25 protein-coding genes are annotated in these 50,823 nt (G+C 34.1%); 17 read left to right on the top strand and 8 right to left on the bottom strand.

Features of this window, described 5'->3' with window-relative positions:
* Nucleotides 1-182 precede the first annotated feature (182 nt).
* The 4 genes from L1267_RS17110 to L1267_RS17095 form a co-directional block, all read right to left on the bottom strand.
* Nucleotides 183-1,850 carry a putative bifunctional diguanylate cyclase/phosphodiesterase gene (locus L1267_RS17110; RefSeq protein WP_235383566.1) on the bottom strand — a complete coding sequence of 556 codons (1,668 nt, stop codon included), beginning with the start codon at nucleotides 1,848-1,850 and terminating at the stop codon, nucleotides 183-185.
* Nucleotides 1,851-1,920: 70 nt separating this feature from the next.
* Nucleotides 1,921-2,190, bottom strand: coding sequence for a 2Fe-2S iron-sulfur cluster-binding protein (locus L1267_RS17105; RefSeq protein ID WP_235383565.1), 270 nt, complete (start codon nucleotides 2,188-2,190; stop codon nucleotides 1,921-1,923).
* 12 nt (nucleotides 2,191-2,202) lie between these two features.
* Nucleotides 2,203-3,069 carry a Dam family site-specific DNA-(adenine-N6)-methyltransferase gene (locus L1267_RS17100; RefSeq protein WP_235383564.1) on the bottom strand — a complete coding sequence of 289 codons (867 nt, stop codon included), beginning with the start codon at nucleotides 3,067-3,069 and terminating at the stop codon, nucleotides 2,203-2,205.
* Entirely contained in the window at nucleotides 3,070-3,303 is a 234-nt protein-coding gene (locus L1267_RS17095; RefSeq protein ID WP_235383563.1) for a hypothetical protein, read from the bottom strand.
* A gap of 234 nt (nucleotides 3,304-3,537) precedes the next feature.
* Between L1267_RS17095 and L1267_RS17090 the strand changes: the two genes are divergently transcribed.
* Both L1267_RS17090 and L1267_RS17085 read left to right on the top strand, forming a co-directional pair.
* Nucleotides 3,538-3,972, top strand: a complete 435-nt coding sequence (locus tag L1267_RS17090; RefSeq protein WP_235383562.1) for a hypothetical protein — start codon at nucleotides 3,538-3,540, stop codon at nucleotides 3,970-3,972.
* 14 nt (nucleotides 3,973-3,986) lie between these two features.
* Nucleotides 3,987-4,658, top strand: a complete 672-nt coding sequence (locus tag L1267_RS17085; RefSeq protein ID WP_235383561.1) for a hypothetical protein — start codon at nucleotides 3,987-3,989, stop codon at nucleotides 4,656-4,658.
* Nucleotides 4,659-4,734: 76 nt separating this feature from the next.
* Here the strand turns inward: L1267_RS17085 and L1267_RS17080 are convergent, their stop codons facing one another.
* Nucleotides 4,735-5,169, bottom strand: coding sequence for a ProQ/FinO family protein (locus tag L1267_RS17080; RefSeq protein ID WP_235383560.1), 435 nt, complete (start codon nucleotides 5,167-5,169; stop codon nucleotides 4,735-4,737).
* Nucleotides 5,170-5,184: 15 nt separating this feature from the next.
* Complete coding sequence (locus tag L1267_RS17075) at nucleotides 5,185-5,583, bottom strand: hypothetical protein (RefSeq protein ID WP_235383559.1); 399 nt, start codon at nucleotides 5,581-5,583, stop codon at nucleotides 5,185-5,187.
* A 97-nt stretch (nucleotides 5,584-5,680) separates the two neighbouring features.
* On the opposite strand from L1267_RS17075, the gene L1267_RS17070 reads away from it, so the two are divergent.
* The 14 genes from L1267_RS17070 (at nucleotide 5,681) to L1267_RS17005 (ending at nucleotide 48,486) form a co-directional block, all read left to right on the top strand.
* Complete coding sequence (locus tag L1267_RS17070) at nucleotides 5,681-6,217, top strand: restriction endonuclease (protein ID WP_235383558.1); 537 nt, start codon at nucleotides 5,681-5,683, stop codon at nucleotides 6,215-6,217.
* Between the two features lie 7 nt (nucleotides 6,218-6,224).
* Nucleotides 6,225-7,292 (top strand): hypothetical protein, encoded by a 1,068-nt coding sequence (locus L1267_RS17065; RefSeq protein WP_235383557.1) that lies wholly within the window; start codon nucleotides 6,225-6,227, stop codon nucleotides 7,290-7,292.
* A 109-nt stretch (nucleotides 7,293-7,401) separates the two neighbouring features.
* A complete protein-coding gene (locus tag L1267_RS17060) occupies nucleotides 7,402-7,878 on the top strand; it encodes a hypothetical protein (RefSeq protein ID WP_235383556.1) in 477 nt (158 codons plus the stop codon).
* A 548-nt stretch (nucleotides 7,879-8,426) separates the two neighbouring features.
* Nucleotides 8,427-10,025: an MBL fold metallo-hydrolase gene (locus L1267_RS17055; protein WP_235383555.1), complete on the top strand. Its 1,599-nt coding sequence runs from the start codon at nucleotides 8,427-8,429 to the stop codon at nucleotides 10,023-10,025.
* Between the two features lie 12 nt (nucleotides 10,026-10,037).
* Complete coding sequence (locus L1267_RS17050; protein WP_235383554.1) at nucleotides 10,038-13,175, top strand: AMP-binding protein; 3,138 nt, start codon at nucleotides 10,038-10,040, stop codon at nucleotides 13,173-13,175.
* An 8-nt stretch (nucleotides 13,176-13,183) separates the two neighbouring features.
* Entirely contained in the window at nucleotides 13,184-13,918 is a 735-nt protein-coding gene (locus tag L1267_RS17045) for a thioesterase II family protein (RefSeq protein ID WP_235383553.1), read from the top strand.
* A gap of 151 nt (nucleotides 13,919-14,069) precedes the next feature.
* Entirely contained in the window at nucleotides 14,070-16,313 is a 2,244-nt protein-coding gene (locus L1267_RS17040) for a penicillin acylase family protein (protein ID WP_235383552.1), read from the top strand.
* A gap of 2 nt (nucleotides 16,314-16,315) precedes the next feature.
* On the top strand, nucleotides 16,316-18,013 hold the full coding sequence (locus tag L1267_RS17035; RefSeq protein ID WP_235383551.1) for a cyclic peptide export ABC transporter: 1,698 nt from the start codon (nucleotides 16,316-16,318) through the stop codon (nucleotides 18,011-18,013).
* Between the two features lies 1 nt (nucleotide 18,014).
* Nucleotides 18,015-24,356 (top strand): non-ribosomal peptide synthetase, encoded by a 6,342-nt coding sequence (locus L1267_RS17030; protein ID WP_235383550.1) that lies wholly within the window; start codon nucleotides 18,015-18,017, stop codon nucleotides 24,354-24,356.
* A 33-nt stretch (nucleotides 24,357-24,389) separates the two neighbouring features.
* The gene (locus L1267_RS17025) at nucleotides 24,390-31,694 is read left to right on the top strand and encodes an FkbM family methyltransferase (protein WP_235383549.1); all 7,305 of its coding nucleotides are present in this window, start codon (nucleotides 24,390-24,392) and stop codon (nucleotides 31,692-31,694) included.
* Nucleotides 31,695-38,000, top strand: a complete 6,306-nt coding sequence (locus L1267_RS17020; RefSeq protein ID WP_235383548.1) for a non-ribosomal peptide synthetase — start codon at nucleotides 31,695-31,697, stop codon at nucleotides 37,998-38,000.
* Between the two features lie 119 nt (nucleotides 38,001-38,119).
* The gene (locus tag L1267_RS17015; RefSeq protein WP_235383547.1) at nucleotides 38,120-46,540 is read left to right on the top strand and encodes a non-ribosomal peptide synthetase; all 8,421 of its coding nucleotides are present in this window, start codon (nucleotides 38,120-38,122) and stop codon (nucleotides 46,538-46,540) included.
* A 13-nt stretch (nucleotides 46,541-46,553) separates the two neighbouring features.
* Complete coding sequence (locus tag L1267_RS17010; protein WP_235383546.1) at nucleotides 46,554-47,483, top strand: TauD/TfdA family dioxygenase; 930 nt, start codon at nucleotides 46,554-46,556, stop codon at nucleotides 47,481-47,483.
* A 247-nt stretch (nucleotides 47,484-47,730) separates the two neighbouring features.
* Nucleotides 47,731-48,486 (top strand): 4'-phosphopantetheinyl transferase family protein, encoded by a 756-nt coding sequence (locus L1267_RS17005; RefSeq protein ID WP_235383545.1) that lies wholly within the window; start codon nucleotides 47,731-47,733, stop codon nucleotides 48,484-48,486.
* Between the two features lie 53 nt (nucleotides 48,487-48,539).
* Here L1267_RS17005 and L1267_RS17000 read toward each other — a convergent pair whose 3' ends face one another.
* Together L1267_RS17000 and L1267_RS16995 are read right to left on the bottom strand one after the other, a co-directional pair.
* Complete coding sequence (locus L1267_RS17000; RefSeq protein ID WP_235383544.1) at nucleotides 48,540-48,974, bottom strand: hypothetical protein; 435 nt, start codon at nucleotides 48,972-48,974, stop codon at nucleotides 48,540-48,542.
* 148 nt (nucleotides 48,975-49,122) lie between these two features.
* Entirely contained in the window at nucleotides 49,123-49,869 is a 747-nt protein-coding gene (locus tag L1267_RS16995) for an AIM24 family protein (RefSeq protein ID WP_235383543.1), read from the bottom strand.
* A gap of 164 nt (nucleotides 49,870-50,033) precedes the next feature.
* Between L1267_RS16995 and L1267_RS16990 the strand changes: the two genes are divergently transcribed.
* Entirely contained in the window at nucleotides 50,034-50,660 is a 627-nt protein-coding gene (locus L1267_RS16990) for a hypothetical protein (RefSeq protein ID WP_235383542.1), read from the top strand.
* Nucleotides 50,661-50,823 lie beyond the last annotated feature (163 nt).

The following is a 50,823-nucleotide window of genomic DNA, read 5'->3' as shown; positions in this document are numbered from 1 at the left end:
AGGCAATCGTAAGACTAGCCGAGCCAAAAGCTCGATTAGCAGTGTCCAACGAAGCGTCAAAAAAGAAAGGTTAGTAGCTTAGGCTACTATCTTGGAAGCTCGCGAGCTTTAGCTCCGAGTAGTTCACATTAGCATTAGAGCAGACTTCCCCTAATGCTAATGTTACAACCCTTAAAATGGCGTTAGATATTTAACCAGTTCTTTCCTAATTCTGGTTTATGGACGCCAAACCCTTGCACGTAATCTACGCCCAACTCTTTGAGTAATATTTCGGCTTCATAACATGAGACAAACTCAGCTATACACTTCATATTTAAAGAATGAGCCATTTTCACCACACTGGCAACAATAGATTGATCTTTAGCTGAGTTTTGAATGTTTTCTATAAATACACCGTCAATCTTTAAAAAGTCTGCATCAATATTCTGTAAATATGTCAGAGTCGAATAACCACTACCAAAATCATCTAGTGAGATCTTAAAACCAAAGGTTTTAAGGTTTGTCACATTCTTTAAAACTTTATTAAAGTCATCAATAGCAACAGTCTCAGTTACCTCGAAAATGATACTTTGTGGGTTAACATTAAATTGTTTTGCATAGCTTATGATTTTATCAACAAATAGGGTGTTGTTTATTGATTCAGCAGACAAATTTATTGAGAGAGCGCTTAAATCCTGATGAGCGCCATTCCATTTAAATGCTTCAATAACGACCCATTCATCGATTTCAAGCATTAGGTTGAATTTTTCTGCCACTTCAAAAAACATGGCAGGAGGATAGTGGCCACCTTTACCGTCTTTCATTCTAATTAAGAGTTCAGCATGTCTGATCTCATTGTTAGGATTTACAGGTCTAATTTCCTGAGCGAACAACTCGAAATGATTATATTCAATGGCAGATCTAATACGTTCTATCCATATAGGGGCCTCTTTAAAAAAGATAATGTCATCATTACTTTCAGTATATGTTTGAAACATAAATCCATTTTTTTTTGCTGTCATAGCAGCATAGTCAGCAAACTGTAAAGCGCTAGCGGCACTTTTAACTAGGGTGTTGAGACCAATATCGACTATGCCAATACTAACTGAGACCCCTAACTTTGTTTCGTAGTGAGATAGCTTATAGCTATTAATCAAAGTATACAGTTCTTGTATTTTTGATTCGACGTAACTAACTTCTTTATTGTTGAATAAAATTACAAACTCATCACCGCTTAAACGACCAACTGTATCATCCTCAGCAGCAATTCCTCTAATTATTGATGATAATTCCATGAGAATAACATCACCGACTTCAAAACCCGCTGAGTCATTAATTATTTTGAAGTTGTTGATGTCAATAAGCGCAAGAGTTGTGTTTGACTCTGGCTTTTCTATTTTAGACTCTAGAATTTCTGTAAAGTGATATCTACTATAGACAGAAGTTAGCTCATCGTAGTGTCTTGAGATATTAGGAATATTGTCAGCCGGTTTTTCGTCCGTACTATTAATAATAATAAATTTTGACTGCTCACCTTTTTTAACAGAGACTTTAAAGCTTTCTTGTTCTGTAACAAGAGAGTATATGACATCTTTGTTACTTTCTTGCAAATCAAAGTTACAAGAAAGTAAATAGTTATGATAAGAAATAGGCTTTTCTAAAGCAGCATATTTTTCTTGTAACGTTTTGGATTGTGATGAAAAAGACGTAATATTCCCATCATTGTCTACACTAATAACAGAGATATTCTGGGCTTTTAACTCATCTATCAATAAGAATGACTGACGAGCTTCATCTTTATGAGAAAAGATATCTATTAATCTATTTTTAAGTTGTTGTTTTAAAACCGTTAACACCGCAGCCTCAGTCATTGTGAAAATTCGACGTTAATATATCATCTAAATATTTAATATCAACAAAATACTGAGTTATTTCACATTTTTATGGTTCAAATTTTATCTCAATTTCTTTACTTTTGATAGACGCTGTGCAGGGAACTATTTCATCAGGCTTTAGCAAAGCAATGGTGTCATCAGTATGTTCTACTTCACCCTTAACTAGCTTACATTTACACATACCACACATGCCTTCACCGCAACCTATATCCGGTGTAATACCTCTATCAATCAAAAGTTGGAGAACGGTTCGTGTTCTAGAATCTGGGTGGGGTTCGCCATGAGGATTACGTAAAATAATGCTTTTTAAATCCATCTTAATTCGCTCCTATAAACCACTGTACAAAATAGCTTCTTTTATTTTAAAACTGTTACTTTCTGAAGCTATACCACTCATTAGATATTTATGATCTGATTTTGTATATCTAAACTGCTTTTTCCACTCTTTAAAGAAACTGTTCTTTTGGCTTTTGTCGGCCTTTTCTATCCAAGTAGTAAGAAGTAATGGGCTTGATTGTTGAATAGAAAGGTTAAGTAAGTTTCTTTCTTGAATTTCATCCCATTTGGTCATATAAGTAGCATTCCTTTCAATATAAGGAGGATCCATAAAGATAAGGAAATCTTTTTGATCTTTTATGCTTTCTAAAACAGTATTGTAATCACTACACGAAAATTCCCATCCGTAGGCATCAATCTGTTTTTTGACGAATACAAAACGGTCACATAAAGATTCTATCAAACTTAAAGTAAGCTTATTGTCATCTCGGCCGTATGGTGCATTAAAATTGTTCTTTTTTTGTGAAAATCTTATTAGGCCATTATGATTAGTTCTGTTTATGATAAAAAAGTCTAAAGGACAGCGGTCCTTATTGAATCTTTCTCTTAATTCATAATAGTATTCGCCACCTCTTGCATTCATAATTCGCTTTTCATGTAAGAGTCGATTTCTTAAATCTTGTAAACTAAGACTACCATCTTTTATCATATTAAAAAATGAGACCAAATAAGGGTTTACATCATAAAAATGGGCGGGACCTTTAGCTAAATTAAATCCAACCACACCGCTCCCCATAAACGGCTCTACCCAAACCGAAGGTTTGTGTTTACGTTGAATCCTATTCGATATGGTTTCGATTTTAGGGAGAAGCTTTAGCTTACTCCCTTGAATACGAAATAAAGACTGTTCATATTGCATCTAAAATTGTCCGGTTTGCTTTTTAAGCATATATTCATTAATTTTCTTTGCTGGATTGATGAATGCAACAACTACAGCAAGAAATGTAAATCCTAACGACCAATACGTAGTTGTCACAAGACCATCTGTATACAGTAAGTACGCGCTTACAATCACCGATAAAACCGCAGCTAAGATATCGTAAACTTTAAGTTTATTGCTAATTGCTTTTTTATTTAACTTGCTAATACCCATATAAACCTCATAAATTAGTCATTTCTAGAGTGACATATCATATATTTCAGGATAGCTAAATCAAGAAAAAAAAACATTTTATTACTCGCAACTTGAAGCCTGACCTATTGTATCATTTTAACATATTTAGGCTTAGTTAGTGACATGGCGACTTTCGTTAGCATTTTACTTGCATTTGTTAGATCGCACTGTATGCTATTATGACTATTTTAGAGAAGTGACTAAGGTTTTTATATGAAACGGCTATTGCCTCTATTAACAACAGCTGTAATTTTAGTTAATTGCAATCTTCATGCAGAAACAATTAATTCAAATGGATATGAAGAATATCAAAAAAGCAGAGTAATTGAGTCTGCTCATCAACTCGAGGGATACGGCGCATTTCTTTCTGTTAATAACAATAATGTTGTTAGAGTAGCATTTCTTGCAAGCGACTTTAGTTTGTATTTAAATGATTATCAGAGAATTCTGTCGAATTTTCCTGAAGATACAAAAAGCTTAAGTGTGAGAGTATCTTCAAATGAGGAGATTGTCCCGGACGAATTGACAGAAATGTTAGATAAATCATTTAAGGATGTATTTGTTAACACAAAAGCTAATATTTGCTCAAAATACACTGACGTTAATACGACTAAATGTAACGTAATTGAAATTCAATTTTTAAAGTAAACATAAGGAAAGACATGAAAGCTAAATTATCTTTATTCGCAAAAACATCAATTATTCCGGCTATCTTATTGTCAGTGGTTGGCTGTAATGATGCTGTAACCGCAACGACTCAGAATGATACATCTGAATCGATAACTGAATCAAAAAATTATGGCAATTTAGTCGAAGGCATTGATTTTATAAAGCTAAGTAAACCAATCGAAGGTGTCAGTTATAATGACATTACAGAATTATTTTGGTATGGCTGTGGGCATTGTTTAAATGTAGAGATGCATCTAGTTGATACTATTGCAGAACAGTCTAAATTAAATGGCTGGTCATTCAATAAAGTGCATTACCCTTCAGAAAGAAATACTTGGGCTTTTGATTTCAATATTTATGCTGCTTTAGAGCAACTTGATGTTGGCAAAGAAGTTGGAAGAGATTATATGCTGTCTGTTCAAAAACAAGGATTGGATCGATTTAATGAAGAAGAAATGACTGATTTCTTCTCAAAATACTATTTGGATTATGAACTAGTAAAAGAAAAGATGAATTCTGCGGAGCGAGATGAAATCTGGGCGCATGCGATGAAATTTAAAGTCCCTGAAGTTGAAGGTACTCCGACATTTATCGTTGGTGGCCGATATATCGTTAAAATTTCCCCTAAAATGGTTGGTTCAATTAAGCAATTAATTTCTAATTAGACCGAATTACGATTTCGACATTGAATGCTAAAAGCCCCCAGCAATAAATATTGTTGGGGGCTTTTTTATTTTAATGTTATTTTTGTAACATCTTCTTTCTTTTATTGTTTTCTTTAATTGTTTTATAAACTTGCTGGCATCGTTCATATGCGGCAGCTTGCTCTTCTTTGCTAATTACGGCACTTGTAGGCTTACCTGAAGTGTCGATTCGGCTAACGCCTTCTCTAATTGAACCCAAATACTGGTAGCTATTACAATAGAAGTGTAGGGCACTACGGATAGTTCGATTTGAAATTCCGAGGTTTAGATTGATGATGTCTTCACGGATACCAAGAGATAAAGGTTTAGGTTTGTGGAGATTAAACACTCGAGGAAGTAGCTTTTCAAGTGTTCTAAATGCTAATTTGTACTTGTTTGTACTTTGGATTTTTCGCCCGGTATATTTTTTTCGTACCATGTTGAATCGTGATGATGGCTTTTTCTTTCCAGTATTTGATCTATGATTGTTCATATAGTTAACCTTACTTTATTTAATTAATTGAAAAATATCTTCTAATGTTTCAATACAGCTAATATCTTTTTTTAGTCCGTTAATGCTCAGTTTCATTTCATTAAAATTAATCTCAATCAAAGAGTTAATTCTGATCGTTGAGCTCACAAGCATTTCTTTCTTCAAAGGCTTGCCCAGTCTGTACTTACAGACCAGCAAATTAAACGCGCATCTTAGATGTTTACTTAGTGTGATTTCACCATTATCTTTATTTGTTTCCACAGAAATTTCACAAACCTCAGTGTTATTCATTACATCTAGAACCGTTTTAGCTGTATCTTTAGACGTAAATTTACACTTAGTTTTATGTACTCTATCGCATATATAGTAAAGACTTTGGGTTATGTTGATATCACTTTCTAAATAAAATCTCATTTAAGTTAGACCTTTCATTTTGTCTGGTGCTATTATATTTACATGCTGTTCTTATGCAAATTTTATAAGATTTTTTATTGAGTAATTTGAGTTAATTATGTTTGAAGATATTTTGCGTCCAATCTTGGGCCTAATGCCAATCGTTGAAGGTCTGTCCGGGAAACCATATCTATATTATTTTTGGTCTTCTATTGCAATAATGCTTTTTGTTATAAAATTTGTATTTTCAAGGACAAGAAAAAGACATTTATTAAAGGAGGCAAGGAAGAAAAAGGGCCTATATCATATGAAGTGGGATACGTTCGAGAAGTTTTCAGCTCAATACTTTAGAGAGTTAGGTTACAAGGTGCATGAGTTTGGAGGGAATCAAGCTGATGGTGGAATTGACTTAATTATTACAAGAAAGAAAGAAAAAGTCGCTGTACAAGTAAAACACTACAGTCCAAAGAATAAAGTTGCTGTAAATATCGTCCGTGAAATGCTGGGAGTTTTCAATTCTGGTAAAGAGTCAATGAAACTGACTGGAGTTATGATTATTACATCATCGACATTCACTAAACCGGCAATTGAGTTTGCAGAACAAAATAATATTACAATCATTGATGGTCATCAGATCATTAAAAAAATAGGGTAAAATCGTTATGAAAATTACTATGCTTACTAGCGCTTTGGTATTAGCAACGTCATTTAATATATACGCCTCTCCTGAGGTTTGTGGATTTGATAAAATTGATGGGACTGTTATTGAATTTACAACAACAGACAAAGCGCCAGCTGCTGATCCTATTAAATCATCTTTAAATGTGTACCGGTACTTTTCTAGTGATGCTGATGGTCAACACCTACTAAAAAAGTCGGAGTACTTTGGACGTAAAGCTGTTTTTAAAATGGATAGTCATAAATCAAGGCTAGGGGCAGGTGTCAATAATTACACCGGTCAGGTTTTAGATAAAGTGGATGTGTTTAGTGGAATAGCAGATAATTGCAAACCAATTTTTATGCAGATCGGACATAATGATTTTTCGCATTACTATAATGACTTAAGCTCATTTGATAATGGTGTAATTAATCTATATGAAGTTGAAAGCACATTGGGTGTATTTGTTCATCATTCTGAGATGTATGAGGTTTCAGACCTAGAATCGTTTGTAGGTAACATGTATGTAAAAGCCAATACGTATTTACCGATGTACTTCGTAGATAAGTTTTACGAAAAGAAATCTGTACTACCTCCATTTTCAAAGGTGGATGTATTAGATGTTCAACATATCCCGTTTGCCTTCAATGATAGACATGTTTCTGATTACAGAATTAAAGTTATTCACAATGGCCAAGAAGGATATTTGCCGGGTTTACGTTCGGGCTTATCTTCGTTAAATGAATTAGATTCAGTGCGAGATGAATTTAAAGAAGCGGTTAAGGCCAAAAAAGTAGCATATGGTATGACTGAAAATGAGCTTATATTGTCGCTTGGATTACCAGAGAAATCAAAAGAATTTAATGTCTATGAGACATCTACAGGCTATTATGTAGATTACCATAATGAGCCAAGATTCAAAAATATGGACAAAGTTGGAGTTACAAAGGAATTGTTTTATGAGCATATCCCTTATCCTCTAGTCCTTTCTTATGATGGTATTCTCCATGAAGGTGGCCAGCAATTTAGTTCTGTTAAATTAAAGGGTACACTTGAATTCATTCTACATTAATAAATAATACTTTTTAACTACCTAAAAGTGCTGTTTGGTACTTTACTATATCGCACTTTTAGGTATAATGGATTAAGAAATACAATCAACATAACGTTCAAGGGAAGTCGTGACAATACCAAATTCAGAATTAAAAAAATACGAGCGTTCTCTCAGTGGTCTGTTAAACCAGCTTAAGCTTTTTTACTCTCAGGAAACTGTTTCTTCTAGTCTTAATTTTTTTGACCTAATTTTCGATGACAAAAATTCAGCCACGATGGCTGATATGACATCAATGACAATTAGTAAGATACAGTCACTAATAATGGTATTAAGAAATGCACAGTGTTTTGGTCCCGATTTCTTGAATGAAGCTACTTTGAGCGAACTTAAAGTTGATATATTTGAGGCTATTACTGAAGCTAACGATGTTTTATCTGAAGTTTCTACTATCAGAGAAATTTCTATCGTCTTACAACGCTTATCATCAACAGCGTCATTGTCTTTTTCTCTGGCAAGAAAAATTTGTAAAGCAACTTTGGACTCTCTTAGCGGCAAAGATTATTCAAATTCGCTTCTGGATACTCTATTTCCCAGTCATGAATAATTTATAACACTTTACGTTTGTTGGTTAAAGTAGATCTAACTTAGGCTGGTTTAATACCGGCCTTTTTATTTCTGAATTTTTGAATATTGGCGCAGTTTGTTTTCCGTATTTAACGTTATCTATTGCAGTCAATCGTACATGTAAGTTCACATCGATAGCGATTAATTTTGGCCATTTATAATCTTTATTTACATTGCAATTATCTTTAGTAGTTGTAAAATTATTAGCAATAAAGCAAGTAATGAGATTGTTATAAAGCGAAAGCTAATTCGGATAAATAACATAAAAAGATAGTTTATAAAGCTTTTATTTCTAACTATGTTTCGCTAAAGAGCTAATAATTTCAGGGTGATTTAACTTCTCCTTTTCTGCTTTAGAAAATGATAGTGATGCAGGTGCCGCTATATCAATATCAACTTAACAAGCCAATTATCTATAGATTAGAGAAGCTATTCGCATTAGAAAATTGGATAATGAGTTGTTGAATTAAATTTTAACTAATTAATGGGCATATCAGTGCCCCACACATAACTGTTTTGCGAGGAAGTATGTCAGATAAGTTTTACTTAAAGCCTGAAGTCTATATTGAACCATTATGTAACCATTGGTACGCATGGCCATACCTCATTCAACCACTAACGTTTGCAAGAAACATGGTTAAGAATCATCGCAGACTTATGATGTCATTTGTAAAAAATTATAAGCTTCATATGCTAGCTAAACAAAGTACAGAAATGGTAGGCGGAGAATTTGTCAACTGCTCTAAAGAACAACTTGCGGATATTAAATCATTAATTGATGATATGGAAATAAATAAAAGTGACTTAATTGAGGCTGCAAATGCGATCTCTGACTTAGAAAACTTACTTTTAGAGCATAATAAAAACGAATCAATTGAAGATCTTTATTGTAAGGTTCCACAAATACTTAAAGGGTATGTAGAGTTATTCGTTGATCAAAATCACAATGCTTCATATCGTATTATAGAATCATTATTATATGAGAGCGATCTTTATAAAGAGGAATTGCAATCAGTATTGTTTGGTAGTATGGAAAAAGTAGAAAATAGGCCATTTGTTTTCTCAACCCCAAGGTTAGCAGATGATAATCACTTACATCTCAATTTGAGCTTCAATAATCCTAAACTTAGACGACTTTTAAAATCTCGATTTGATCCGATTTCGAAACAAGAATTAGATGAAATCCTTGAAGGCGTAGAACAGAGCGGTGGACTTTCTGTAAATGAGTTATTTACAAAAGATGAGCCAATAAATAGACATATCGCGCCACATTCTGGAGTTAGAATACAATACACTGGCCACGCAGGATTTCTCATTGAAACTAATAATACGTCGATACTTATTGATCCTGTTATAGCTGTTAACAATCAGCGTGATGATGAAGACTTAATAGGCTACTCTGAATTACCGGCTTCAATAAACTATGTGTTGCTCACACATAGCCATCAAGACCACGTAAATATTGAAACACTCCTACAAATTCGCGACCGAATTGAAACAATTGTAGTTCCTAAGAATAACGGGGGCTCTCTCTTTGACCCTTCTTTGAAATTAATGCTCCAAAAATTAGATTTCAATGTAATTGAAGTTGAAGATATGGAAAGAATAAACCTGCCTAATAATGAGGGCCATATCAGAGCTATTCCTTTTTTAGGCGAACATGGAGATTTAAATATTCGTTCTAAATCAGCATGGTTTATTGAAGCATTAGGCAAACGTTGCTATTTCGGTGCCGACTCTTCAAACTTAGAGCCCGAAATGTATCAGCATATCAAAAAAATTACGGGTGAACTTGATATGCTCGCTATAGGAATGGAGTGTGTTGGAGCTCCTTACACATGGTTATATGGAGCATTAACGACACAATTTATTCCTCAAGAAGTCAAAGAATCTCGAAGATTAAATGGTTCTGACTTTCAAAAAGCAAAAATGATGTCTAAAACTTTTAACCCTAAAGAAATCGTTATTTACGCGCTTGGTATGGAAAAAGCTTATAGCTATTTTATGGGAATTGATTATTCAGATGACTCTGAGCAAATTGTACAGTCACAGAGTATGGTTGATTACGGCAATGGTAATGGAGTAAAAACTGAACGAGCTTTTTGTCGTAAAGAAATCATTTTTTAGGGGATGAAGACAATGAGCAACAATAGCTTTGAGCTTTCAATATCACAAAATGATATTTATTATGAAGCATTGGTAAATAAAAATTCGCCACAATTTAATATCGGTGGAGCACTAATTCTCGAAAATGTTGATTTTCAGACAATTTTACGTGCCCATAAAGAAATTGTATCTAACCATGATATTTTTAGATTAAAAATAGATTGCAAGGGGGATTCTCCATTGCAATATCTAAGTGATACAGTTGATGACTCCTTACAACTATTGGATTTTCGAAACAACAAATATTCTGATGATGACGCCAAGTTGTTCATTCAGAATGATTTTCATACACCTATAAAGTTGACTGATGATTCTCTCTTTAAAGCCTATGTTATTCAAGTTGATGAAAGTCGGTTTTACTTTGTTGGTCTAATGCACCATATAGCAATAGATGGCTATGGGTTTGGGCTTTGGTCTCATAGTATGGTTAAAGCAATTTTTCATAATGAGTTAGATAAAGATGAAGATTGGCAATCTTCGGTAAAGCGGAATTTAGAAGGTAAGAACTCTAAAAAGCACAATAAGTCCGTACAATATTGGCAAGCAAAACTCGGAAGTAATTCTGACATTGATAAGATAATTTCTAATGAAAGCGCAAGTAAAAATAGCTCACGATTAACGGTCCAGCTTAGTAAAGAACAACTTGCTTTACTTAATGATATTAACAAGAAAACTGGATGGGACTTTTCACAACAGCTCAGGGCGGCATTTTCAGCAGCTGTTGCATTAAGGTTTGATTCGAAAAGCTTTCTTGTTACAGAAACATTTCATAATCGCCGACAACATAAAGATAAAAATAAAATTGGGGTATTCGTAGGAGAGTCTCCCTTAATAGTTGATCTTAATAACATATCTAGTTTTGATGAACTTGTTAATCAAAACATTCAATTACAGAAGGAGAGGTTTAGACTTGCAAATATTGGAAAGATAGGAATTAATAAAATTATGCGTGAACTTGGTGTCAGTGAAGGTATTAGCCAGTTCTATTTTAATTATATTAAGGTTAAAAATCTTGTTGACAATCAAGACAATGCTGTTGAGATGATTTATTTTCCTAACAATCATAGTCAGGCGCCATTAAAATTCAATGTATGGGATCAGCATGGTAGAGACTCAATTCGATTTGAAATTGATTACAATTGTGGATATTTCACCAAAAAGGATATCTCTTATTTTGTTGATTCTATTATGGGGATGTTATACCAAGTAGAGCAAGACCATAAGGTGAAGTTATGTGACATATCGTACCTGACAAGTAATGAACACAATGAGCTTGCTGAACTAGGTAACCTTAACTATGAGGTCTGTTCAGAATTATCTGGCAATACATTAACAAAATACCTTTATAAACAATCTATAAAAACTCCAGACTGTATCGCCATTGAACAAGGTGGTTGTTTAATAACTTATGCTGAACTTTGGAATAAGGCAAAAAACATTGCAGCAACACTTCATGCGAATGATGTTAAGTCGGGCGACAAGGTTGCGCTAGAGAGTGAACATTCTATTTCACACTTTCTATTGTTGTTTGGAATAGCTGTGGCTGGATGCACCTTTGTTCCTATAGACCCATCGTTACCCAATGACCGAGTAAAGGATCTTATTTCAATCTCGAATTCAGTTAAGGTTTTTACTATTTCAAATAAACTTAAAGGCTTATTTGATTCCAGTATGATTATTGATATGACGTTAACTGTTGAACCAAGGGATAATGAGTACTACCTTTCTCTTCGTAGAGAAGATAGTTTGTTGTATGTATTATTTACATCAGGATCGACAGGAAAACCAAAAGGTGTTGAAGTTAGTGATTATAATTTTATGAGCAAATTACTATCATCACATAAAGCTTATAAATTGCCGCAAGGGAAGATATTGCAATTCAACAATTTATCTTTTGATGTTTTTGTTGAAGAGATTTATTTATCTTTAGCAACTAATAGTACATTAGTTATACCTGAGGGGGATTGTCGTGACCCTGAAGTTTTCATTAAAAATATAGAAACTAAAGAAATTCAGACTGTGCTTTTAACTACATCATTTTTCAATCATTTTTTGCTATATTTAGAGTCTAATAATATTAACAGCATTAAATCACTAGCATTAGTTTTGGTTTGTGGTGAGGAGTTAAAAAGTAATTTTGTAGAAAGGTTTGTGAGTCGCTTGGGAGATCAAGTGGCTTTATTTAATGCGTATGGCCCAACAGAAGCGACAGTTTTATCAACATACAAAGCTATTAATACAGACATTAAAGTTCCAAGTAGAGTACCTATAGGAACCCCTCTACCAATGACTTCAATTATGATTTGCGGTAGAAATGGTAATGTTTTACCTTCTTGTGTAGAGGGTGAGATTTACATTGGAGGCGAAGGGGTAGCAAGATATGCATCTAATTTGGTAAATAATCCATTCTTTACACTCGATGATTCCATCCCTTCTACAAGTAAGAATTGGTATAAGTCTGGAGATTTCGGCAAATGGAATGATGATGGAGAGTTAATGTATCTCGGTCGAAAAGACGATGAAATAAAACTGGGCGGATACAGAACATCAATTTCAGAGATCAGTAGTATTATCAGTCAAATAAAAGGAGTCCAAGACTTCATTGTTATGTTCAACAATGAAAGCAAAGTATTGAATTGTTTCTTTTTATCAACAAATGAGAAAATTGACTATAAGAAAGAAGTATTGGGGTTACTACCTTATTATTTACAGCCTAATGTAATTGTACTCGACAGTTTTCCTAAAAGTTCTACAGGAAAAATTAACAAAAAATTGTTAAAGGAGCTCTATAGTGATTTAAAAAGTCCAGAAGACACTGATTTAACAAAGACTGAAGGCGAAATTGCAGTGTTTTTAAAGAGTATATTGGGTGAAAAATATAAAGGCATAAACACTCCTTTTTACCAGATGGGCGGAAATTCTATTCACGCTGTCTCATTTAGTAAATTTATAAAAAAAGAGTATGAACTTACAGTCTCATTAGATAAAATATTAGAAATGCAAACTGTTAAAAAAATATCATTGTATATAGATGATATAAAATATGTAAAGAATGAGAGTCAAGAGAGTTCTGCGGATTCTGATGATTTTGGTTTTTCATTAACTATATAAGAGATTATATGTCTAATATTGTACATTTCAGCAATACAAGTGAGTTAGACTCTTTGTATTGCTTTCCATTTGCGGGTGGAGCTCCATCAGTTTATTTTCCATTAAGTGAATCGCTTAATGGAATTTTTAACATATCAGCAATAAATTTTCCGGGCAAAGGAGTACTGATAGGAGAACCTTCGCTAAAATCTATGGATCAGCTTGTGGAGTATGCTTTTAGCGCTCTGGAGTATGATAGAGCTTTCGATAAACCATATTATATTATGGGTTATAGCTTAGGTTCAAAAGTGGCTACCATGCTAATAGAAAAAATAGCAAAACAAGGGTTACCATTACCTCGTAAAGTTTATCTTTGCGCAAGTGAGCCGCCAAACTGCAAGACTTCGCGAAAGCCATCTAAAGGCATGTCAGATGATGAATTTATTGAATTACTAAAATCTATGAATGGCACTTCGAATGATATCTTAGACAATAAGGAATTAATGGACATCTATTTACCATCCATTCGTGCAGACTTCAATATCTCAGATAGTTTCTATAAGGATGCACCTGATAGACCTTTTTGCGTTGAAGCGGTAATTATTTACGGCAATTATGATCATTTCTTAAGTTCAGAAAATATTGAATTATGGTCTAAATTTTACAACAAAACATCTTTCTTTGATTTAGAAGAAGGGCATTTCTTTTTGACAGAACGCCCATCACTAATCAAAGAGATTATTATTTCATCTATTGATAAGTGATCTTATGTTTTTTTCTAATTTTCCTATCCTTTCTCGTATGTTAGTTTATGTGATAGCGCCTATTCTAGTTATTTGTACTTACTTTGTTTTAGTTATAACAAAATCATTGCCCGAATATCACACATACCTTTTAGATGCAGACGGGCGATATATGGCCGAGGTAAATAGAGATATAAATGGTATCACTTATATAAATGGCTCAACGGATAAAAATGCTTTTTATGCGTTAGGTTACGCTCATGCCTCTGATAGAATGTGGCAACTTGAGGTTCAGCGCCGCATAGGTTCAGGTAGACTTTCTGAAATTTTCGGAGAAAATACTTTAGATCAAGATATATGGCTTAGAACAATAGGTTTATATAATAGTGCTAAAGAATCTCTTCAAAATCATACCCTATCACCGGAAGAGTTTCAGTCTCTTTACGCTTACACTTCAGGAATTAACGCATGGCTGGCAGAAGGGAATGAGCTACCCCCAGAATTTCACTTTTTTGGAATTGAACCTGAATATTGGGAAGTACTAGATTCATTGGCTTGGATGAAAGCATTCCAGATGTTATTGGCTGGTAATATGTGGGATGAAATAAAAAATAGTGCAGTTAAAGGTATTGCAACAAAAGAAATGTACGAATCTATTTTTAATCTTGCCTTAAATTCAAATAGCAAAGAAAACAGCTTTGCGACAACTCACGAGTTACTTTCCATTGAGAATGATTTAGTCAATCAATTTAACCTAGGAGGTAAAAATTTAGGGAGTAATGGCTGGGTAGTTTCAGGGAGGCACATGGAAAGTGGTAAGCCCACTTTGGTCAATGATCCGCATCTTGGAGTTCAAGGGCCATCATTATTTTATAATGCAAAGGTTCAAGGAGATAAAATTTCAGTACAAGGAATGACACTTGTTGGATTGCCTTTTGTAATTTTTGGTAAGAATGAACATATTGCATGGGGAGGCACAAGCTTAATGGGTGATGTTCAAGATATTTTTGTTGAGCAAATAAACCCTAACAATCCTAACCAGTATTTATTTCAAGGTGAATGGCATGATATGACCCTTAGAGATGAATATATTAAAGTTGCCAGAAAGAAACCTGCATTTTTAAATAATGATAAGGAACCAATACATATTGTTGTAAAAAGTACTAATAAAGGCCCACTTATTAGTGAAAGTACCGGATATAATACTATGGGTAACTTAAGTGTTTCATGGGTTGCGCTAACAAATAATGATACGACATATAGTGCTTTCTATAAACTTAATTATGCTAAAAATTGGGAGGAATTTAAAGAAGCCTTTAGTAGATTAGTTGCCCCAGCACTAAATGTTTTTTATATAGATAACAAAAATATAGGCCAACTGGTTGCCGGTCATATTCCTATTAGAACAAAAGGTAAAGGTGAATTTATACAGTCTGGATGGGAAGATTATAGCTGGCATGGCTTTATACCATACAATAAAATGTATAAGTCATTTAATCCAGAAGTGGGGTTTTTGGCAAACGCAAACCAGAAAGTTGATGTAACTGAATCAGGAGATTATGTCTCATCTGGTTTTGCAGAAATGGACCGCTACAACCGTATTTCCGAGTTACTTAATCATAAAATCAAAAAAAATGAAAAAATTTCGGTAGACTATCTTAAGGATATGTTAAAAGACACACAAAGTTACGAACATAAATATGTTAATGTACTTACTGATGGTATTTTATGTAAAAGTAATATTTCTTGTAATGCGTTGCAGGCATTAAAAAGCTGGGATGGAAACTTTAATAAAGAGAGTGTAGGTGGTGCGATATATAGCTTTTATCTTTATAATTTGAAAAGTGAACTTTTTTCTGGTTTAGACAATAATCAGGGTGTCTCAGATAATAATGATTTATTAGACTCTGTGATTGAAAATGTAACCTATAAAGATATTGTTAGAATTATTGCTGAAGACCATGACATATGGTGTGAAGACTCTTGTAACAAGAGAAAGCAAATTGCTTGGGACAAAGTAATTCGAAGGTTAATTAAATTAAAAGGTAATTCTGTTGATAACTGGAAATGGGGCGAACTTAATACCCTTGTTTATAAACATAACCCACTTAGTCAATTATCTTGGGCCAGACCGATCTTTGAGTCAAGATCAGCTGGAGAAGGTTCTGTTAATACTATAAACGTTTCGGGCTCTGTGTACAGCAAGAAAGACGGTTTTCATCAAGCGCGTAGTGCCGCATTTAGACAGATTATGAGTATTGATGACAATGGAGGAGAGCATTACTTTCTACTAGCTCCCGGACAATCAGGACACCCCCTAAGTCCCTTTTATAGAAATTTTGTTGAAGATTTTTCTACGAATACGATGTCTACGTATTGTGATGATGACTCATGTATGCAAATAGGTAAGGAATAATAATGAGCTTACTTTCTCAGTTTTCAAGAATGTCACCTAATCTCGTAACGGCATCTATAGTGTTAGGTATAATCGCAGGTATTTTCCAAGCTTCAATTATACCGTTAACACTCTTATCGATTGATGTTGTCTTTAATTCAGACTCGTTGAATATGACTAGTGTTTTTGATGTAGAAATTAGTCACATTAAGCACGCTACATTATTTTTATCAGTAATGGGAGTAATTCTGGTTTTCGGAACTTTGTCACAGGTAATTTTATCAACAATTTCAATAAATTTAACATCTTCCCTAAGAAATGATTTGATAAAAAAAGCATCAAAGAGTCCCCTACAGAATTTTGAAAAAGTAGGTCAAGATAGAATATTTACAGGTATTGTTAATGACATCGATGACGTTGTAGCAGGCGCATCACAAATCCCTACAATTGTTAAGCACGTGATTAGTGTTCTTGGTCTTTTATTGTATTTGGCATTTATAAACATAGACATACTGATATATGTATTGATTTTATTTTGTATTGGTTTTTTTACAATTATGGTGCCTACTATAATTTCTAATAAGTACTTTACCGATTCTCGTAATATGTATGATAGTTTTCAGTCGGGCGTTAAAGGTCTTCTTGACGGTACGAAAGAGCTTAAGTTAAGTGAATACAAACGCGAATATTACATTGAAAATAGAATTCTAAAACAAGAGAAGTCCTCAGCACGAAATGATAAGATTGGTTTTGTTTATGGAAAGATAGCGCATGCTATCGGAGATCTAATTGGTTTTATGGCAATAGGTGCGATTTCATTTGTTATGATTAATTATCGTGAAATCGACTATAAAGAGGTTTTAAGTGCTGTAATGGTAATTATTTATACAACTGGACCATTAGGCGCGTTAATTTCTCAAATTCCGACAATATCTATTGCGAGAATAGCTTTAGACAAGCTAAATACATTGTATGATGATATACAAGAAGAAAAATTTGAACGCGAAATAGAGATCGGTAACATAGAAAGCTTAAAGTTTAAAAATGTGGAATTTTCATACAGTAACTCACCAGAAAGCTTTAAGATTGGACCTTTGAGCTTTGAAGTAAGTAAAGGAGAGCTTATCTTTGTAGTTGGTGGAAATGGTTCAGGAAAATCAACTCTAAGTAAGGTGATAACACATCATTACTTACCCACATCCGGCCAAATTTTTGTAAATGATGAAAAAGTTGATGAGCTTAATATACTAAGTATAAGAGAGCGTATTAGCTCTATTTACACAAACTTTCATCTATTTACTGAAATGCTCGGTGAATATAATAAAGACAAAGTTCATGAGTATCTATCTGATCTTGGTTTACAAAATAAAGTAAAATTTGAAAATGGACAGTTCAGTACTATTGACCTTTCAGATGGACAAAAAAAGCGATTAGCTTTACTTGTTGCCCTTATGAATGATAGTGATATATATCTATTAGATGAATGGGCAGCAGATCAAGACCCTGAATTCAAGGATGTTTTTTATCGTAAGATACTTAAGGATATGAAAAATGCAGGTAAGTTAGTGATTGTTATAACTCACGATGATCATTATTTTGATCTTGCTGACAGGTTTCTAATCATGAAAGATGGCTTAATGTCCCAACTAGATAATGATGGTGACAATTTAAAAAGCTCAATGGCACTTCTAGGTGCAAAGTTTAAAAAGATGGATGTATGATATGACAATCAGTGCGATATTAAGGCAACTAAAAAAAGAAGATGTATTCTTAAGTGTTATCAATGGCCAATTAAAAATTGATGCTAAAAGAAAACCGAGCGAGACATTAATTAATGCAATTAAAGATAATAAAAGTGAGTTAATTGCAGTGTTCTCTAACAACTTTACTAAGGCAGATAAAGATAAGTTGCTAGTTTCAAAAGAGCAACAGTCAATTTGGCGTTCACAAAAGAACAGTGATGATAAAACACTCTATAATTTTGTTGTCAATATCGATGTAAGTAATTTAGAAAGTCAAGCTCTGGGTGGAGCTTTGAGGGCCGTTATTGATAAGCATGAATGCTTAAGGACAGCAATAAACTACGATGGCGATAAGTTTCATGCCCACTTGCTAGAAGTAAGCGAGAATGCTCTAAAAGTAGTAAATTGTTCGACTTTGGAAGAGTTAAAGTCACGACTAATTGAAATCAAAATGCATGAGTTCAAGATCGAACAGGGAGATGTTTTTTCCGCCACATTACTTAAGCATTGCGATAAAAAAGTTTTATGCTTATCCGCTCACCATATAGCACTCGATGGGCTTTCATTTCCATTAGTATTTAGTGAATTATCGAAAGCCTATGAGAGTATTTTAAATACTGGTATTGCCAATTTGGATTTAGCAGAATATCGTTATTCCGATATCGTTCTTAATAAAGAGAAAATTCTACCAGATAACGAATTTTGGATAGATGCACTTTCAGTATTACCACCAAGCACTGACAACTTAAAAAATAATGGTAATAATACCGCATTTAATGGCTCTGAAAGCTTAACTCTTTGCAAAAATAAAACCTTACAATTAAGGACGCTTGCCGCTGAACTGGATATTTCCCTATTTAGCTTATTACAAACCGCCCATGCAATGTCACTATCGCTTATTACAGGGAATGATAAAATTTTGCTAGGAACGCCTCTATCGGGCCGTGACCTAGTGGAAAGTCATGATGTTATAGGTTGTTTTACAAGGATATTACCATTTAACCTCAATATTAGTGGCAAGGTACGTGATACTCTAATTAGGAATAATCGGTTATTGAAAGATATTTTTAAAAACCAAAATATAACCATTAATGAGATATCTGACATATTACATGAAAAGGGTAAAGATAGAGTTGTGATTGAGAATTCATTCACATTCAACCCATCTTCTGTAATTAGTCTTGATTTAAATGGAAAGAAAGATTTTAGTCTACTAGAAAATTACAATAATGCCCGGTACAACGTTGAACTACATGGTTTTGATGATCAAGAATTGAAATTCCTTTGGGTTCATAACTCATGTGTCAATTTTTCTATTTTAGGACAAATCAAAAAACTATTTGTAGAAATTCTCGAGTTACTTCCTAAATCACTTGATACTGAGTTTAATGCAATTCATTGGCAAACAGAATGCTCTATAATTGAAGAAGATAAGAGTGAATCTGTTGTAGATTTATTTCAATCAGTTGTTAATCGACACAAAGATGATAGTGCTATAATTACTAATACGTGTACTTGGACCTATAAAACACTCGATAAGAATAGTGATGATATCGCAACCTATATCCTTAATAACCATTCTCAAGAAAAGAATATAGGCTTACTTATCAACAGGGATGAGTGGTCTATTGCTGCAATGCTAGGTGTGTTGAAGACCGGTGCTTGTTATGTACCTATAGACCCTAATTATCCTGATGTACAAATTCAGCAATTGATTGACAAAGCCGGTATTGAATTTGTTATTACAACTTCTGATTTCTATAGCAAGTTTGACTCTTTGTTTAGCAAAGAAGTTTTACTCCTTTCTGATGACTATAGAAAGTTAATGCTAAATCAGAATACTGGTTTTAACAAAATTAATGTAGAACCAAGCGCCCCAGCTTATGTGATGTTCACCTCCGGTACTACAGGCGAACCTAAGGGGGTTCAAGTTCCTCAAAAGGCAATTTCGCGCCTTGTTAAGGAGACACGCACATATAACATGAGCGCTAACGTTACAATGTTACACGGTTCAGTACAGAACTTTGATGCATCTACATTAGAAATATGGGGACCCCTATTAAACGGAGGTTGTGTTGCAATTTATGAAGACCACTTAGCAGATATACCTACATTAAACACGTTCATATCGACTCATAAAGTAAATACTATGTGGATGACATCAGGATTATTTGATGCATGGATTGGCTCCGATATTGAAAAACTAGAGTTATCGCAATTGATTGTTGGGGGTGATGTAGTATCTCCAGTATCAGTTAAAAAGTGCCAACAAAAACTTCCAAATACAAAGTTAGTGAACGGTTACGGGCCTACTGAAAACACAACTTTCACATGCTGTTTTGTAATTGATAATACAGAAAGTTATAAAACAATACCTATTGGTAAGCCAATCAATAAAACACAATGCGTCGTTATTAATCCCATTACAAAAAACGTGCTACCAGAGGGCTCTGTTGGAGAACTTGTGACATTCGGTGATGGTCTCGCTAATGGTTATATAAATAACAGTGAAGCAACGAATAGACAATTTATTCAAATCAATTTAAATAACCATCAATCAGCACTTGGCTATCGTACTGGCGATATTGTACGCATGAATTCTAATGGTAATTATGAGTATATAGGTCGCCAAGATAATCAAGTCAAAATTCGGGGATACCGATTAGATCTGAATGAAGTTTCACTAACTCTTTCAAAAATGCAAGGCCTTAACGCAGCCTATACGGCATTTGATAAAGAAAATAACCTATTAAGGGTATTCGTCTCACTAGACAGAGAATGTACGTTAGATGTTGAGAGCATTCGTTATTATGCTGAACGTAACTTGCCACAGCATGCTGTCCCTCATGATTTTACAATTATTAAAGATATCCCCTTAAATTCAAATGGTAAAGTTAATTACAAAGCTCTTTTGATGATTGAATCCACACCTGAACGAGTAATCTCTGATACACCAGAAACTTCTACCGAGAGTGATATGATCACAATCTGGAAAGAGGCATTGGCCATTGATTCTTGTAGTACGGTTGATAACTTCTTTAACATTGGTGGTGATTCAATTAAGGCAATAAAAGTAGTTTCTATTAGTAAGCGTTTTAATATTGATATTAATATTAAAAATATTTTTGAATGTAAGAACATCAAAACATTAAGTCGATATATCGATGAAAATCAATGTAGAACAACTGAGAACTTGATTTTTGAGAATCAATATAAACCTTTTTCTCTACTAAATATCGATGAAAGTGAATTTGTATCAAAAATCGCTAATATTGAAGATGCATACCCATTATCAAAATTACAATACGGTATGATTTATCATCACAACCTACGTCCAGAGATGTATCATGATATTATGTCATTTGAAATCAAAGAAGTGTTTGAATTAGAGTCTTTCACAAATGCTTTAAAGCGGATTACAAAAAGACATCCAATGTTAAGAACGATGTTCTACCCAGATGTTGGCCGTGGCATTCAATGTATAAGCAGTAAATTTAAGATACCATTAACTGTTATTAACTTAAAAATGCTTAATCCCCAGAGCCAGAACTGTGAGATTAATGAATGGAAGAAAGGTGTTGTGGAAAAAGGGGTTGATCTTAGCATCACACCTTGGAAAGTTACGATATTTGAGCTTGACGATAGAGCCTTTTCTTTCAATATTTCATTTCATCACGCTTTGTTCGATGGGTGGAGCTTAGCTACGCTAATAACGGAGTTGTTTAATAATTATATTAGGCAGGACGAATTTGAAACAGAATTTTTAGAACCTTTCAGTACATATATAAATAATGAACTAGCTGCACTAGAAGAAGGCGTTTCAGATAGCTACATTGAAAGTATTTCAGAACAATCACGATTACCATGGTGGAGTGATGACGCAAGATTGAAAGGAGGGATACAAGTTATTCCTTTCAGTAGCGAACGCATGGATCAGATTAATTCACTTAGTAAAAAATATAAAGTGCAAAACAAGGTTATTTTATTTTCCGCGTATAGTGCGCTTATATCAAAAATGAATGGTTCAAAATCAACCTTAACATCACTTGTTGTTAATGGTCGGCCAGAAGTTCTTGGCTCAGAAAATACTGTTGGAATTTTCATTAATTCCCTTCCTACTAAAACTCCAAGTACAGATTTGTCGTGGCTTCAGTATGTAGAAGAGAACAATAACATCTTCATTGAGCAGCAATCATTTAAAAATTACCCATTATCTGAAATCCAGAAGAAAACCGGTTTACAATATGATGCTAGTTTGTTTAATTTTGTTGACTTCCATGTTTATCAAAGTGCGAATGATATTGTTGATGTATCAGGATATGATGTCTATGAAAAGACCAATTATGGCTTGCAGTTTCTATTTGCAAGAAACCCTAAAGACAATTCATTATTACTAAATATACAATCTGACCGCGAATATTTTGATGACAATTATCTTGTCAATCTATCTGAAGAGTTCTTTAGAATTATAGAAGCTATGTTTGATCACTCATCAATCGTAGAATTAAAACATTTGGTCCAGAAACATGATAATAGTCTAGGCGATGTTAAACATTTCTTGGATTGCTTCAGTGAGCAAGTGATAGTGGATCCAAACTCTATCGCAGTAATGGATAACCAGAAAGAAATTTCGTATTTGGAGCTAGACGAAAAATCCAATGTGATTGCTGGATTCATACGAGACGAATTATGCCTAACAAGTGGCGTTATTGGAATACAAATGGACCCTAGTGAAGATATGCTTGCAGCAATTATTGGCGTATGGAAGGCTGGACTAACATTTTTACCTATTGATACCAATACACCTCCTGATAGAGTTAACTACATGTTAGACAATTCGGAAGCGGCGGTATGCTTTATTAGCAATGAAGAAATAAATAGGTCTACATGTATAGAAACAATAAGTGTCTCAGACATCTTAGAGGAATACACATCTGCCAATAAATTTAGCTCAAGTGATTTAACTCTAGGAAAGCATGCCTATATAATTTATACATCAGGCACAACAGGTAACCCTAAAGGAGTTCTTATTTCCCATAGTGCTATTGGAGGTTATTTTGACCATGTAAAAAATGCATATTACAGTAGAGTCGATAGAGCTTTAGTCTCAACGTCGGTAAACTTTGATGCTACAATGACAAGTTTTCTAGCGCCATTAATGGCCGGATCAATGGTTATCTGTAAAGATCGAGATAATATTGATATAAGCGATGTACTAATGTCTAGTTCAGCTTGTTTATTTAAATTGACACCATCTATGGTTAGTGCGTTATTAGCCGGGTATAGTGGAGAAATTAGTGAAAAACCACATGTCTTTGTTTTGGGTGGCGAAAAATTACTAAAAAGTACAGTCGAACGTATCTTTGATTTGTTCCCTAACGCATTGTGCGTCAATGAATATGGTCCAACGGAAGCCTCTGTTGGAGCTACAGTAGAGTGGTTAAGCAAAGAGGACTTATCATCTCTAACAAACTCTCAAGTTCCAATTGGAAAACCAATCAATGGCACTGCCTGCCACATATTAGGTCCCGACTTAGTACCAGTTCTTGATGGCTGTAAAGGTGAATTATACCTAGGAGGTTCGATGTTGGCGGATAAGTATATAAACGACAAAGAGCAAACGGAACGTTCGTTTGTGACAATTGACAACTGTCGCCTTTATAAGACAGGAGATTTTGTCTCTAAAGACAATGCAGGAAAATTACACTTTTTTGGTCGCCAAGACACTCAGATTAAACATAATGGAGTTCGCATAGAGTTGAGCGAAATAGAATCTATTATCGAAACAGCTTCGAAAGTATGTAATCCTTGTGTTGTATATAAAGAGTCTACAGAGCAAATTATCTGCGTTTTAATTGACAAGGATGTATCTATAGATAGTATAATAAGTGCTTGTGAGCAGGCTTTACCTTCGTATATGCAACCTCATATATGGGCAAAAATTGACTCTTTACCTCTAACGGTAAATGGTAAAGTCGATAGCGAAAAAGTTATCAAGATGGCATTAGATTATGCAACAAATAATGACAGTGAAACAGTATCGTTATCGGATAATGAAATACAAGATGAGATACTTTGTTATATAAAAGAATTAGTTCATAATGAATCTGTAACAATTGATAGTAAAATTACAGAAATGGGGGGAGATTCACTTAAAATAATGACTCTTCTTTCATTCATTAAAGCAAAGTATGAAGTTAATTTAAAATTAAGCGAACTTATAGAGAATCAGACCGCTAGACAATTAGGTAACTTAATTGAAAGTGAGTTATTGTTATCAAATATTAATTATAGTAACAGTGAAGAGGAGTTGATCATCTAATCAATAACTTCTTTGCTTATTGAGGTTTATGAAATGACAATTAGGCAGTTTTTAACAGATTTAGCAAAGAAGCAAATTTTTGTAAAATTATCAGGTAACAATCTATCAATAAAAGGTCATACCAATGACCTTTTATTGTCTGAAAAAGAGTACTTACGTAACAATAAATCTAGAATCCTTGCTTTTCTGAGTAAAAAAAATACTTCCGAGTTGCTCAAGAAAATGGACAACACTGTCGAATTCCCGCTTTCTATTTCACAAAAAGGCCTTTGGTTAGCCTCTCAGTCAAGTCAATCAGATACCTTGTATAATATGCCTTCGGCATTTTTTATTCATGGTGATATTGATTTTGAACTGTTAAATAAAGCATTTCAATTAGTTTGTTCTAGACATATCCTGCTACATTCAAAAATTACAAATAAAGATAATAATGTCTTTTGGGCTGTACAAGATGAGTTGCCTATTATCAAGATTATATCACAAGAAGACCATACTGAACTCCTTAAAAATGAAATGAAAAAAGGGTTTGACTTAGAAACTGATTTCCCTATTCGCGCTATGTGGATGAAAAAGGATGAATGTAGTAGCTACCTATTTGTAACATCACACCACCTTGCATTTGATATGATCTCTGTACGTGTCATGCTCGAAGAAATCAGCGTTGCATATGAATCTTTATTAAGCGGAAGTGAAGTTATTCTCGAAGATCACTTACTTCAATACAGTGATTATGCTATCTGGCAATCATCTGATGCTTACAAGGAAAGTATAACAGCTAGAATTTCGGAGTACGCAGATTGGTGTCGTGATTATCCTGCGGAACATAACTTAATCTTGTCTAAAGAGCGTGAAAGTCTTGATTGTACAAATGGCATGCACTTTAGTCATACACTTGATAAAAATGATGTTGCTAAATTAAAATCTGCATGCGAAAAAGAAGGGGCAACGTTGTTTATGGGCTGGCATGCAATTGTTTCTAAAACGATTGCAGATCTAGCTGATAATGATAAAATTATCTTAGGAGTACCTATCTCTAACAGGCCTGATGAAAGACTTGCTAAGTCAATTGGGTTTTTCGTTAACACCTTAGCTGTACCTCATTCTGTCGATCGCACACTGACTTTAAATGAGATGATAAAGAGCAGTAAAGAGTGTTTAACTAAAGCATTCACTTATGAAGATATTCCATTTTCTTCGTTGATAAATGAACTAAATCCGTCTCGTTCTACAAGTGCTTCTCCTGTCGTTCAGATTATTATTTCACTAGAAGATAATGATAATTCCGAGTCGTTCAAATTCGGGAGTAGTGAAGTTTCTCTATTGGAAAATAAAATAGATAACGCTCGTTATGATTTAACAATTACGGCACGAATTAAAAAAGATCAACTAACTGTAAATTGGGAGTACAAAAGTTCGATCTTTGATGAGTCTTTAATTCAATCTTTTGCAAAACATCTGAGTAACACTTTGACATCATTCGTATCTGAAAGAAATAATTCTTTAAACAAATCAATTTTATTTACAGATACAAAAAAAACTGAAAATAGAAAAAATAGAACGGTTGCCAGCACCTTTTGTCAAATAGCCAAAGAGTATCCTAACAATATCGCAGTTACAGGTGATACAGGTGTAGCAACATATGCGGAACTTGATTCAGTAACTAATAAGATCGCTAATTTATTACTAAAAAATAATATTCGTCATGGTGACAGGGTAGCAATCATTCTTCCACGAGGACTTGAATGGGTTGAAGCTGCTCTTGGTACGTTAAAAGCATCAGCTTCATATGTGCCGATAAATGAAGATAATGACGAACACTTTATAGCATCAGTCATAAAAAAATCTGGTGCTAAGTTTGTTATTACTAATTTAAAAAATTACCAAAACTTTGACTGCTTAGTCGATTCGGATATTTTATTAATGGACGCCTCATATAAAGAGGAAATGCTTGGTAACGACATAAGCCAGTGCCAAGTTAGTTCTTCACCTATGTCGGAGGCATACTTGATGTTTACATCAGGGACTACGGGACAACCGAAAGGTGTATCTGTATCTTCACTGGGAATTACTAGCTTAATTGAAAATTCAAATGAACTTGAGAATGACCACAATACCATTATGCTCCACTCTTCAAATGTCGCCTTTGATGCTACAACTTTTGAAGTATGGACACCACTTCTTAAAGGTGGACAACTCGTAATATCTCGTTCGCCAGCAACTGACATAGATTCTGTATCTGCTCTTATTGAAAAATATCATGTTAATACTACATTTTTCACATCTAGAGTATTCGATCTATGGGCTGGTAATTCATTACAGTCGATAACGTCATTGAAAAATGTTGTCGCTGGTGGTGAGAGAGTATCACCAAAATCCGTGCAGTTGATTTATAATAGTAACCCAGAAATTACCATTTATAATGGTTATGGCCCTACTGAAAATACCACATTTTCAACTTTCTATAAAATACCTCGTAAAACTAAACTTAGTCACAACGCCCATTTACCTATTGGAAAGCCTTTAAGTGGTCGTGGTATTGCTATTGTTAATAGTTCAGGAAGCGTTGCACCTATTAATGGTCGCGGAGAAATTGTTACTTTTGGTGATGGCGTGGCTTTAGGGTACGTGGGAGCAAAAGATTGTGATAACAATAAATTTAAAGAACATGAAAATTTTAGTGGCAAATGCAGAACGTATCACACTGGAGACATCGGTTACATCGATGAGGATGGACTGGTAAATATCATTGGTAGAAGCGACAAGGAAATCAAGGTTAGGGGTTTCCGAGTTAATACAAGTCAAATAGAAAATGTAATAGAGTCACTTGATACCATTCATACGGCGTGTGTTATTTTCAATAAAGAGCTTTTGGAATTAGTTGCATATGTTACGGCTGATGCTGACATTTCTCAGATAAAAACAAGTCTGAAGACAATGTTACCTGATTACATGACTCCAAAATTCATTCTAAAAGTAAGTGAGATACCGACTACAATCAATGGCAAAGTAAATGTTGCTGAATTATGTAAGTTTGACAAAGAGCTTTTCAAAGCCAATAAAATGATTGAACCGGTTACTGATACTGAAAAGCTCCTATATGAAATATGGACCAGCATACTAGGACACAACAACTTCGGAATTGAAGATAACTTCTTAGATGTTGGCGGCAATTCTATACTTATGACAAAGCTACTTTTAGAATTACAGGCTAAGTCAGGTAAAAATATTAAATTAAAGGATATTTTTTCAAACCAAACTATTTTATCACTTGCCGAACATATAGATTCACAGGTTCAAAAATTGGAGAAATGTTGCCCTAAACTACAAGATTACGACTTACCTCAAGTTTGTTCTGGCGCACAAGCGCGTATGTGGCATGCTGAAGCTGTTAGTGGCGGAAATGGACAATATGTAATAGCTTTTGCTGCAAAACTTCCTGACAGTGTTAATAAAGAAGCTATTAAGGGTGCAGTAAAATCCGTTATTGCATCACATTCTATTCTAAGAACCTCATATTCAATGACAGAAGAAGGTCAACTCAAGCAGACTATCATGTCTACCGAAAACTTTATCACTAGTGAAAATGAAGTTGATAAAGAGCAGAATATTCAAGATTTATTACGTAATGAAAATGGAAGATGTTTTGATTTATCTCAAGACTACCCTCTGGTTTCACAACTTGTTAAAGTAAAAGATACTGGTAATACATATCTTTTCTTAACAGTTCACCATATTGCATTTGATGGGTGGTCTCAATCTGTATTTTTCAACTCTCTAGAAAGCGAGTATGAACGTATTTTGGTTGATGGAAGTGTGAAAAATGAACTATCAGGTCCGCAGTACATAGATTACGCCGTTTGGGAGAATTCTGATTTAGGCAAAACGTCTCATAAAGAAGGCATCGATTACTGGACCAATAAGTTAATTAACTGCCCAGCTAATGTAACTTTCCCTAAGGTTAAAGATATCATTACTGATGCCACAGGCGCTATTTATACGGATATCATTAATCGTAACATCACTAGCTCAGTTAAAGATGGTATTTCCGATAAGAATACAACATTGTTTACAATGCTTTATGCGGCACTAAACGCGACTTTGTATCGCTATACTCAAGCAAAAGATATTGTAATTGGTAGTGCTTTTGCTAATCGTTCAGTGGTAGGAACCGATAAGATGATTGGTTTCTTTATAAATTCATTACCGTTAAGAACTCATCTTCACAAGGATATCTCTTTTAACCAGTTACTTGAACAGTGCCAAAAAACTGTAGATGAAGCAAGAACGCATCAATCAACACCTATCTTTAAAGTTACTGAACCTTTAATGAAGAATAATAACCTATTTAAAGTGATGCTAACCTTACAAAATAATACCGCTATAAACAATCAATTCTCAGGGGATGATATTGAGATTATAGAAGTTGACAAAGTTGTCAGTGAAAATGATGTCACGTTAAATATGTGGGAAAGTGATGGGGAGTTAGTGTGCAAATGGATTTACGACGCACAAAAATATGATACCGAATTTATGACAGCTGTATCAAACACTTTTAAGAGCATGCTAATTGAACTTGTTGGTGAGGGCACAAGCAATACTGTTGGTTCTGTTCATTTATCATCAACTATAATTGGCGTTAAACGCGATTACCCCCTTTTACGTTTTGAAGAACAATTTGAAAAACAAGCTAAGAAAACGCCAGATGCTCTGGCACTCAAAGGTTCTCGTTCGTTAACCTACAAAGAGTTAAGTCAAGAAGCATCACGATTAGCGAACTACCTAACCGAAATGGGTGTAGAACAAAATGAGAATGTAGGCGTCTTAATGACACGTGACGTAGATGTGTCCGTTGCTTTTCTTGCTATCAATAAAGTTGGTGCCACATATGTACCTCTAGATATCAATAATCCTGACAGTCGTTTAATTGGAATTATTAATTCTGCTAACATTCGTGTAGTTTTAACAAATACCGATAATAAATTGAACCTATTATCTCGTATTGATAGTTTAAATGTAAAAGAAGCTAAAGATGACATTAGTACGTTCGAAGCAACATTTACAAATGACATTGCATTATCTGTAAATAACCCTTGTTATATTATTCATACTTCAGGTTCAACAGGAAAACCTAAGGGCGTTGTGACTACACATCATAATTTATGTACATATCTTGACCATGTTACAAATACATTATTAGATACTGTTAGTTTCAATAGCTTTATTTCAACATCTATTGCTTTCGACGCTACAATTACTTCCTTAGTTACGCCGCTGGTTATGGGGGGCACAACCGAGTTTATTCCTGATGGTGAAGAGGTTAGTTTCTTACTTTCTATCCAAAATATTACCGCACCTTCGTTATTTAAACTTACACCTTCGCACGTTGAAGCAATTCGTAATAGCGACATTATCGAAGACACTATTGATGTCCCGCATGTTTTTGTAATAGGTGGCGAGGCATTAAAGAGCGAAACAGCTGACTTTCTACTATCTACATTCCCTAATGCTAAAGTTGTTAACGAATATGGCCCAACGGAGGCAACAGTTGGATGTATTAGCTCATTATTGAATAAAAAACATTTAAGACTGTACTCGACATCTGAAATAGGGCATCCGCATGCTAACACCGCAGTTGAAGTGGTTTCTCCTGAAGGGGGAAGACAACCATTATTTGCAAAAGGCGAGTTAATTTTGTCTGGTGAAAATATAGCTCATGGTTATCTAATTAATGGCCAAGTAGATCAGTCTCAGTTTTTACACAATGATGAACCCAAGTATTTCTCAGGTGATATAGGATTTTTGACCGCAAAAGAAGGTTTAGTTTATGTGTGCCGTAAGGATAAACAATTAAAAGTGAGAGGTTATCGAATTGAACCAGAAGAGATATCTTCAGTTATAAAGCGAGAAGAAGAGATTGATGACGTAATTATTACAACCGACGGTAAAGACAGTAATTCATTAATTGCCCTTTGTAAACTTGAACATAGAATAGCGCCAGAGCTATCAGCTGCAATTAATGAGCTAAACAAGGCTAAGGAAAAAGGTGCCCAAGTTGAATTATTCCCAATGATTGATGGCACCCATATGTTAGGGATTAATCGCTTAGAAACTGAATACTTGTATGAAGAAATTATTCGTGACAAAACATACAACAAACATGGTATCACTTTAAATGAAGGCGCCTGTGTTTTTGATGTTGGTGCGAACATTGGATTTTTCAGTCATTATCTGGCATCTACATTCAATGATATTAAAATATTTTCTTTTGAGCCTATTGGCCCTGTTTATGATGTATTAAAGGCTAATGCCTCTCGCACAGGAAATAAAATTACTGCTATTAATGAAGGACTTTCCCTTGAACCTAGTGAAAAAGTGTTTAGTTACTATCCGAATGTAACTGTATTTTCAGGAGTTCAACAAGGACATGAGGAAAGTGTTGATACGATTAAGGGGTTTTTAAAACATACGAATGAAAATTTAAATGAAAATGATGTAAATGATCTTCTCGATACACGATTTCAAAGTATTGACGTACCGGTTAGATTATCGATGTTATCAGAACACATTGATAAATATCAGATCACTAAGATAGATTTACTAAAAATTGATGTTGAGCGTTTTGAAATGAATGTTCTCAAAGGCATACGTGAAGAGCATTGGGATTTTATTGAACAGATCATCATCGAAGTACATGATCAATACGATAACAGGACTAATGTAGAGTCATTACTTGAGAAACATGGGTTTATTTACACTGTTGACCAAAATACAGAGTTAGGTGGTACTGAGTTGGTAAATATCTATGCAAGAAAAAGATATTTGCCTCTTGCGAACGAAAGTTTTGAATATAAAGTTATTGCCGATAATAAAGAAATAAATACTGTACTTTCTAAAATATTAAATAAAGTATCTCATGAATTACCTGAGTATATGATCCCTAGTAAAGTTGGCTTGTTCTCTGATTGGCCATTGACAATAAATGGTAAGGTAGACACATCACGACTATTATCGTTATGTGAGAAGGGAAATAATGAATCTATTGAAAAAAATCCATTAAGTACTGACACTGAAATATTACTTTCAAAGTATATTAGCGAGATACTTTCAATAAAATCTTGCATTTATAAAGAAAGTAACTTCCTTGAGATAGGAGGGGATTCTATCAGTATAATGAAACTTGTTTCATCTATACGTTCAGAGTGGGGCATTGAACTCTCGCTAAAAGAAATTTACAGTGATAGCTGCGTTAGCGGCATAGCAAAATTAATTGACACTAGATTAGCATTATCTTCAATATCTCAAGATGTTGAAGAGGACGGCTCAGAGATGGAGTTTTAAATGAAACCCTTAGATACTATATTATTAGCACAGTCAGAAGGTGCATCACTATATTTAAGAGATGATATTCTTAAATGTAAACCGGGTGAATTCCCGCTATCCAAAGAATTGATAAATGCCATAAAATCAAACAAAGAAGAACTTATTGATTTGTTAAAAGCTACTAATTCTCAGTCGCTTAAGTCTTTAGTTGCCGTGGATAAAGATGAATTCTCTAGTGTATCATTTTTTCAAGAAAGAACGTATATTGAACATTTTATCCACCCTAAAGGTGCATTAACAATACCACTTAATTTCACTGTAAATTTAGCTATAGATGATGAAGATTTTATAAAGGCTGTTAGATATATTGAATTAAAACATCCATCTCTGACACAAGGGTTCACTGAGAGTGCTGGTGGCATTAAGTCTGTTTCAATTGATAATGGTATACCTATAAATATCTTAAGTGCCCCAAGCGCGTCACACGAAGATTGTACTAAATTTTTGGAACAAGAAAAAAGATATCATTTTGACTTATTAAATGATGCCAAGTTACGTATGGGGTTGATAAAGTTAAGTGATGGTAACTCTATCATTTCTATGGTTGCCCATCACATTGCAGTTGATGGAGATAGTTTTAGTATTATTTTAAATGATTTGTTGATGCACATAACAGATAATACAGACACACCTGCTTCTGACTACAATTACAAAGATTTTGCACACAACCAACGAAATGATGTGAATGCATGTAAACTGTCTCATAAATTTTGGGAAAAAGAATTACTAGGCGCCCCAAACACTCACAGTTTACCTAAATCATATGTTGCGATATCAGAAGATAAAAATAAGGTAATTGAACATCAGCTTGATAACATACAGAGCCTTAAAAATTTCTGTGTGCAGCATAAGGTCACTCCATTTGCAATTTTACATGGGTTATGGAGCATCGTATCAGCTATTTCAGGCAATGCAGAAGAAGTAGTTATTGGAACGCCTGTATCCTGTCGCTTAACAAATGAAGATTTTAACGTAGTGGGGCCTTATCTTAATACTTTGCCTTTAAGAGCAGTAATTAATAAAGATAAATCTCTATGTAATTTCTTACTTAATCATGCAACTAAAGTTGGCAATGCGCTTGAGCATCAACAGTATCCTTTTGAAAAAATCATTGAAGCTTCTAAACAAAGCCGAAATGTATCATACACCCCTTTATTTCAATTACTATATACTCATAGAAATAAGATAAAACAGCCTAATACAATTAATGGTATTGAAGTTAAAATAAATACAAATAAAGATATCCATCGTTCTTTTGATATTGAACTATCAACTGAAGAGAATGAAAAAGGTCTATTAATCTCACTATCTTACAATACAGCTATGTTTAGTGATGAATTAATTGATAGTATGCTAAATAGCTATACCTATCTAATAAAGAACGTACAATCATTTTCATCAACTAACATAAACAATTTAAAGCTATCTAGTGAAGATTATAGGTTATTTGGCCGCTGTGTGGACCTTACAAATGAATTGTCTGTAAATGAGGCGATAGAGAAGGCGGATAAGGGATTGCTTGCTGTTACGGCGACAGGTTCTAAAGGAATAACTTACGGAGATTTATCACAGAATGTAACAAACCTTTCTAATTATATACGCGAAAATATGAAAGGTGAGTTTATCGGTGTTATGACTGAAAGAAATTCAGAGCTAGTCACTATATTGCTTGCAATCTGGAAAGCAGGAAAGGCATATCTGCCTCTTGATCCTTCATATCCGGTTGATAGATTACAGTACATGATTGATGATGCTAATGTAACTGATGTTATCGTGTCAGAAATTGACAATACATTTAAGATTGATCGAGTCCATGTTTATGATCAGTTATCTTTAGTAAACTCATTAGCACCATCAAAAAAAGCCTGTACAGCATATGGTGAAAATGCGTATATGATATACACCTCGGGAACAACAGGCAATCCTAAGGGGGTTGTAGTTCCTCACAGTGCAGTAAAGAACTTTTTGTATTCAATGCAAGATTTATTTAAATTAGATAAGAATGATTCATTACTTGCAATAACACCTATTAGTTTTGATATCTCAGTACTTGAACTATTTTTACCTCTACTAGTGGAGGGCACTGTAGTTGTTTCAACCAGCGCTGAAAGTAAAAACCCACTTTCAATATTATCAATGATTAACACACACAATATATCAATGATGCAGGCGACACCGAGTACATGGAAGGGGATAAAGAATCATGGAAATTTAAAATCACCTCTAAAAATGAAAGCACTTTCTGGTGGTGAGCCATTACTAAGCGACTTAGCTAACTGGATGTGCGAACATTTCCAAGATGTATGGAATATGTATGGACCAACAGAAACAACTGTATGGTCAACAGCCCACAAAATATCTAAAGATAAAAGTATCCATATTGGTAAACCTATTCTGAACACGGACATCAAAATAATTTCTTCTGCTGGAATTACTCTTTTACCGGGAATGTTAGGTGAACTAGCTATAGGAGGATCAGGATTATCTAAAGGTTACTTTGGTAAGTGCGACCTAACTAAAGAGAGGTTTATAGCAATAGATGGCAAGCCTTATTATAAAACTGGAGATATGGCATACATTGATAAGGTAGGAAACATTCACTGCTTAGGCCGTCAAGATGAACAAGTAAAAGTAAATGGACACAGAATTGAACTAGGTGAAATAGATACTGTTGCTAAAAGTGTACGAGATGTTTCTGACGTTGTCTCTAATATTTACACTTCCGATAATGTGACCAAAATTGCAACATACGTAGTATGCACTAACGATAGTGATAAAATAAATATTTTAGAATCTCTTAAAGTAGCATTTAGAAAATCTCTGCCGTCTCATATGCTTCCTTCTGAAATCATCTTTATTATGGAAATACCACAAACACCAAATGGAAAAGTGGATAAAAAAAATTTACCGGACCCAAATAAAGAAGTTGATGTACCTCTAAAAGATGCTTTAATAAAGTCGAACAATAATACAATTTTGGCTGTACGCAACATATTTAAATCTCTAGTTGAACAATCAATTAGTGATCAAGACGAACTATTTTCTTCGGGTGGTAATTCATTAACAGCTATTCGTATAGTTAATGCTATAAATAAACATTTAGACATAGATCTAAGTCTTACTGATTTATTTAAGTACCCTACAATATATGATTTAGCTCAATTTATAGATAGCACTACTATGGGACCTGTTGAAAAGCTTACAGTCGTAGAGGAATCATCTGATTACCCAGTATCTTCTGCTCAAGCTAGAATAGCAGCTGCTGAATTTCTTAATAACAGTAATACATCACTAATCTTAAGAAATGCATATGAAGTTCCATTTATACCTAATAAGGATAAGCTGACTTCAGTCATTAATGAACATGTAAGTGCTCACGAAATTTTAAGGACAACCTACTCCCAAGATCCAACTAACGGCGAGTTTAGGCAGGTGGTTCATGAAAAACTAGAACCCGAAATCATTTTTTCCGAAGTCCATAATTCATATGAAGATGCATGGAACTGGTTAAATAAGTTAGCTGAAAGAAAATTTAATCTAGAAAAAGATAGTGTTATTCGTGTCCATGTAGCGCTATATCAGAATCAAGCTATTATTGATCTTGTTATTCATCATGTAGCTTCAGATGCATGGTCATCCGAAAAACTACTAACGTCCATTTTAAATGCATACAATAACGACATAAAGTTAAATAAACTAGAGTTCTCTTATAAAGACTATGCAGTATGGGAAAAAAACGAATTAAGTAAAAAAGCAGATTCACTTAGTAAGTACTGGAAGAAAGCTTTAAATGGATTTCCCGCTTATCCACAAGCCCCTAATTTTGGTGTAAAACAAGGATTTCAAGGTAAAGGCTTCAGAGCAAGAGTGGTATTAGGTAAGGTCGCAATAGACAGCTTAAACCGCATTAAAGAAAATAGTAACCTAACTAATTTTGGAGTGTTGTTTTCTGCATACAGTCTTTTTGTAAGCGCATTATCTAACAATGAGCGTACTGCTATCGCAACTCCTATAAGTAATCGGAATTTATCTGAAGCAGAACATATCCAAGGTTGTTTTGTTAATAATTTAGTGTTAACTAATGAGCTTGATATGGATGACTCACCTAATGTATTCCTTGAGAAAATTCAACAAATGCTAGTTAGTGCATGGGACAATAGTCTTCTACCATTCCAAGAAGTTCTACACCTAAATAACATTGTACACAGTAAAATTTCGCCGTATTTCACTTACGCCTTTTCAGCAAACACGCATAATCAAGAATCAGAAGAATCACTTAATTCGATTAATATTGAAAAAGTTGGCACACAGACAGCCCTTAAGTTGCATATTGATGAGCTGCCAAATAAGTTAATATTACTATGGGAAATTGACGACTCAGCATTTAAAAAGAGTGACATAAAATACATCTCAGAACTATTTGAAAGGTTTTTAATAGCAATAGCTGATAGTAATAAAACTGTTTCTGATATTTTTGATAATGCTTATTTGGGTATGGATACCAAAAATATTAAGGAACCAAGAACTTTACCGAACCTAACACTAACAGATATGTTCAATAGCTCACTTAGAAGTAATCCAGATAAAATTGCTATTGTATGTGATAAATTTTCCTACACTTACCAAGAGCTCTTTTATAAGGCTAATAAACTTGCAAATTACTTAGTTAAAACAAAAAAAGTAAGTAAAGGTGATTATTTAGGTACACTTCTCGACAGAGATTCAAACATGATTGTTGCATCTTTAGCTATTATTTTAGCCGGTGCGGTTCATTTACCCATAGATAAGCAGCAAACTACTGACAAAAAAAGATACATATTGGAACATGCGAAACCAAAATTCTTAATTACAGATACTCATATTCAGTTTGATACGAAAACAAGCATAGTTAACCTTGAGAATGCATTATCAAAATCTGAAGAACTAACATTTGAAAAGGTCGAATCAAGTATTACGCCAAAAGATCCTGCCTTCTTATTATTTACATCAGGTACTACCGGAAACTCAAAAGGAGTTATCTTAAGCCATGAAGGTGTTGCATTCACATTAAATAGTGAAATAAATGCCATACTAAATAATGAGAGCGCAAGAATTTTACATTACGCTAGTGCATCTTTTGACGCTTATACCGATGAGTGGGTAAAAACACTTTTAAGTGGGAATACGTTATGCATAGCTAGTGAAGAACAACGCACAGATTTCAAAAAATTGAGTGAATTCATCAACAAACATAAAGTTTCACTTGTAGGAATGACACCTACGGCATTATTAAATCTATCGCCTAAACAATGTCCAGAAATAACGAAGGTAATAACATTTGGTGAAAGCGCACTACCTGAGCTTATTAAAGAATGGGATGGTCATGCCGAGTTTTTTAATGCGTATGGGCCTACAGAGGGTTCTATATGCACATCAGTAGAACCTTTGAAATATAACGAGCAAGTAACTATTGGAACACCTTTCAATGGTATAGGATATGACATAATTTCTAAAAGTGGCGTATCATGCCCCAAATTTATAACTGGTGAATTAATAATATTTGGCGACACTCTGGCCATAGATTACTTACAAGGCACAGCAACAGCGCGTTTATCATCCTTTAATCGTCAGGAAAGATGCTATAGAACTGGAGATAACGCACTTTTTAGAAGTGATGGTAAAATAAGCTACAGAGGCCGAGGTGGTGATGAAGTTAAAGTTAAAGGTCAACGAGTATCCTTATCTGCACTAAGAGACAAAATTACTTCAAAGTCAGAGGGCGGCGCTAATATTATTCTATTTGATGAGCATTCAAAGTCATTTAGGGTATTCATATACCCAAACAATGAAATTGAAATTGATCGAATTAGTTCGTTTCCCGAATTATCTGAATTACCATTTAGTATTGAAGGTATTAATGAGATACCTAAAACAATCAATGGTAAAGTTAATTATGAAGCATTACGTGCCTCAAAAAATACTTGTAAACAGTTAGAGTTACCAAAATCTGAGAACGAAAAGTTAATATATCAACTATGGAAAGAGTTACTAAAGAAAGATGATATTGGTATTGAAGACAATTTTTATCATTTAGGTGGTAATTCTATTTTACTCACTAAGCTAATGTATGCCTGTGAAGAGCATTTGGGGACTCAAGTAAGTATGAAAGAGCTCGTTAATAACTTAACTATAAAAAAACAAGCTGTATTACTTCAAGAAAAAGTGAGTGAGTTAGCACAGGACAATGACTCAAAAAGCGAAGAGGATGATGAATTCTTCCTGTAGTAATATTAAGAGGTAGGTATCTAAAGCCTACCTCTATCTCTTTTTATCCCGTTCTATTGAATTAATAAAATAAAATGGATAACATTGTCACTTAATATTTAACTATAAATAAGTGAACTATGGCCATTTCCGTAAAATTATTAGAAAATTTATTTTCACTAAAGAACAAGTCTTTGAATTTAACATTATTTAAGGACCAAAAATTAAAAGTAAATGTAAAAAAAGATTTACTCTCTAGTGAGGAGATGAATTTTCTAAAGAATAACAAAGAAAAAATCATTACGTGGATGGAATCACTATTACAAGATCAAGATTGCATTTCTTTACAACAAATATCGCCTCTTGCGCCTAACCAGCAGGCGATGTGGAATCATCACGTTGTAAGCGTAGACAAGTCGATATTCAATATAGGCATGCACTATGAAATCAAGTCTAAAAAGAGTATAAAAGATATTGATATATTAAATGCAATAAATAATACACTTTTAGCACATACTGCTTTAAGAACTAAATTTTCCGTTTGGGATGATTTTGTAATACAATCAATAGCTCCCCTACAAAAGGCGTCACTTATCAATGAGTCAGATATTGATTGCGAAGTAGTTGTCAAAAATTCACTCTCACATGAGTTTGACCTAGAAAATGGTGAACAACCGATAAAAGTAACTTTAATCAAAAAAGATGAACAAAGTTACAATCTTGTAATTGTAGCCCATCACATTATTTGCGATGGGTGGTCAATGAACATTCTAATGAATGACGTTGTGGAACTTTTAAATAACAGCAACCATAACTTAATTGGTTCAGATTTTATTAAAGTATGTAAGACAGAAGGTGGCAACGAAATCAGCGAAGAATTTCTAGCTAGCCTGAAGAGTGCTCCAGATGTTCATCAGATACCAACAGATAAACCAAGGCCATCTGTGCTTGATGGGCAAGGTAAAGTGGTAGAGTATCGGCTTCCAATAGAATTAACGGAAAAATTAGAGTCACTTTCTAAGAAAAATAGTATTTCTTTATTTACTACTCTGTATTCAGTTCTTAATGCATATCTATGTGAACTTTCTGGACAAAAGTCTTTTTCAATTGGAACCCCTGTATTAAACCGTAGCAACATTATTGAACAAAGCACAGTTGGTTATTTTGCTAACACCTCTGTTTTAGTGTCTCAGAGCAGAGAATTAAACGAATCGCGTTTAGATTATTTGCTAAGATGTGCTAGTACTGTCTCTAATATGATTGCTCATCAAGATGTTCCATTTAGTAATATAGTAAAAGCTACAGGTTCAAAAAGAATAACCGGCGTAAGTCCTTTATTTCAAGTAATGTTAGTTTTGCAAAGTGAAAGATCGCAATCTACTAATGAACCTAAAGATATTACCTTCGATATTGTACGCAATAAAGATGCTGCTGTTAAATACGATCTTACGTTTTCTTTCGCAAAATCAGATGGTACTTTGCACCTAGCAGTAGAATATGCTTCGGCGTTATTTCATACAAAGACAATTGAAATGTACATTGATAACTTTATTGGTTATTTAAATACTTATTTATTCAGTGATGAAACATGCTTCAAATTTGTAGAATCAGCGCTGAATGTAAAAGAAAGTAAGTTCAATGAGTTCAACTCTAAAACCGTTTTATCTCATATTTTAGAGCAATGTAAAAGTAATCCTTATGCTACGGCTGTTGCTACATGTAATGCATCACTAACCTACGACGAACTTATTAAAAAAAGTAAAGTCGTAGCATCTTCAGTTATAAATTCAAATTCCGATCTCATAGGTGTGTATTCAAAAAATGGCCTTAATGCAATCGTTGCTATTATGGGCATTTTGATGGCAGGAAAAGGTTACGTACCAATTGATCCTGCTTACCCTAAGGAAAGAATTGAGTACATTTTAACAAATAGCAATATATCGCTAGTTTTATCTGATCCAGAAAGTTCTTTACTTAATGTTGAGACCAGAACTATTCAGTCAATTTTAAAGAACACGACTGTTGCCGAACTACCTCCTGTTAATCCCAAAAATTTAGCATATGTAATTTACACATCAGGCTCAACGGGGAAACCAAAAGGTGTTCAGATAACTCATGAACAGCTAAATGCTTCTTTACAAAGTCGAATAGATTATTACAAAACTCCCGTCCGTGGCTTTTTGCTTATGTCATCAATGTCCTTTGATTCATCAGTTGCTGGTTTATATTGGACATTACAACAAGGTGGTATTTTATACTGGCCAACAGAAGAAGAAAAACAAAATTTCACTGCTCTTACCAATGCTATCAATAAGCACAAAATATCTCACACACTGATGGTCCCATCGTTATATAACGCTTTCATCTCTGAAATCAAACGGGATGATGTCACTAGTTTAAATACGATAATTTGTGCAGGAGAGGCGATGACTGTCTCACTTTCGCAAAAACATGCAGAGTGGTGTAACAAGATACCGTGTGAATTAAATAATGAATATGGACCCACTGAGGGCTCAGTATGGGCAACAGTATACAAATGCACTGGTAGAGAGTTGAATACTATCCCAATCGGTAAAGCATTATCTCATATCAAATTATCTGTCCTAAGTGAAAATATGCAGCCTTTAGTAGACGGTGCAATCGGCGAACTTGTTCTATCTGGCAAGGGAGTTTCGAAAGGTTACTTCAATAATAAAGAACTGACAATGAGTTATTTTGTAGATGATCCAAACTTAGGATTTTGCTACAAAACAGGTGATTTGGTTAGTACTTCACACACAGGAGACCTTATTTTTCATGGCCGTAAGGATAATGAATTTAAATTAAATGGTTTTCGCATTAACCCTAATGAAATTACTCAGGTTCTATCTGAGCTCGTGGATAACTCATATGTGTTTATTGAACAAAAAGCGATTGTTTGTGTAATTGAGTCTACAAAAGTAACGGAAGAAAATGTATATTCATTACTTAACCAAAAGTTACCGCAATACATGGTCCCGTCTAGTGTTGTTATTGTAGATAGTTTTCCTAAGACTGCAAATGGTAAAATTGATACTAAAGCCCTGCACAACCTCTATAATCAATTCAAGGAAGATTGTTCAATTTATTCCGAGCGCAATGAATTAACAGATAATGAAAAAGCATTAACTGCAATTTGGGAGGACTTACTGCCTTCTAACAATATAAATGTTAATCAAAACTTCTTTACCCTTGGTGGCGATTCTATATCATCGATTCAAGTAGCTTCTCGCGCAAAAAAAATTGGAATAAATATATCAGCTCGTGATGTATTCAATACACCAACAATAAAAGAGTTGGCTATTCTCGCTGATAAAAATGCTAACTTAATCAGACATGAAGTGTTTGGAGATGATAATCATATATTACATCCCATGCAATCTGCAATGTTAGATGCAAACCTAGAAAACCTTAATCACAATAATCAATCTTTACTATTTGAAAGTAATGGCGTTATACCACAAGGAAAAATTAGAAATATTGTTAAATTTTTAGTTCGAAAACATCCATCCCTTACACTTTCATTCAAGAAAGAAAGTGACACATGGACCGCAAACTATAATAAACCCAAAGATGCTGAATCATACATAAGAGAATTTATAGTCTCAGGTACTAATGAAATTACGAGTATTTGCAATGAAGCACAACAATCTTTGAATTTAGAAAATGGTAGTCTATTTAAGTTTGTTACTATTTTAGATAAAAACAAAGATAAAACTTATCTCTTTGTTGTAATCCACCATATTGTTGTTGATGCCATCTCATGGAAAAATATCTTAGATGATATGAAATACATTTTAGATAGTGAACAACCAGTAGAAGATAATGATGTTAATTGGGGATATCGGTTAGCAACGTTGGAACTATCAAATTCCAGTCAAGAGTGTCCAGATAGTGTTGTCACTTATCTAAATAACTTTTACCCTACTGCTAAATTGCAAAAGTTCAAGAAAAATGAGAACTTTTGCGTTAAAGACCAAAAAACTGTAAGTCTAAGTATCCGAGCAGATGAATTAGTAATTCAAAGTCAAGATGATATTGTAAAAGTCCTATCTTCTGCTGCGTCAAAATTTAATTTCTCAATTGAAGAATTACTACTTACAGCCACGAACAAAGCACTGGTAGAAAAGTTTGACTCTAATAAAGTTATTATTGATGTTGAAAATAATGGTAGAGGTCAGGTAAGTATAGATGACAGCGAAAGTGTAGGTTGGTTTACACACATTTACCCGGTTGCTATTAATTACACAGGATGTGGAAAAAAGTTAGATAAATTTATTATTAGCACAAAAGAAGTATTCAGAAATCCAAAGTACGCAAAGAATAAATATTACCATCATACTGACGCAGAATATTCGCATGCCGAAGTCTTGTTTAACTTTTTCGGAGATCTACGTACATCTAGTATTGGCGGCGATATTATAACTTCTGATATCGATAAAGGGAATGATATCGATGGTTCAAATGCTGTTAAACATGAATTGGTAATAACAGGCATGATCGTTGAAAACGCACTTAAAATTGCCATAAGTTACAATGCTAATTCTTTTCAATATTCTACCATAAAGGGGCTCAATGAGTCTATTTTAACAAACTTAAAGGAGTGTGTAGAATATTGTCTTGCGCTTGAAATTACTCGTAAGACACCGTCAGACTTTCCGTATGTCACAATCGATGAAGTCGAGGTAGTTGACTCTATTCGTGATCAAAGTGGTAATATTGAGGATATTTATCCATCAACTCCTTTGCAGATGGGGATGCTTCATCATAGTGGCAATAAAGCTAGTGATTATGTAACTCAGATCATAATAGATATTAAAGGACAACTAGATACAGCCACACTTAAAAAATCGTGGTTGAATGCTATAAAAAGTAATCAGGCACTTAGGACGGTATTTAGTTCCGATTTCGATGTGCAGATTATTGTTGAAGAAGCTCATAGTGAAGGGTGGGTTTTTATTGATATTTCAGAGCTTGACTGTACTAATCAAGAAAAGAAAATTTTAAGTATCCAATCTGATTGTAGAGCAAATGGTTTTAACCTACAACAAGCGCCTCTTTCTGAGATTGTGCTTGTAAAGCTCAATGATACTGAATTTAAAATGATATGGTCAAATCACCATGCATTGTTAGATGGTTGGTCAGCCACCATACTATTAAATGAAATGTTTGATAATTACTGGAAAATCAAAAACAATGAAGATTTTTTAATCAATACAAAACCTCAGTTCTCTGAATATGCAAAACACCTATTAACTATTGATAAATTCGAATCTGAGCAGTATTGGCGAACAATGTTAAAAGGTAATCCACACGGTGAATTGAGCTCTTTCAATTATGATCAGGTCAACAACGTTGAAAATCCATACTGTGTAGAAACCTTAAACTTCCCTGAGAGTACTGTAGAACAAATTACAGATTTTACTAAAAAATCTGGCGTAACATTGAATACATTTATTCACTCGATATGGGCCTACATTATCCATAGCTATAGTGGCAGTCATAATGTAATGTTCGGAGAAGTTACATCAGGAAGACCTGATGTTATCGAAAATGTAGATCAGATGATTGGAATGTTCATAAATTCAATACCTGTTGTCGTTAATGACTTTAGTGGCACTGTTATAGAGTTTATGCAGAAACTACAAAGCAATAGCATTACGCGCCGCAAGCATGAATTAACCGGCATGACTGATATCGTCAATTATTCTGGTATTGAAGTGGGACAGACATTATTTAACACTTTGATTGTTTTTGAAAGCTTCCCTAACATAGGAGGAGATAACAAAGTTAATGAATCTGGCATTAGGCCAGAGATTTCAAAAATTGAAGAAAGAACAACATTTCCTTTAACTCTCACAGTTAAGCCAAGTGCCGAGCTTGTTATCGATTTCGAGTATTACAAAACAGATGATAATTATTGCAAAATTCAAAGTATAAAAGCTTTATTTAATACTCTAGTAACATTTATTGTAGATAACAATTTGACCAAGGTTAGTGAACTTCCGAATATGTCTGCTAGCGAATTTGCTAGAGAACTTGCAGATTCTAAGCCAATAAATGTAACAAATAAGTACCTTGAAGATAGAATTCCTCTACATAATGTGCTCAGCATTCGTTCAAAAGAGCATCCTGAAAGGGTTATGGTTTCAGATAATCATAGCTCATTAACATATGAAAATGTGGAGCATGAATCCAACAAAATCGCCAATACATTAATTAGGAATGGAGTAAAAGAAGGTGATGTTGTCGCGATATATCTACCTAGAAGCTATCATATTATTACATCTATAATAGGAATTATGAAAGCTGGTGCTGTTTATGTTCCTTTAGACATGGATTACCCCAAAGATAGAATTAATTACATCATTGAGAATTCTAAATGTAAAATTGTTTTATCATTAGAGGATATGTATCTTAATTTCGACAAGCAATTCTTTAGAATTGATATAGATAGCGATATAGTTTCATTAGAAAGCGAAATACTCTGTAGAGACACAGATAAAGATTTCAATCTTAATGCTTATATTATTTATACTTCAGGTTCCACAGGCCAACCAAAGGGTGTATTGAATAGCCATAGTAGTATTTTACATTACTTTGCCGGAGTTCAGGAGGTATATAAAGTACAAGAAGGTGATCGAATAGCTCAATTCTCTTCAGTCTCATTTGATATCTTTGTTGAGGAAATGGCACTAACCTGCTTTACAGGTTCTTCGCTTCATTTCTGTAAAGAAATCAATCGTAGTGCTGATGATTTCTGGAACTTCATGAAATCACGTAAAATTAATATTACATCATTACCTACTGCATTCTTACATTACTTATGCTCAGAACCATTTTTTGAAAGCGAAAAAACGTTACCTAATTACCGTACAATGATTATAGGCGGAGAAGCATTATCTCCAAGCGCAGTAAAAAGATGGCAGGAAATGTTCAATAAGAAAGTATCTCTACTGAATGTTTACGGTCCCACTGAAGCAACTGTTGTTGCTAGTTATTATGATGCCACAGAGTATGAGAATTTTGATCAACCTATACCTATTGGTTACCCATTTAAAAACTACAGCTTATACGTATTAAATGAAAGTCAGAAAGTTGTACAAAGAGGTCAAATTGGTGAGTTGTACATAGGCGGTAGTTGTCTTGCTGAGGGGTATCTTAATAATCCTGAAAAGACGAATGATAGTTTTGTTTTTGTAGATATCAATGGGGTAGTAGAGCGTTTATATAAAAGTGGTGATTTAGCTAAACGCAACAGAGATGGTTCGTTATCTTATATGGGCAGAAATGATGATCAGGTTAAGATACGAGGGTATCGAGTTGAGTTAGGCGAAATTGAATCTGTAGTAAGTAATTTAGATTATGTCCGTAGTGTTTTTATAATGCCATTTAATGATAATAGTGCGATCGCTGCATATTTAGTTGTAAACAATGAGGTCAAAGAGGTTGATGTTTTTAATGATCTTAAACCTTTATTACCTAATTACATGCTGCCTTCAAGCATTAATTTTATTGATAAACTACCTATGACCGCAAATGGTAAGGTAAACAAAAAAGAGTTACCAGAAGCGAAAATCAATAAAGGGAATTCAAGGAGTTTTGTTGAGGCTAAGACTAAATTTGAAATAATGGTCTCAGAGGTTTGGAAAGAAGTGCTAGTGATTGATAAGGTAAGTATTGAAGATAGCTTTTTTTCAGTAGGGGGTACATCATTAAAAATTGCAAAACTTAAAACTAAACTTGAAGATGTATCTGGCCATAAAATAGATTATGCTGATATTTTTATGAGACCTACAATTAAGCTTCAAGCAGAGTTATTAAGCAAAGGGAAAATATTTAAAAGCGAGCTATCTGTTATTATGAATGATATTGAAAGTAAAAATTCAGGAATTTATTGTTTTCCGGGGTTAGGTGCTTTTGCTCATGAGTTTGGTAATTGTATAAACTCACTAGATAAAGGCTCGCGCATAATCTCATATAATCCCGATGTTAAGAATGTCGAATCACTAACATTTACAAAGGCAATAACTACTTATGCAGATCTAGTTGAAAGTGAAGGTACTAAATTTAATACACTAATTGGTCACTCTTTTGGATGTGTTACCGCTATGGCGATCGGAGAAGAGCTGAATATACGTGGCATTGATGTTAAAGTAATACTACTAGATTACTTTTTTGGCGATTTACTACCTAAAACCACAGAGGATGAATTACGTTCTCTTTTTGAGATTAATACTTCCAATAGCGAAGCATCTGCCATGGCTAATAGTAAAGAAACATACAAAATGTTTGAACTTGTAAAGAGACAAGATGCATGGATGATGAAATTTAGACCTAAATTTAATTTAAGAAATAATGTAGCTGTCATTTACACCAAAGAGTCTATTTTGAGTATGGGTAAAGAGGTCATCAAAAATAACTTACTCTCTTGTGGTGAAAAATTTGATTTCTATGAAATCGGTGAAAACCATTTAAGCATCTTGCAAGGGGATGACTTTAGTGAAGTAAATGAAATTATAAGTAATTATACAAAATTATAAGAGGTTCATATAAATGTTAAAATTAGATAATGTCTGTGGAGTACCAATTTCGCATCAAGTAGAAATTGGAGACGATACAGCATGTAATTGGCTTGTTAAAAATCAAAAAAATATCGAATCGGTGTTGAATAGTAATGGAGTTATTCTTTTAAAGGGACTGAAAGTTTTAAGTAGCATGAAATTCAGCCAAATGCTTAAGGCTGCATTTAACAGAGAGTTACAAGAATATACATATAGATCTACACCAAGAGTTCTTTTAAATAACAATATTTATACTGCAACAGAGTATCATAGTGATCAAGTAATCCTTCAACATAACGAAAATGCATATTCTGATAAGTGGCCAATGCGCTTAGGTTTCGTGTGCATGACACCACCCAATGTTGGTGGTGAAACACCTATAGGGGATAGCCGCAAGATTTACTCATCCATTCCTCATGAAATAAAAGAAGAGTTCTTGGCAAAAAAAATTAAATACATTCGTAATTATGGTGATATAGATTTACCATGGCAGGAAGTATTTTGTACTGACAGTAAGGAAAAAGTCGAATCATTTTGTTCTAAACGTAATATTAAGCTGGAGTGGAGAGGTGAAAAACTTAGAACTGAACAGACAAACAAGGCTGTTCAAAATCACCCTGTAACTGGTGATCCTATATGGTTTAACCAAGCTCATTTATTCCATCATTCTGCATTACCAAAAGACACTGAAAAGTCTTTACTTGACATATTAAGTCCTAATGAGCTTCCTAGACATGTCACTTTTGGCGATGGTTCAGAGATAGACATTGAGTATCTTAAGATTATCCGTGATATTTTTCAAAGCAATCTGGTAAAATTTAAGTGGGAAAAAGGAGATCTTATGTTGCTAGACAACATGCTCTGGACCCATGGTAGAACTGCATTTCAGGGACCTCGAAAAATTCTTGTCGGCATGGCATAGAATCTTTTAATACTTTAATATAAGTCTATTTAACAATAATCATTAAGTTAAATAGACTCTCCTATTCATCACTGGACTGCCCAGCGTCATAGCTTCGCTCTGTTCATGAGGTTTTCTTGACGATTTTAGATAAAAATTCTTGCCTAATTTATAATGTGAAGTTATCAGCATAATTCATTATTTCTTCGGCATTTTTTTTTGTAAATATGTATTATCTTCCAGTAATAAAATAACGGCAAGATAATACATGTTTATAAAAAAAAGTAAATTTAGTTCGCAAAAAATCGCTATATCTTTTTTAAAGTTTGATAACAATTACTATGACAGTAAGCTATTTTACGACGAAGGTGTAATTTTGCCTGACACAATAGTTCAATCTGTACCTGATAGACAGGCTGAATTTTTAGCGGGTAGGATTTGTGCAAAGAAATGCTTGAACATTAAGTCGGAATTGGCAAATCAAGTTCTAATCGGAATTAACCGAGAGCCTATTTGGCCTAATGGGGTTTTTGGCTCAATATCACATTCTGGAGATCTGGCAGTATCTGTTGTAAATAACGATTTTTCTGTAGGCATTGATATCGAAAGTATCATCGATAAAAAAGTATCAACAGACATTCAAGATATTGTTTCAACCAAAGACGAAGTTGAACTTTTCAAAGATACCTTGTCGGAAGACCATTCTATATCCATCATATTTTCTATGAAAGAGGCTATCTATAAGTGTTTATACCCTTACGTAAAAAAATTTTTTGATTTTAAAGATGCAAGTATCAAAAGTGTCATGCTGGTTAATAAAGGTGAGGGGTTTTTAACTTATGAGTTGAGTGCGGCTATTAATACAAATTTATCAGAAAGTGTCAAAATTGGTAATTGTATGAAATGCATAGTAACAATAACAAAGAAAAATTTAATATCACTTTGTGTTCAGAGTAGTAGTTTTTCTAAATGCATAAAAGAAGAATTGATACTTCACTCTGAAACTCTGAAAGATTTATCATAAATCGTCGAGAAAACCCCGTAACAGAATGAAATGATGTTTCACTGGGTAGTTCACTAAGCTGCAATTTTAGAGGTAACATGTCGGCCAGCATTTAAAGCAATAATGTAGGCTTCTTTTGAGTTTCTAATTTTACCTAGGACTTTGAGCCTTCTTTTTAGTGTAGATGCTGAAATTCCAAATTCATCAGCTACCACCTGAAGCGAATTTCCTTGTTCATATGAACGAATCATGTCTTCGCTAATATGTACTTTTTTTAAGGGGGATTTTCGTTTTTTCGGGGATAATAATAATCTCATTTGATCTTCTGTAAATTCTCCAAAAGGTGTATCTAAGAGCCCTAACTTCTCTCTTCTATATGTAATCGACGACTTATTTACACCACTAATTTGCGCAACATGTGCTAAACATTTACATGTCATAGCTTCTTTGATAATTCTTGGAGTAATATTTTTATTGGATGTTTTTTTTGGAGATCTTCGTGCTGTCATTATACTATTATCTGTTACAAGTTTTAGGTTAGTTTATAACATAAAAAGATAAATATCAACATGAAGATGTAAGATTATTCTGTAAATAACTCAGCTCATATCCCCCGAGTTATTTACATGAAGTGTATAGACTTAAGCTCCACTATTTTTAGTTCTTTCTTGGAAGGCTATTAGATATTTCCATACATAATTTTGAAAATGGTAACGTTTGAAGAAACACTGTTCCGCCATTATCTATGCCGGTCACTTTACTGTTAAAAATACCCTCTCCAGAGAATAACATTGTAGCAATTCCGCCCGATAACTCAGCATCGAATTCAATACCTTTCGTGTAACCTACTAGACTTCCACTATCAACAAATAAGTGCTCACCCGGCTTCAAGTCTTTCTGAATAATTGATCCACCAGCATGAAAGACAACGACATCATCTCCCTTAATTGATTGGAAGATTAATCCCTCTCCACCAAAAAAAGCTCCCATAGGCTTACCAGCGAAAGATATTGAAACACTGGTTCCATATGCTGACGCTATATAAGCACCTCTCTGTAGGAATATCTCGCCACCAACATCATTCAGGTTCAATCCAACCATAGTTCCTAAGAACGGGGCTCCGAATGTCACGTTCGCACGTTTCTTTCCGACATTTTCATATTGGACGACTACCGCTGACTCACCTGCAATGATTCTTTTCGCAGCACCAAACAATTTACCAGCAAGGCCGTTGTTTGGTGAGCTACCATCTGTTAATGTCGCTGACATTTTAATGTCAGGATCCATCCAAAGCATGGCGCCTGATTCTGATATACAGATTTCACCCGGATCTAAAGTTATTACGGCAGCTTCAGCCATAGGCTCGCCAACTACTTGATAGTCAATTTCATGGCATTTTTTCATTATTAATAAACCTCTTATCTATTTGTTCGAGCTTATTATATAGGCAATCGAAAATTAATTTAGCTTTTTTATAAAATTTAATGAATTTTACCGTAATTGACATTGTTGGCTGGTAATTTATACTGAATTGATACATAAAATTAGGGAAAACAAACAACATGAAAATGAAATACATTAAGGAACTGCCTTACTTAGCTATACCGGTGATAGGCGTGGCTTTTTTAGTACTTGTAGCTTTATTAAAGACTTTTAAAGTGTGGTCAAAACTTGCCAATGAGGAGTCAAAAAGGTCATACCGAGTTGAGCATATGAATATCAGGAATGTAGTTGTTAGAACTGAGTATAAGCAAGGTAACTATGGAAGCTTTTTTCTTGGGTTATGTGGGATGGTTGCAGGACCAATCTTCTTTTACTCAATAAGTGAAGAAATATATGACACAATAAAGATATCACCACTGGTAATCTTGTTTCCTATTGGGTTAGTTGGTTGTATATGTGCTTTACAAAGGGATAGAATCGATAAATATTTATCTAGTAATCCTGAAAGTTCTGGCCCATTTACATTTCACTATATATTAGCTTTTTTTTCTTCATTTGCATTGAATTATTACTTAATAGAATACAGGTTTATTAAGACAGATAACATAATTGTGTATTTAGCGGGTTCTGTGTTCATATTCTTGGGCATTTTAGGTCCCATCTCACTTGGGATAACATCAATACGTAACTTCTATAAACGCACTAAAGACGGTTCAGAAGATAGTAAAGTAAATAGAATCGCCATTAAGTGAACTACTCGGAGCTAAAGCTCGCGAGCTTCCAAGATCGTAGCCTAAGCTACTAACCTTTCTTTTTTGACGCTTCGTTGGACACTGCTAATCGAGCTTTTGGCTCGGCTAGTCTTACGATTGCCTCCACGTCCACTATCTGACTTAGTTCTGAGAACTCCATCGT

This window comes from Pseudoalteromonas sp. OFAV1 (assembly GCF_021532595.1).
In the GTDB taxonomy this organism is placed as follows: domain Bacteria; phylum Pseudomonadota; class Gammaproteobacteria; order Enterobacterales; family Alteromonadaceae; genus Pseudoalteromonas; species Pseudoalteromonas lipolytica_C.
This window is presented reverse-complemented; position numbering and strand designations above follow the sequence as displayed.

Coding starts and splice junctions, on each gene's coding strand:
- L1267_RS17110 (WP_235383566.1), bottom strand. CDS start 1,850: ATGACTGAGGCTGCGGTGTTAACGGTTTTAAAACAACAACTTAAAAAT.
- L1267_RS17105 (WP_235383565.1), bottom strand. CDS start 2,190: ATGGATTTAAAAAGCATTATTTTACGTAATCCTCATGGCGAACCCCAC.
- L1267_RS17100 (WP_235383564.1), bottom strand. CDS start 3,069: ATGCAATATGAACAGTCTTTATTTCGTATTCAAGGGAGTAAGCTAAAG.
- L1267_RS17095 (WP_235383563.1), bottom strand. CDS start 3,303: ATGGGTATTAGCAAGTTAAATAAAAAAGCAATTAGCAATAAACTTAAA.
- L1267_RS17090 (WP_235383562.1), top strand. CDS start 3,538: ATGAAACGGCTATTGCCTCTATTAACAACAGCTGTAATTTTAGTTAAT.
- L1267_RS17085 (WP_235383561.1), top strand. CDS start 3,987: ATGAAAGCTAAATTATCTTTATTCGCAAAAACATCAATTATTCCGGCT.
- L1267_RS17080 (WP_235383560.1), bottom strand. CDS start 5,169: ATGAACAATCATAGATCAAATACTGGAAAGAAAAAGCCATCATCACGA.
- L1267_RS17075 (WP_235383559.1), bottom strand. CDS start 5,583: ATGAGATTTTATTTAGAAAGTGATATCAACATAACCCAAAGTCTTTAC.
- L1267_RS17070 (WP_235383558.1), top strand. CDS start 5,681: ATGTTTGAAGATATTTTGCGTCCAATCTTGGGCCTAATGCCAATCGTT.
- L1267_RS17065 (WP_235383557.1), top strand. CDS start 6,225: ATGAAAATTACTATGCTTACTAGCGCTTTGGTATTAGCAACGTCATTT.
- L1267_RS17055 (WP_235383555.1), top strand. CDS start 8,427: ATGTCAGATAAGTTTTACTTAAAGCCTGAAGTCTATATTGAACCATTA.
- L1267_RS17050 (WP_235383554.1), top strand. CDS start 10,038: ATGAGCAACAATAGCTTTGAGCTTTCAATATCACAAAATGATATTTAT.
- L1267_RS17045 (WP_235383553.1), top strand. CDS start 13,184: ATGTCTAATATTGTACATTTCAGCAATACAAGTGAGTTAGACTCTTTG.
- L1267_RS17040 (WP_235383552.1), top strand. CDS start 14,070: ATGGCCGAGGTAAATAGAGATATAAATGGTATCACTTATATAAATGGC.
- L1267_RS17035 (WP_235383551.1), top strand. CDS start 16,316: ATGAGCTTACTTTCTCAGTTTTCAAGAATGTCACCTAATCTCGTAACG.
- L1267_RS17030 (WP_235383550.1), top strand. CDS start 18,015: ATGACAATCAGTGCGATATTAAGGCAACTAAAAAAAGAAGATGTATTC.
- L1267_RS17025 (WP_235383549.1), top strand. CDS start 24,390: ATGACAATTAGGCAGTTTTTAACAGATTTAGCAAAGAAGCAAATTTTT.
- L1267_RS17020 (WP_235383548.1), top strand. CDS start 31,695: ATGAAACCCTTAGATACTATATTATTAGCACAGTCAGAAGGTGCATCA.
- L1267_RS17015 (WP_235383547.1), top strand. CDS start 38,120: ATGGCCATTTCCGTAAAATTATTAGAAAATTTATTTTCACTAAAGAAC.
- L1267_RS17010 (WP_235383546.1), top strand. CDS start 46,554: ATGTTAAAATTAGATAATGTCTGTGGAGTACCAATTTCGCATCAAGTA.
- L1267_RS17005 (WP_235383545.1), top strand. CDS start 47,731: ATGTTTATAAAAAAAAGTAAATTTAGTTCGCAAAAAATCGCTATATCT.
- L1267_RS17000 (WP_235383544.1), bottom strand. CDS start 48,974: ATGACAGCACGAAGATCTCCAAAAAAAACATCCAATAAAAATATTACT.
- L1267_RS16995 (WP_235383543.1), bottom strand. CDS start 49,869: ATGAAAAAATGCCATGAAATTGACTATCAAGTAGTTGGCGAGCCTATG.
- L1267_RS16990 (WP_235383542.1), top strand. CDS start 50,034: ATGAAATACATTAAGGAACTGCCTTACTTAGCTATACCGGTGATAGGC.